At 68.6% G+C, this 55,434-nt stretch carries 55 protein-coding genes (2 of these 55 running past the window's edge); 27 read left to right on the forward strand and 28 right to left on the reverse strand.

The genetic code is table 11. From position 1 onward, the window contains the following. The 3 genes in view from AAFN86_RS09840 to AAFN86_RS09850 are tightly spaced (at most 5 nt apart) and all read left to right on the forward strand, a layout consistent with a single transcriptional unit that may run on beyond the window. On the forward strand, positions 1–715 hold the 3' portion of the coding sequence (locus AAFN86_RS09840) for an ABC transporter substrate-binding protein (protein WP_347543127.1). It extends 245 nt beyond the left edge of the window; 715 of the gene's 960 nt are visible here — the last part of the coding sequence; its start codon lies off the left edge, out of view; the stop codon is at positions 713–715. 5 nt (positions 716–720) lie between these two features. Further along, a complete protein-coding gene (locus tag AAFN86_RS09845) occupies positions 721–2,022 on the forward strand; it encodes a cyclopropane-fatty-acyl-phospholipid synthase family protein (RefSeq protein ID WP_347543128.1) in 1,302 nt (433 codons plus the stop codon). Next, a complete protein-coding gene (locus tag AAFN86_RS09850) occupies positions 2,019–2,468 on the forward strand; it encodes a GNAT family N-acetyltransferase (protein WP_347543129.1) in 450 nt (149 codons plus the stop codon). Before AAFN86_RS09845 ends, AAFN86_RS09850 begins: the two co-directional genes overlap by 4 nt. A gap of 32 nt (positions 2,469–2,500) precedes the next feature. On the opposite strand, the gene AAFN86_RS09855 is transcribed toward AAFN86_RS09850, so the two are convergent. Continuing rightward, complete coding sequence (locus AAFN86_RS09855; protein WP_347543130.1) at positions 2,501–3,385, reverse strand: alpha/beta hydrolase; 885 nt, start codon at positions 3,383–3,385, stop codon at positions 2,501–2,503. A gap of 132 nt (positions 3,386–3,517) precedes the next feature. On the opposite strand from AAFN86_RS09855, the gene AAFN86_RS09860 reads away from it, so the two are divergent. The 8 genes from AAFN86_RS09860 to AAFN86_RS09895 are packed head-to-tail and all read left to right on the forward strand — an operon-like array spanning position 3,518 to position 10,010. After that, a complete protein-coding gene (locus tag AAFN86_RS09860) occupies positions 3,518–3,988 on the forward strand; it encodes an SUF system Fe-S cluster assembly regulator (protein WP_347543131.1) in 471 nt (156 codons plus the stop codon). 14 nt (positions 3,989–4,002) lie between these two features. After that, on the forward strand, positions 4,003–5,499 hold the full coding sequence (gene sufB, locus AAFN86_RS09865) for a Fe-S cluster assembly protein SufB (protein ID WP_347543132.1): 1,497 nt from the start codon (positions 4,003–4,005) through the stop codon (positions 5,497–5,499). Positions 5,500–5,501: 2 nt separating this feature from the next. After that, positions 5,502–6,248 carry a Fe-S cluster assembly ATPase SufC gene (gene sufC / locus AAFN86_RS09870; RefSeq protein ID WP_347543133.1) on the forward strand — a complete coding sequence of 249 codons (747 nt, stop codon included), beginning with the start codon at positions 5,502–5,504 and terminating at the stop codon, positions 6,246–6,248. A gap of 8 nt (positions 6,249–6,256) precedes the next feature. Continuing rightward, positions 6,257–7,537: a Fe-S cluster assembly protein SufD gene (sufD, locus tag AAFN86_RS09875; RefSeq protein ID WP_347543134.1), complete on the forward strand. Its 1,281-nt coding sequence runs from the start codon at positions 6,257–6,259 to the stop codon at positions 7,535–7,537. After that, positions 7,537–8,784, forward strand: a complete 1,248-nt coding sequence (locus tag AAFN86_RS09880; protein ID WP_347543191.1) for a cysteine desulfurase — start codon at positions 7,537–7,539, stop codon at positions 8,782–8,784. The genes sufD and AAFN86_RS09880 overlap by 1 nt, the downstream gene beginning before the upstream one ends. Then, positions 8,781–9,254, forward strand: coding sequence for a Fe-S cluster assembly sulfur transfer protein SufU (gene sufU, locus AAFN86_RS09885; protein WP_347543135.1), 474 nt, complete (start codon positions 8,781–8,783; stop codon positions 9,252–9,254). The genes AAFN86_RS09880 and sufU overlap by 4 nt, the downstream gene beginning before the upstream one ends. A 10-nt stretch (positions 9,255–9,264) precedes the next feature. Then, the gene (locus tag AAFN86_RS09890; protein WP_347543192.1) at positions 9,265–9,633 is read left to right on the forward strand and encodes an SUF system Fe-S cluster assembly protein; all 369 of its coding nucleotides are present in this window, start codon (positions 9,265–9,267) and stop codon (positions 9,631–9,633) included. Positions 9,634–9,641: 8 nt separating this feature from the next. Beyond that, positions 9,642–10,010, forward strand: coding sequence for an iron-sulfur cluster assembly accessory protein (locus tag AAFN86_RS09895; RefSeq protein WP_347543136.1), 369 nt, complete (start codon positions 9,642–9,644; stop codon positions 10,008–10,010). On the opposite strand, the gene AAFN86_RS09900 is transcribed toward AAFN86_RS09895, so the two are convergent. From AAFN86_RS09900 to AAFN86_RS09935, 8 genes are all read right to left on the reverse strand, one after another. After that, positions 10,011–10,319, reverse strand: coding sequence for a putative quinol monooxygenase (locus AAFN86_RS09900; RefSeq protein WP_347543137.1), 309 nt, complete (start codon positions 10,317–10,319; stop codon positions 10,011–10,013). It lies immediately after the preceding gene. An 86-nt stretch (positions 10,320–10,405) separates the two neighbouring features. Next, positions 10,406–11,545, reverse strand: coding sequence for an ABC transporter permease (locus AAFN86_RS09905; RefSeq protein ID WP_347543138.1), 1,140 nt, complete (start codon positions 11,543–11,545; stop codon positions 10,406–10,408). Further along, positions 11,542–12,462, reverse strand: a complete 921-nt coding sequence (locus AAFN86_RS09910) for an ABC transporter ATP-binding protein (RefSeq protein ID WP_347543139.1) — start codon at positions 12,460–12,462, stop codon at positions 11,542–11,544. Before AAFN86_RS09910 ends, AAFN86_RS09905 begins: the two co-directional genes overlap by 4 nt. Then, positions 12,459–13,406, reverse strand: coding sequence for an HlyD family efflux transporter periplasmic adaptor subunit (locus AAFN86_RS09915; protein ID WP_347543140.1), 948 nt, complete (start codon positions 13,404–13,406; stop codon positions 12,459–12,461). Before AAFN86_RS09915 ends, AAFN86_RS09910 begins: the two co-directional genes overlap by 4 nt. Then, on the reverse strand, positions 13,403–14,038 hold the full coding sequence (locus AAFN86_RS09920) for a TetR/AcrR family transcriptional regulator (protein ID WP_347543141.1): 636 nt from the start codon (positions 14,036–14,038) through the stop codon (positions 13,403–13,405). Before AAFN86_RS09920 ends, AAFN86_RS09915 begins: the two co-directional genes overlap by 4 nt. 415 nt (positions 14,039–14,453) lie before the next feature. Next, the gene (locus AAFN86_RS09925; RefSeq protein ID WP_347543142.1) at positions 14,454–14,780 is read right to left on the reverse strand and encodes a hypothetical protein; all 327 of its coding nucleotides are present in this window, start codon (positions 14,778–14,780) and stop codon (positions 14,454–14,456) included. 68 nt (positions 14,781–14,848) lie between these two features. Then, positions 14,849–15,808, reverse strand: a complete 960-nt coding sequence (locus AAFN86_RS09930) for an MBL fold metallo-hydrolase (RefSeq protein ID WP_347543143.1) — start codon at positions 15,806–15,808, stop codon at positions 14,849–14,851. Between the two features lie 73 nt (positions 15,809–15,881). After that, positions 15,882–16,859, reverse strand: a complete 978-nt coding sequence (locus AAFN86_RS09935) for an MBL fold metallo-hydrolase (RefSeq protein WP_347543144.1) — start codon at positions 16,857–16,859, stop codon at positions 15,882–15,884. Positions 16,860–17,016: 157 nt separating this feature from the next. On the opposite strand from AAFN86_RS09935, the gene AAFN86_RS09940 reads away from it, so the two are divergent. Beyond that, positions 17,017–18,066, forward strand: coding sequence for a hypothetical protein (locus tag AAFN86_RS09940; RefSeq protein WP_347543145.1), 1,050 nt, complete (start codon positions 17,017–17,019; stop codon positions 18,064–18,066). 250 nt (positions 18,067–18,316) lie between these two features. Here AAFN86_RS09940 and AAFN86_RS09945 read toward each other — a convergent pair whose 3' ends face one another. The 5 genes from AAFN86_RS09945 to AAFN86_RS09965 form a co-directional block, all read right to left on the reverse strand. Next, positions 18,317–19,615, reverse strand: a complete 1,299-nt coding sequence (locus AAFN86_RS09945; RefSeq protein ID WP_347543146.1) for a class I SAM-dependent RNA methyltransferase — start codon at positions 19,613–19,615, stop codon at positions 18,317–18,319. A gap of 12 nt (positions 19,616–19,627) precedes the next feature. Next, positions 19,628–20,593, reverse strand: coding sequence for a tripartite tricarboxylate transporter substrate binding protein (locus tag AAFN86_RS09950; protein ID WP_347543147.1), 966 nt, complete (start codon positions 20,591–20,593; stop codon positions 19,628–19,630). 57 nt (positions 20,594–20,650) lie between these two features. Beyond that, a complete protein-coding gene (locus AAFN86_RS09955) occupies positions 20,651–21,049 on the reverse strand; it encodes a DUF2721 domain-containing protein (RefSeq protein ID WP_347543148.1) in 399 nt (132 codons plus the stop codon). Between the two features lie 47 nt (positions 21,050–21,096). After that, positions 21,097–22,293, reverse strand: a complete 1,197-nt coding sequence (locus tag AAFN86_RS09960) for an acyl-CoA dehydrogenase (protein ID WP_347543149.1) — start codon at positions 22,291–22,293, stop codon at positions 21,097–21,099. Positions 22,294–22,386: 93 nt separating this feature from the next. Beyond that, positions 22,387–24,315 carry a DEAD/DEAH box helicase gene (locus AAFN86_RS09965; RefSeq protein ID WP_408906594.1) on the reverse strand — a complete coding sequence of 643 codons (1,929 nt, stop codon included), beginning with the start codon at positions 24,313–24,315 and terminating at the stop codon, positions 22,387–22,389. A gap of 297 nt (positions 24,316–24,612) precedes the next feature. Between AAFN86_RS09965 and AAFN86_RS09970 the strand changes: the two genes are divergently transcribed. Further along, complete coding sequence (locus AAFN86_RS09970) at positions 24,613–25,311, forward strand: alpha/beta fold hydrolase (protein WP_347543150.1); 699 nt, start codon at positions 24,613–24,615, stop codon at positions 25,309–25,311. Positions 25,312–25,427: 116 nt separating this feature from the next. Here the strand turns inward: AAFN86_RS09970 and AAFN86_RS09975 are convergent, their stop codons facing one another. The 3 genes from AAFN86_RS09975 to AAFN86_RS09985 form a co-directional block, all read right to left on the reverse strand. After that, on the reverse strand, positions 25,428–26,855 hold the full coding sequence (locus AAFN86_RS09975) for a DUF1254 domain-containing protein (protein WP_347543151.1): 1,428 nt from the start codon (positions 26,853–26,855) through the stop codon (positions 25,428–25,430). 127 nt (positions 26,856–26,982) lie between these two features. Next, a complete protein-coding gene (locus tag AAFN86_RS09980; RefSeq protein ID WP_347543152.1) occupies positions 26,983–27,954 on the reverse strand; it encodes a tripartite tricarboxylate transporter substrate binding protein in 972 nt (323 codons plus the stop codon). Then, positions 27,954–28,907, reverse strand: coding sequence for an alpha-L-glutamate ligase (locus tag AAFN86_RS09985; RefSeq protein ID WP_347543153.1), 954 nt, complete (start codon positions 28,905–28,907; stop codon positions 27,954–27,956). Before AAFN86_RS09985 ends, AAFN86_RS09980 begins: the two co-directional genes overlap by 1 nt. Positions 28,908–29,113: 206 nt before the next feature. Here AAFN86_RS09985 and AAFN86_RS09990 point away from each other — a divergent pair, with 206 nt between their 5' ends. After that, positions 29,114–29,503, forward strand: coding sequence for a PH domain-containing protein (locus AAFN86_RS09990; RefSeq protein WP_347543154.1), 390 nt, complete (start codon positions 29,114–29,116; stop codon positions 29,501–29,503). On the opposite strand, the gene AAFN86_RS09995 is transcribed toward AAFN86_RS09990, so the two are convergent. Then, complete coding sequence (locus AAFN86_RS09995; RefSeq protein WP_347543155.1) at positions 29,504–29,833, reverse strand: DUF962 domain-containing protein; 330 nt, start codon at positions 29,831–29,833, stop codon at positions 29,504–29,506. It abuts the gene before it with no gap. Positions 29,834–30,076: 243 nt separating this feature from the next. Here AAFN86_RS09995 and AAFN86_RS10000 point away from each other — a divergent pair, with 243 nt between their 5' ends. The 5 genes from AAFN86_RS10000 to parE all read left to right on the forward strand — a co-directional run bounded on the left by AAFN86_RS10000 (position 30,077) and on the right by parE (position 35,686). Beyond that, complete coding sequence (locus tag AAFN86_RS10000) at positions 30,077–31,663, forward strand: MFS transporter (protein WP_347543156.1); 1,587 nt, start codon at positions 30,077–30,079, stop codon at positions 31,661–31,663. Between the two features lie 53 nt (positions 31,664–31,716). Continuing rightward, positions 31,717–32,214 carry a DNA starvation/stationary phase protection protein Dps gene (dps, locus tag AAFN86_RS10005; protein ID WP_347543157.1) on the forward strand — a complete coding sequence of 166 codons (498 nt, stop codon included), beginning with the start codon at positions 31,717–31,719 and terminating at the stop codon, positions 32,212–32,214. Then, positions 32,211–33,092 carry a hypothetical protein gene (locus tag AAFN86_RS10010; RefSeq protein ID WP_347543158.1) on the forward strand — a complete coding sequence of 294 codons (882 nt, stop codon included), beginning with the start codon at positions 32,211–32,213 and terminating at the stop codon, positions 33,090–33,092. The genes dps and AAFN86_RS10010 overlap by 4 nt, the downstream gene beginning before the upstream one ends. Before the next feature lie 2 nt (positions 33,093–33,094). Continuing rightward, complete coding sequence (locus AAFN86_RS10015) at positions 33,095–33,622, forward strand: hypothetical protein (RefSeq protein WP_347543159.1); 528 nt, start codon at positions 33,095–33,097, stop codon at positions 33,620–33,622. An 81-nt stretch (positions 33,623–33,703) separates the two neighbouring features. After that, entirely contained in the window at positions 33,704–35,686 is a 1,983-nt protein-coding gene (parE, locus tag AAFN86_RS10020) for a DNA topoisomerase IV subunit B (RefSeq protein ID WP_347543160.1), read from the forward strand. A 324-nt stretch (positions 35,687–36,010) separates the two neighbouring features. Here parE and AAFN86_RS10025 read toward each other — a convergent pair whose 3' ends face one another. After that, positions 36,011–37,150: an acyl-CoA dehydrogenase family protein gene (locus AAFN86_RS10025; RefSeq protein WP_347543161.1), complete on the reverse strand. Its 1,140-nt coding sequence runs from the start codon at positions 37,148–37,150 to the stop codon at positions 36,011–36,013. Positions 37,151–37,264: 114 nt separating this feature from the next. Between AAFN86_RS10025 and AAFN86_RS10030 the strand changes: the two genes are divergently transcribed. After that, on the forward strand, positions 37,265–37,984 hold the full coding sequence (locus AAFN86_RS10030) for a helix-turn-helix domain-containing protein (RefSeq protein ID WP_347543162.1): 720 nt from the start codon (positions 37,265–37,267) through the stop codon (positions 37,982–37,984). Positions 37,985–38,250: 266 nt separating this feature from the next. Here AAFN86_RS10030 and AAFN86_RS10035 read toward each other — a convergent pair whose 3' ends face one another. The 3 genes from AAFN86_RS10035 to AAFN86_RS10045 form a co-directional block, all read right to left on the reverse strand. Next, positions 38,251–39,702 carry a calcium-binding protein gene (locus tag AAFN86_RS10035; RefSeq protein ID WP_347543163.1) on the reverse strand — a complete coding sequence of 484 codons (1,452 nt, stop codon included), beginning with the start codon at positions 39,700–39,702 and terminating at the stop codon, positions 38,251–38,253. A 688-nt stretch (positions 39,703–40,390) separates the two neighbouring features. Next, entirely contained in the window at positions 40,391–41,677 is a 1,287-nt protein-coding gene (locus AAFN86_RS10040; RefSeq protein ID WP_347543164.1) for an NCS2 family permease, read from the reverse strand. A 105-nt stretch (positions 41,678–41,782) separates the two neighbouring features. Beyond that, on the reverse strand, positions 41,783–42,163 hold the full coding sequence (locus AAFN86_RS10045; RefSeq protein ID WP_347543165.1) for a helix-turn-helix transcriptional regulator: 381 nt from the start codon (positions 42,161–42,163) through the stop codon (positions 41,783–41,785). A gap of 492 nt (positions 42,164–42,655) precedes the next feature. Here AAFN86_RS10045 and AAFN86_RS10050 point away from each other — a divergent pair, with 492 nt between their 5' ends. Next, a complete protein-coding gene (locus AAFN86_RS10050) occupies positions 42,656–43,816 on the forward strand; it encodes an aminotransferase class V-fold PLP-dependent enzyme (RefSeq protein ID WP_347543166.1) in 1,161 nt (386 codons plus the stop codon). Positions 43,817–44,017: 201 nt separating this feature from the next. Here the strand turns inward: AAFN86_RS10050 and AAFN86_RS10055 are convergent, their stop codons facing one another. The 3 genes from AAFN86_RS10055 to AAFN86_RS10065 form a co-directional block, all read right to left on the reverse strand. Then, a complete protein-coding gene (locus AAFN86_RS10055; RefSeq protein ID WP_347543167.1) occupies positions 44,018–44,551 on the reverse strand; it encodes a DUF6973 domain-containing protein in 534 nt (177 codons plus the stop codon). Between the two features lie 176 nt (positions 44,552–44,727). Further along, a complete protein-coding gene (glnA, locus tag AAFN86_RS10060) occupies positions 44,728–46,167 on the reverse strand; it encodes a type I glutamate--ammonia ligase (RefSeq protein ID WP_347543168.1) in 1,440 nt (479 codons plus the stop codon). A gap of 313 nt (positions 46,168–46,480) precedes the next feature. Further along, the gene (locus tag AAFN86_RS10065) at positions 46,481–46,819 is read right to left on the reverse strand and encodes a P-II family nitrogen regulator (protein WP_347543169.1); all 339 of its coding nucleotides are present in this window, start codon (positions 46,817–46,819) and stop codon (positions 46,481–46,483) included. Between the two features lie 346 nt (positions 46,820–47,165). Between AAFN86_RS10065 and AAFN86_RS10070 the strand changes: the two genes are divergently transcribed. Then, complete coding sequence (locus AAFN86_RS10070; RefSeq protein ID WP_347543170.1) at positions 47,166–48,359, forward strand: aminotransferase; 1,194 nt, start codon at positions 47,166–47,168, stop codon at positions 48,357–48,359. 650 nt (positions 48,360–49,009) lie between these two features. Then, the gene (locus AAFN86_RS10075; protein ID WP_347543171.1) at positions 49,010–49,225 is read left to right on the forward strand and encodes a hypothetical protein; all 216 of its coding nucleotides are present in this window, start codon (positions 49,010–49,012) and stop codon (positions 49,223–49,225) included. A 119-nt stretch (positions 49,226–49,344) separates the two neighbouring features. Here AAFN86_RS10075 and AAFN86_RS10080 read toward each other — a convergent pair whose 3' ends face one another. Next, positions 49,345–49,590, reverse strand: coding sequence for a DUF3297 family protein (locus AAFN86_RS10080; protein WP_347543172.1), 246 nt, complete (start codon positions 49,588–49,590; stop codon positions 49,345–49,347). 100 nt (positions 49,591–49,690) lie between these two features. Beyond that, positions 49,691–50,569: a LysR family transcriptional regulator gene (locus AAFN86_RS10085; RefSeq protein WP_347543194.1), complete on the reverse strand. Its 879-nt coding sequence runs from the start codon at positions 50,567–50,569 to the stop codon at positions 49,691–49,693. Positions 50,570–50,673: 104 nt separating this feature from the next. Here AAFN86_RS10085 and bla point away from each other — a divergent pair, with 104 nt between their 5' ends. Continuing rightward, positions 50,674–51,555 (forward strand): class A beta-lactamase, encoded by an 882-nt coding sequence (gene bla / locus AAFN86_RS10090; RefSeq protein ID WP_347543173.1) that lies wholly within the window; start codon positions 50,674–50,676, stop codon positions 51,553–51,555. A gap of 23 nt (positions 51,556–51,578) precedes the next feature. Here bla and AAFN86_RS10095 read toward each other — a convergent pair whose 3' ends face one another. Beyond that, positions 51,579–52,838 carry an Hsp70 family protein gene (locus AAFN86_RS10095; RefSeq protein WP_347543174.1) on the reverse strand — a complete coding sequence of 420 codons (1,260 nt, stop codon included), beginning with the start codon at positions 52,836–52,838 and terminating at the stop codon, positions 51,579–51,581. A 511-nt stretch (positions 52,839–53,349) separates the two neighbouring features. On the opposite strand from AAFN86_RS10095, the gene AAFN86_RS10100 reads away from it, so the two are divergent. The 3 genes in view from AAFN86_RS10100 to AAFN86_RS10110 are tightly spaced (each overlapping or abutting the next) and all read left to right on the forward strand, a layout consistent with a single transcriptional unit that may run on beyond the window. Next, the gene (locus tag AAFN86_RS10100) at positions 53,350–53,919 is read left to right on the forward strand and encodes an ABC transporter substrate-binding protein (protein WP_347543175.1); all 570 of its coding nucleotides are present in this window, start codon (positions 53,350–53,352) and stop codon (positions 53,917–53,919) included. Then, positions 53,916–54,617: an ABC transporter ATP-binding protein gene (locus tag AAFN86_RS10105; RefSeq protein ID WP_347543176.1), complete on the forward strand. Its 702-nt coding sequence runs from the start codon at positions 53,916–53,918 to the stop codon at positions 54,615–54,617. Before AAFN86_RS10100 ends, AAFN86_RS10105 begins: the two co-directional genes overlap by 4 nt. After that, positions 54,614–55,434: the 5' portion of an ABC transporter permease gene (locus AAFN86_RS10110; protein WP_347543177.1), read on the forward strand. 298 nt of this gene lie beyond the right edge of the window; 821 of the gene's 1,119 nt are visible here — the first part of the coding sequence; its start codon is at positions 54,614–54,616; the stop codon falls past the right edge of the window. Before AAFN86_RS10105 ends, AAFN86_RS10110 begins: the two co-directional genes overlap by 4 nt.

Below are 55,434 nucleotides of genomic sequence, written 5' to 3' on the forward strand. Positions count from 1 at the left end.
TGGCGCGGAACAGGCCGGCGTCTCGGCCAATGTACGCGACTCCAATGTGGTGGCGGTGGCCGAGGGCGTGGCCCTGCTGCGCTGGATCAGCGTGCTGGGGCGCAACATCACCACCATGGAGGAGCTGAAGGGCAAGCGCGTCGGCGTCGCACGCGGCACCGGGTCCGAGACCTTTTGGCTGTCCGTCGTCGCCAAGCTGAACCTGAACCCGGCCGACTACACCATCGTCAATGTCGAGGCGCCGGAAATGGTCGCAGCCCTTGAGCGCGGCAACATCGACGCCTTCGCCGTGTGGGAACCCTGGCCGACCCGCGCCCAGCGCGCCATCCCCAACACCCATATCCTGGTCAACAACGAGTCGATCCAGATCGTCCGCAACTACATCTACATGAACAAGGCCTGGGCGACGGAAAACCGTCCCGTCACCGAGCGGCTGATGCGCGCGCTCATCCAGGCGAGCGACTTCCTCGATTCCAACCGCGAGGAAGCGGTTCGCCAGGTGGCGCGCTTCCTGCGCCAGGATCGCGCCCTGGTCGCGGAGCTGATGACCAAGGTCGGCTACCGCATGAACCTCACGCCCGACAGCGTGGCGAATATCCAGCTGGCGATCGACCAGCTGCGCGGAATGAACCGGCTGGACCGGCCGGTCACCACCGCCGACGTGATCTGGGCCGACCCGATGCGCTGGGTCGCGCCGGACCGCGTGCGGATCTGATCGCGATGGCGGAGGATCGCCGGCTCGCTGCGCTGCGGCGGTTTGCTGCCCATATCGCCGAAGTCGCACCGATCGACCTGTCGGTGCGGCTGTGGGATGGGGGGCTGGTCGCGCTTGCGCCGTCGGCGCGGAGCGACCTCGTGCTGTCCATCGCGACGCCGGCCGCGCTGACGCGACTGGTCCGCCGGCCGCGCCTGACCACGGTGGTCGAGCTGATCGCCGAAGGGGCGGTGGACCTTGAGGGCGGCACGCTGCTCGACCTCTCGGCGCGGCTGGGTGGCGGTTCCACGCGCGGCATCGGCCGGCGGCTGAACAAGCTGCTCGCTGCGCGCACGCTGCTGCCCTTCCTGTTCGGGCCGGGCAGCGGCGGCGCGGGGCATGCCTATGGCGGGGCCCAGGCGGCGAAACTGGCGCAAGGGCGCGACGACAAGGCGCTGGTGCAGTTCCACTACGACTTGTCGAACGACTTCTATGCGCTCTTCCTCGACCCCGAGATGGTCTATTCCTGCGCCTACTTCCCGGATTGGCAGGCCGACATCGTCACGGCGCAGAAGGCCAAGCTGGAGATGATCTGCCGCAAGCTGCGGCTGAAGCCCGGCGAGCACATGCTGGACATCGGCTGCGGCTGGGGCGGGCTGGTCTGCCATGCCGCGCAGCATCACGGCGTGCGCGCCCATGGCGTGACGCTGTCCCAGGCGCAGCATGATTTCGCGGTGGAGAAGGTGAAGCGGCTGGGATTGCAGGACCGCGTGACGATCGAGTTGCGCGACTTCCGTGACCTGTCCGACGTCGAGTTCGACAAGATCGCCTCGATCGGCATGTTCGAGCATGTCGGGCTGGAGAATCGCGCCGGCTACTTCCAGCAGATCCGCACCCTGCTGCGCCCACGCGGCATCTACCTGCACCACGCCATCACCCGGCCGATGAAGAAGACCGAGCGCGACTTCCGCAAGAAGCGCCCGGAATACAGCGCCATCATCAACTATGTCTTCCCGGGCAGCGAGCTGGACCACATCGGCGGCACGGTCGATGCGCTGGAGGCCGGCGGCTTCGAGGTGCATGACGTGGAAGGCTGGCGCGAGCATTACGGCCGCACCTGCCGGCTGTGGACCGAACGCCTGTTCGCCAATCGCGAAGCCGCCGAAGCCGAGGTGGGTGCCGCCAAGACCCGGCTGTGGCTGCTCTATCTGGCCGGCGTCTGCCTGGGCTTCGAGCGCGGCACCATCGGCATCTTCCAGACCGTCGCGACGAAGCGGGCGCGCGGCGCGTCCGGCATGCCGCCGACCCGTGGGGACCTCTACGCATGAGCGGGGCTGTCTTCCGCGCAGCCACGGCGGCCGATGTCCCGGCCATCGTCGCGCTGCTCGCCGATGACGTGCTGGGCGCGGCCCGCGAAAATCCTGGCGATCCCGCCTATGACGCGGCTTTCGCCGCCATCGCGGCGGATACCAATCAGCTGCTGGCGGTGGCGGAGGTGGGCGGGCGGCTGGTCGGCTGCCTGCAACTCACCTTCATCCCCGGCATCTCCCATCGCGGTGCCTGGCGCGGGCAGGTCGAGAGCGTCCGCATCGCCGCCGACCAGCGCGGTAGTGGCCTCGGTCGGCAGATGATGGACTGGGTCATGGAACAATGCCGCGCGCGCGGCTGCCGGCTGGTGCAACTGACAACCGACAAATCCCGCGGCGATGCGAAGCGCTTCTACGAATCCCTCGGCTTCGTGGCGAGCCATGAGGGGATGAAGCGGAAGACCTGATGCGGCGCATGCCGGCGCCGCAACGCCCGGCGCTACGGCTTCGCCGCGATGATCGACCCGCTTTGGCTTTCCGGAATGCGCCGGCGCCACGCCCCGGCATCCACCTGCGTCACGAAATCCAGCACTGCCCGGTTGAAGGCGTCCGGGTGCTCCAGGTTCATCGTGTGCCCCGCCTTGGGCATCACCAGCAGCGCGCTGGTGGGGATGGTGCGCTTCAGATACAGCGCCGGTTCCAGGGTGGGGTCGTCCTCGTCACCGGCGATGACCAGCGTCGGCGTGGTGTAGGCGGCGAAGCCATCGGCAAGGTCGAACAGCGACGGACGCTCGCGCTGCACGCCCTGCATGGTCAGGGCAGAACCCTCGGTCGAATGCTCGCGGAGCTGTGTCTGGAATTCGGCGTAGCCGCGCGGGTCGGTTTCCTCGAACACCAGGCGCGTCGGGCCGCGGCTGTAGGTCTTGCCGAATTCTGCCATGGTCTCGGCACGGATGCGGGCGATGGCGCCATCCGTCTCGGCGCGGAATTGGTCGCGCTTGCCCGGTGCGGCGCCATAGCCGACGCCGGCGGCAACCAGGCTGCGCGCGAGCCCCGGATGCCGCAGCCCCAGATGCAGCGTTGCGAAGGCACCCATCGACAGCCCGACGACATGCGCGGGTGCCAGGTCCAGCCCCTTGATCACCGCGGCGATGTCATCCGTCGCGCGATCCTGCGAATAGGCGCGCGGATCGGACGGCACGGCGGAAGGCGGATAGCCGCGCGCATTGAAGGCGATGCAGCGGTAGCGCCGGGCGAAGAACCGCATCTGCGGCTCCCAGGACCGGCTGTCGCCGGCGAATTCATGCACGAAGACCATCGGGATGCCGGACCCGGCCTCCTCATAATGGAGGTCCACGCCATCATCGGTCCGGATCGTCGGCATGCTGCTTGTCCCAAGGTTCGACGTGCAGGATGCGGGCGGCAAGCCGGTCCGTCCAGGCGCCTTGACTTCGGTGGCCCCCGAGCGCATCTGCAATCCGGACCAAATGGGTCCTATTTCAGGAGGGCAACGGCCGTGCTCCGGCTGTCGAAACTCACCGACTACGCCGTGGTGGTGCTGACCAGGCTGGAAGAAGCCGAGGAGGGGGGAGTGCTGACGGCCCCGGGCCTCGCCGCTGCCACCGGGCTGGGCGAGCCGACCGTGTCGAAGGTCCTGAAGACCCTGTCCCATGCCGGGCTGGTCGAAGGGCGGCGCGGTGCCCTGGGCGGCTATCGCCTGACGCGTCCACTCACCGAGATGCCATTGACCGAGGTGATCACGGCGATAGACGGCCCCATCGCGCTGACGGCCTGCGTGGACAATGCCGCCGGCTTTTGCGATGCGGAAGACCGTTGCCCCGTGCGCGGCCGGTGGGACCCCGTGAACGATGCCATCCGCCGGGCGCTGTCCGGCATTTCCATTGCCGACCTTGCGGGCGCGCCGGCCATCGTGGCCCACCCTGAACCCGCCGCGGAGCGGCACATGCCTTACGTTGCCGCCGAGTAGGACGGAGAACACCAATGCCCGCCGTCACCGAGACGATCGAAACCGTCCAGTCCGTCACGGAGTCCACCTACAAGTGGGGCTTCGAGACCGATATCGAGATGGAGTTCGCCCCCAAGGGGTTGAACGAGGACATCGTCCGCTTCATCAGCGCCAAGAAGAACGAACCTGAATGGCTGCTCGAATGGCGCCTGCGCGCCTTCGCCGTGTGGAAGACGATGGAGGAGCCGCGCTGGGCCGCGGTGAAGTATCCGCCGATCGACTACCAGGACAGCTACTACTACGCCGCGCCGAAGGAGAAGGTCGGGCCGAAGTCGCTCGACGAGGTCGATCCGGAATTGCTGAAGACCTACGCTAAGCTCGGTATTCCGCTTCGTGAACAGGAGATCCTGGCCGGGGTCGAGGGCGCGGGCAGCACGCCGGCTGCCGGGCGCATGCCGATCGCGGTGGATGCGGTGTTCGACAGCGTCTCCGTCGCCACGTCCTACAAGGAGCGGCTGGGCAAGGAAGGCATCATCTTCTGCTCGATCAGCGAGGCGGTGCAGGAGCACCCCGATCTGGTGAAGAAATACCTCGGTTCCGTGGTGCCGCAGGGCGACAATTTCTACGCCGCGCTGAACAGTGCCGTCTTCACCGATGGGTCCTTCGTCTACATCCCCAAGGGCGTGCGCTGCCCGATGGAACTGTCCACCTATTTCCGCATCAATGCGAAATCCACCGGGCAGTTCGAGCGCACGCTGATCATCGCCGACGCCGGTTCGCATGTGTCGTACCTGGAGGGCTGCACGGCCCCGATGCGCGACGAGAACCAGCTTCACGCGGCGGTGGTCGAGCTGGTCGCGATGGATGATGCGACGATCAAGTATTCCACGGTGCAGAACTGGTACCCTGGCGATGCCGAGGGCAAGGGTGGCATCTACAACTTCGTCACCAAGCGCGGGGCCTGCCGCGGCGCGAGGTCCAAGATTTCCTGGACGCAGGTGGAGACGGGCTCGGCGATCACCTGGAAGTACCCGTCCTGCATCCTCCAGGGAGAGGATTCGGTGGGCGAGTTCTACTCCGTCGCCATCACCAACAACTACCAGCAGGCCGATACCGGCACGAAGATGTTCCATATCGGGCCGCGCACCAAGTCGACCATCGTGTCGAAGGGCATCAGCGCGGGACACGGGCAGAACACTTATCGCGGCCTGGTGCGCATCGGCGCGAAGGCGACGGGCGCACGCAACTTCACCCAGTGCGACAGCCTGTTGATCGGTGACCTGTGTGGCGCGCATACCGTGCCCTACATCGAGAACCGCTGCGTCTCCGCCAAGGTGGAACACGAAGCGACCACCAGCCGCATCGCCGAGGACCAGCTGTTCTACTGCCGCCAGCGCGGGCTGACGCAGGAAGAGGCGGTGGGGCTGATCGTCAATGGGTTCTGTCGCGAGGTTCTCAAGGAACTGCCGATGGAATTCGCGGTGGAAGCGCAGAAGCTGTTGCAGATTTCTCTTGAAGGGTCCGTGGGCTGACCATGCTGAAGATCGAAGGACTGACCGCCGAAATCGACGGCAAGGAGATCCTCAAGGGGATCGACCTCGAAGTGCCGACCGGCGAAGTGCATGCCATCATGGGCCCGAACGGGTCGGGCAAGTCGACGCTGTCCTACGTCCTGTCAGGCCGTGAGGGCTATGAGGTCACGGCCGGCTCCGCGACGCTGAACGGCGTGGACATCCTGGCGATGGAACCCGAGGAACGTGCGGCCGCCGGCCTGTTCCTCGCCTTCCAGTATCCGGTGGAGTTGCCCGGCGTGGGCAATGCGACCTTCCTGCGCACCGCGCTCAACGCCATCCGCAAGGGGCGCGGCGAGAGCGAGCTCGACGCCATGCAGTTCCTCAAGGTGGCGCGCGAGCGGATGAAGGCGCTGTCGATGCCCGAGGACATGCTGAAGCGCGGCGTCAATGTCGGTTTCTCCGGCGGCGAGAAGAAGCGCAACGAGATCCTGCAGATGGCCATGCTGCAGCCTTCCATGGCGATCCTCGACGAGACGGATTCCGGGCTCGACATCGATGCGCTGAAGATCGTCTCGGATGGCGTGAACGCGATGCGCGGGCCGGGCTTCTCGGCGCTGGTCATCACCCATTACCAGCGGCTGCTCGACTACATCGTGCCGGACCGCGTGCATGTGCTGATGCAGGGCCGCATCGTGAAATCCGGCGGGCCGGACCTGGCGAGGGAGCTGGAGGCGCAGGGCTACGCGTCCGTCCAGGCCGCGGCATGACGGCGGCGGTGCCCACTGGTGCCGCGGGCTTCCTCGCCCGCTACGAAGGGCTGAAGGACCATTTGCCCGGCGCCCGCAAGCCTTGGCTGAACACGCTGCGCGCCGATGCCGCCGTGCATTTCGCCGCGCGCGGCTTCCCGACCCGCCGTGTCGAGCAGTGGAAATACACCGACCTCGGCGCCGTCGCGCAGGCGCATTTCGCCGAGCCCCTGACGATGGTCGAAGGCGCGCTGGCGCTGCCGGTCGCCAATGCCCCGCATCGCGCCATCTTCGTCGATGGCCGCTTTCGCGCGGACCTGTCCACGCTGGACGGGCTGCAGTGCCGCGCGCTCGGCCTGGCGCAGAACCTGAACGAGGCCGAACCGCATCTTGGCACCCTGGCCAAGCCGGAAAGCGAACCGCTCGCCGCCCTGAACACCATGCTGTTTGAGGACGGCCTGTTTCTCGACGTGCCGGACGGTGTGGATGCTGGGTTGCTGGAACTCGTCTCCATCGCCATCGATCCGGGCCGTCCGTTTGCCTTCCATCCGCGCCATCTGATCCGCCTTGGTGCCGGCGCGTCGCTGACGTTGATCGAGACGGCAACGGGCCGCGGCCAGTGCCTGCACAATCCGGTCTTCGAGATCGAGGTCGCCGAGGGCGCGACGCTGACCCATGGTCGCATGCTGCAGGAGGAAGCGACCGTCTTCCACCTGTCCACCATCTACGCGACGATCGGCGCGGGCGGCACCTACGACAACTTCACCGTCGCCGCCGGCGCGCGGCTGACGCGCAACGAGATCCATGCCGCGCTGACCGGCCCAAAGGCCGCCTGCCACATGAACGGCGCGCAGATGGCCGCCGATGGCCAGCATGTGGACACCACCACGGCGCTGGACCACGCCGCCCCCGATTGCGCCAGCCGGCAGACCTACAAGACGGTGCTGGCCGGCCGCGCCCGCGGTGTCTTCCAGGGCAAGATTCTGGTGCGCCGGGAAGCACAGAAGACCGACGGCTACCAGATGAACCAGGCGTTGCTGCTGTCCGAGGATGCCGAGATCGACAGCAAGCCGCAGCTTGAGATCTATGCCGACGACGTGAAGTGCAGCCATGGCGCGACGGTCGGTGCGCTCGATGCCGACAGCCTGTTCTACCTGCGCGCCCGTGGCATTCCGGAATCCCAGGCCAAGGCCATGCTGGTCGAGGCCTTCCTGCATGAGGCGGTGGAGACCGTGACGGATGAAACCCTGCGTGGGGCGCTGACCCGCGCGCTCGATGCCTGGTGGTCGCGCCAGGGGGTGGCCGCGTGATGGACACGCTGGCGCCCGTCCCCTTCGACGTCGTGCGCATCCGGCAGGATTTCCCGATCCTGTCGCAGCCGCAGGCGCGCGGGCGTCCGCTGGTCTTCCTCGATTCCGGCGCGAGCGCGCAGAAGCCGCGCGTCGTGATCGACGCCATGGTCCGTTGCATGGAAACGGCCTACGCGAATGTCCATCGCGGCGCCTATCGCCTGTCTGAACTGGCGACGAACTCCTATGAAGCGGCGCGCGAAGCGACGGCGCGCTTCATCAATGCCGGCGATGCGCGCGAGATCGTCTTCACGAAGAACAGCACGGAGGCGATGAACCTGATCGCCCATTGCTGGGGTCGCGGCGTGATGAAGCCCGGGCAGGCGGTGCTGATCTCCGAACTGGAGCACCACGCCAACATCGTGCCGTGGCAGATGCTGCGCGACGACCGCGGCAACGAACTGCGTGTCTGCCGCGTGACCGACAGCGGCGAACTCGATATGGACGACCTTGAGGCGAAGCTTGCCGATGGCAAGGTCGGCCTGGTGGCCATCGCGCATATGTCGAACGTGCTTGGCACCGTCACGCCGGTCGAACGCATCGTTGCCATGGCGCATGCCCATGGTGCGAAAGTGCTGCTGGATGGCTCACAGGCCGCGGTGCATCGGCGCGTGGACGTGCGGGCGATCGGCTGCGACTTCTACTGCTTCACTGGCCACAAGCTGTACGGCCCCACCGGGATCGGCGTGCTGTGGGCAAAGCTGGACCATCTCGATCGCATGCCGCCCTTCCTGGGCGGCGGCGACATGATCGCCTCCGTCACCTTCGAGCAATCGACCTGGGCGCCACCGCCCGCGAAGTTCGAGGCCGGCACGCCCGCGATCATCGAGGCGGTCGGCCTGCACGCCGCGATCGACTACGTCACTGCCATCGGCATGCCGGCGATCGAGGCGCATGAACGCAGCCTGGTCGACCACGCGACGACGCGCCTCGCCCAAGTGCCTGGCTTAACGCTGCTTGGCCACGCGCAGGATCGCGGTGGTGTCTTTGCCTTTGCGCTGGACACCGTGCATCCACATGACCTTGCGACGTTGCTGGATCGCGCCGGCATCGCCGTGCGTGCCGGCCGTCATTGCGCCGAACCCCTGCACACCCGTTTCGGGCTCGAGAATGGCACAACGCGCGCTTCCTTCGGCCTTTACACGACGAAGGACGAGATCGACCTGCTCAGCCAGGCGCTGACCGAAGCACGGGAGTTCTTCCGATGAGTGACTTCTTCGGCGACGTCACTGAGTTGTATGGCGAAATAGTGAAAGACCACGGTGGCCGCCCGCGGAACCGCCGGAAAATTGATGATGCTGACCTCGCCGCCCGTGGCGATAATCCGATGTGCGGGGATCGGATCGCTCTGTACCTAAAGACTGATGGCCAGCGGCGTATTTGCGATGCGGCGTTCGTTGGGAATGGCTGCATGCACTCGCTCGCGAGTGCTTCTTTGATGACCGAGGTGTTGAAGGGGAAGTCATTCACAGAAGCGCGGGAGCTGAGCGACAAAGTTCGCACGTACGTGATGACCGGTCAGTGCCCGCATTGCGAAGGGGGTCTCCAAGAGGACCTGGAGCGCTTTGCGCCTTTCGAGAAGATTCACAACGCACCGGTTCGGGTGAAGTGCGTGACGCTGGCCTGGCATACGCTGAATGCCGCGCTCGACGGGACCAAGGAGGCGAGCAGTGAGTGAAGACGCCACCATGAACACGCCACCCGAGACCCGCGCCGCCTGGACGCCGGACGGGGAGGTGAAGCCGCCCGCGCCGAAGATCAGCGAGGACGCCGTCATCGCCGCCATCTCCACCGTCTACGATCCGGAGATCCCGGTCGACATTTACCAGCTCGGCCTGATCTACGCGATCGAGATTGCCGATGACGGCACGGTCAAGGTCGAGATGACGCTGACCACGCCGGCCTGCCCCTCCGCCCAGGAACTGCCGAGCCAGGTGGAGGAAGTCGTCCGTGCCGTGGACGGCGTCTCCGACGTGCAGGTCGAGGTCGTGTGGGATCCGCCCTGGGATCAATCCCGCATGAGCGAGGATGCCCGTCTCGCGCTGAACATGTACTGAGGCCGCAGATGAACACCTCCATCGAAGCCCCGCGCGCCCGCCGCGCCCTGCCGCCGCTGATGACGCTGACCGATGGCGCGGCCGATCGCCTGCGTGCGCTGTATGCCAAGGGCGAGCACGGCAAGCTGCTGCGCATCGCCGTCAAGACCAAGGGCTGTTCCGGCCTGTCCTACGACCTGTCCTGGACCGATGAAGCGGCGCCGAGCGATGAAGTCATCAAGGACAAGGACGTGACCGTCCTGATCGACCGCAAGGCGACGCTGTTCCTGATCGGCACGGTGATGGACTACGAGGTGAAGGCGATGACCGCCGGCTTCACCTTCACCAATCCGAACGAGAAGGGCCGCTGCGGCTGCGGCGAATCCTTCCACGTCTGATCAGTCGCGCCGGTCCGAGCGGATCGGCGTCCAGATCGACACGTCGCGCGGGCCGTCCAGCAACTCCGGCAGCGCCTCATGCCAGGCCTGCCGGTAGGTGCGAGCCAGCTGCACATCCAGCACGTCCTGGTGGTCACGCCAGATCTCATGCAGCAGGAAGCGGTCCGGGTTCTGCGGATCCGCATGCAGCGTGGCGGAGACGAACATCGCCTCCTCGCGCATGGCATCCAGCACGCCGGTCAATAGCCGCATGAAGCGAGCCCGCTGTTGTGGCCGCACGTTGAAGCCGATCACGTAGGCGACGCTCATGTCCCGCTATCCCCATCCGCACGGTGACCAGGATAGCGACGCCGCAGGCTGAGACGATGACCTCGGAGGTCATCGAAAGGCGGACATCAATCCAGCGTCTGCCGATACCGCGCCAGTGCCAGCACCGATACGACGGCCAGGAACACCAGCATCGGCCAGATATCGACCCAACTATCGGCCAGGCTGTTCCCCTTTAGCATCACGCCGCGCACCACCCGCAGGAAATGCGTCAGCGGCAGCGCCTCACCCAGCGCCTGCGCCCAGCCCGGCATGCCACGGAAGGGGAACATGAAGCCCGACATCAGGATCGAGGGCAGGAAGAAGAAGAAGCTCATCTGCATCGCTTGAAGCTGGTTGCGGGCGACCGTCGAGAACAGGAAACCCACCGCCAGGTTCGCCACGATGAACACCAGCAGCCCTACCGCCAGTACGCCGGGCTGCCCCACCATCGGCACGCCGAACACCAGCGTCGCGGCCGACAGGATCACCGCCACCTGCACGCCGCCGACCAGGATGAAGGGCGCGAGCTTGCCGAACATCACCTCGGCGGGGCGCACCGGCATCGCCAGCAGGTTCTCCATCGTGCCGCGCTCGCGTTCGCGCGTCATGGCGAGCGCGGTCATGATGATCATGGTCATGGTCAGGATGGTGCCCATCAGCCCGGGCACGATGTTGTACTGGGTGATGCCCTCGGGGTTGTAGCGGCGCTGCACGCGCAGATCGACGGCGCCGGGGCCGCGCTGCAGGCTGGCCAGGGACCCGTCGAGCAGCGGCGCGAGGGCGCTATCGATGATGCGCTCCAGCGCGCCGACCGCATTGCCGGTCGCCGCGGGGTCGGTCGCATCGGCCATCACCAGCAGTGCCGGGCGATCCCCGCGCATCAGGTTGCGCCCGAAGCCGGGGGGGATTTCCACGGCGAACTGCACCGCGCCGCGCGCCAGCAGGCGATCGACCTCCGCCGCATCCTGCGCGATGACGGTCACGCGGAAATACGTGCTGGTCTGCAGCCCGGCGACGATGGCCCGCCCGAAGGGGCTGTTGTCCTGGCTGAGCACCGCCATCGGCAGGTTGCGCGGATCGGCGTTGATGGCGTAGCCGAATAGCATCAGCTGGATGATCGGGATGCCGACCATCATGGCGAAGGTCAGCCGGTCCCGCCGCATCTGGATGAATTCCTTCACCACCACGGCGACCAGGCGATGCCAGGCGAAGCGGCGGCCGTTCATGGCTGCGCCCCCGCCATCAGGTGGATGAAGGCATCCTCCAGCGAGGGTTCGGACGCGCTCCACTCCAGTGCCGCCTCGCCGCGGAAGGGGGTGATCGCGGCGGCCAGCGCCGCCGCATCCGGGCCACTGACATGCAGCGTCGCGCCGAAGGGGGCGACCATCTCGACACCCGGCTTGCCGGCCAATTCGCGCGCCAGCGCGCCGATCCGCCGTTCCGGCCCGCTGACATGCCAGGTGGACAGGCCCGAGGTCTCCACCACCTCCGCCACCGAGCCGACGGCGAGCAGCTTGCCATAGGCGAGATAGGCGATGCGGTGGCAGCGTTCCGCCTCATCCATGTAGTGGGTGCTGACCAGCACGGTCATGCCGCCTTCGGCGAGCGCGTGGATCTCGTCCCAGAATTCCCGCCGCGCCTTGGGGTCGACGCCGGCCGTGGGTTCGTCGAGCAGCAGCAGGTCCGGCCTGTGCAGCACGCAGGCGGCGAGTGCGAGCCGTTGCTTCCACCCGCCCGACAGCGTGCCGGCCAATTGCCCGCTGCGCGAGGCGAGTCCGAGCCGTTCGAGCGCCGCATCCACCACCACCCGCCGACCCTCCAGCCCGTACAGCCGCGCGACGAAGTCGAGATTCTCGCGGATCGTCAGGTCCTCATAGAGGCTGAAGCGCTGCGTCATGTAGCCGACGTGCTGCTTGATCTCCCAGGATTGCGTCAGGATGTCGTGGCCGAGGCAGGTGCCGCTGCCGCCATCGGGCACCAGCAGCCCGCACAGCATGCGGATGGTCGTCGTCTTGCCGCTGCCATTGGGGCCGAGGAAGCCGTGGATCTGCCCGCGTTCGACATCGAGGTCGAAATCATCCACCACCACCTTGTCGCCGTAGCGCTTGGTCAGGCCGCGCACGGAGATGACCGGCGCGGTCATGGCCGGGCGCGCACGCTCACCGGCTGGCCCGGAGCCGGCGCGCCGGGGATGGGCGCGAGCAGCGCCTCGGTGCGCCAGACCAGCTTCGCGCGGGTCTCCCGGCTATAGATGACGGGCGGGGTGTATTCGGCATCCATCGCCAGGCGGCTGACGCGTGCGGTCAGGTTGGCCGGGCAGCCGCTGCATTCGACCGCCACCGTATCGCCCAGCCGCACCGCGTTGCGCTGCGCCTCAGGCACGTAGAACACCACCTTGGTCGCGTTCTGCGGCAGCAGGCTGATGACCGTGCCGCTGCCCGGCACCCATTCGCCGGTGCGCCGCACCACGTCGTCCACGCGGCCGGCGGCGGGGCTCGCGACGCTGCGCTGGGTGAGGTGCCATTCGGCCTGTTCAAGCGCGGCACGCGCGGCCTCGACGGCAGCGCGGGCGGAGGCGATGCGGTCGGCGCGCGCCGGCAGCCGGGCGGTGGCGAGGTCTGCCTGGATGCGATTGCGCCGCGCTTCGGCCTGCTCCGCCGCCGCGCGCGCCTGGTCGAGCGTCTGCTCGGAGGCGACGCGGGTGCGGGCCAGCTGCTCCTGCCGCGCCAGTTGCTGGCGGGCGAGTTCCAGCGTGGCCTCCGCTTCCGCGAGCTGCGCCTCGATCGAGGCGATCTCCTCCGGCCGTGCGCCCTTGAGCAGGTCGGCGAGATCGCTCTCGGCGCGGCCCAGCGTGGCGCGGGCCTGCGCCACGGCCGCACGTTGCAGCGCGTCATCCAGGGTGAACAGCGGGGCGCCGGTATCGACCGTCGCACCATTGACCACCGGCACGGCGGTCAGCCAGCCGGCCTCTGGTGCTGCGATGCGCAGGTAGTCGGCATCGACATAGCCTTGGAAGGTGCCCAACTCGGGCGGCTTGTCGCAGCCCGCCAGGATCAGCGCGGTGAGGACCCAGACGTGGCGCTTCATGGCGTTGGCTCCGCGGCGATGGCGCGCAGGAACAGGTCGATATGCTGGCCGAGCACCGCCTCGGCCGGCAATGGGGCGTCTTCCACGGCGGCGAAGGTCGCCCGCCACAGCGCGCTGAGCACCATCGGCGCGAGGAACAGCCGCGCCGTGATCTGACTATCGAGCGCGCGGAACTCACCGGCCGCCACGCCCTGGTCCAGGATGCCGGCGACCAGCGCGAGGCCGCGGCCGACCACCTCCTGCCGATAGAACCGCGCCATGTCCGGGAAATTGCCGGCTTCGGCGAGGACCAGCCTCGGCAGGGCGATCAGGCGCGCATCCGCCGTTGCCCGGGCGAATGCCCCGACGAGCAGGCGCAGCTGCGCGGCGGCCGAGCCCTTCTCGACGGCCATGGCCGCCTGGATGCGCTCGATCACGGGCAGCAGGTTGGTGCGGACCAGCGCCTCGAAGACCGCCTCCTTGGACGGGAAGTAGAGGTAGATCGTGCCCTTGGAAACGCCGGCGCGGGTCGCGATGTCCTCCATGCGCGTGCCGGCGAAACCCTTCTCCCGGAAGGTGTCGAGGGCGGCGTCGAGCAATTCGGCCGGGCGGGCGTCCTTGCGGCGCTGGCGGGAGCGGGGCGGGGTTGGCATGGGTGCCAATTATTGACTGACTGGACAGTCATTAAATCCGGGAAGCGAGTGACGTCAAGCGCCGCCGCAGCGCCGATGAGGTCGCCCGCACAGGCGCAAGCGAAGAAGGGCGGCCCTGATGACCATTGGACGGACCATGGCTCCGATCCTGCGGGCGGCACGGCCGTCGAGCGGGCTGTGTTCGGCCGCGCACATGCGGGCCGCTCCGACCGGTTGGCTGAGCGAGCACCTCCACGCGGCGCGCGGGGTAAAGCCTGCCGTGATCGGCTCCGGCCGTTCGGGCGACGCGGCTGGCCAGGATGGAACAGGTCGCGCTCCATGGCCGATGGCAGACGCTGCGTATCGAGGTCCCGCGAAGCCGGCGCGGGTCCGGGACGATGTGGTTTCGCCCCCCCGAAGCCGCGACCGGACGGCTTCAGCTCGTGGGCGGCCCGCAGCGGCGCCACATCGGCTCCAGGCCGGGGCCGTCTACCCGCATCAGGTGTTCGCCCTGCAGGCGCATGGTCACGCGCCCGCCGCCGCCCGGATCGCTGGCTGGGGCGGTGTAGGCGAAGTCGTGGCGGCCATAGTCGCCCTGCATCCGCACCCCGCCGGGGGTCGTGATGCTTGGCCCGGCGATCGACAAGCGCATGCCGGCATCGGTGCACCAATGGCCATCGATGGAATCGGCGAGGGCCGGGGCGGCCAGGCCCAGCAGGCCGGCCGCGACCACGATCGGGGCAGTCAGGCGGGTGAGGGACATCGGGGGATCCTCCTGTCCACTCAACCTAGCCGCGCGGCCCCGTCATCCGCCACATCGTCCTGTTGGCCTCAGCCCGTGGCAGGCACCAGGCGAAAGCCGCTGCCGGCGCGCTCGACACGGCCCGTCGCCGGCATGTCGAAATGATACCCGATCACCGGCATGCCTTCGCTCGCCGCCCGGTCGAGCAGGCGCTTGCGCGTGTCCACCGCCAGGGTCGCATCCATGTCGAACGCCGGAGTCCATTCTGGATTCGCCATGAAGAAGGCTGGGGTGGCGACGGCATCACCGATCACCAGCGCCTGCCGGTTGCCATCGGCAATCAGGAAGGAACTGTGCCCCGGGCTGTGACCCGGCGTCGCGATCGCGTGGATGCCGGGTGCCACCTCGGCGCCGGGGGCGAAGCGGGTGAGCCGCTGCGCATAGGGGGCGAAGCGCCGGCGGACCAGCGCGAAGCCGGGGCGGCGCCCTTCGGCGGCACGCGATTCCTCCCCGGCATCGGTCCAGAAGGTCCATTCGCGTTCCGGCACCGCCACCGCCGCCTGCGGGTAGATCGCGGTGCCGTCATTGGTGGCGAGGCCGCCGATGTGGTCGCCATGGAAATGGGTGTGCAGGATCAGCACCACCTGCGCGGGGTCGAGCCCCGCGGCGCGCATATTCGCATGCAGCGCGCCGGTCTGCGCGCCGGTGCCGCCAGTGCCGACATCGAAGGCGACCAGCCCGCGCGGCGTCTCGACGAAGGTGACGTTGAAGGGGTTGCGCATGGCCGGGCCGGCGATCCCGGCCGCGCTCATCGCGCCGCTCACCTGCTCCGGCGATGCGTTCACCACCAGGCCCCGGGTGACGTCGGGGCGGACGTTGGACCCGTCCGTCACCACCGTTACCCGCAGCGCCCCCACCTGGAAGCGGTGGAAGGCCGGGCCAATCTCGGGCGGGCTGATACCTTGCGCCACAACATTTCGAACCTGAAACAGCGCGGGCGCAACAAGGACCGCGGCGGCGCCGATCGCGGCGCGTCGGGATGTCGGCATCGTGAAATTCTCCCCTACCTGCTTCAGGCGGATCGATAGTTTGCGTCGATCCGCCCGAATGCAAGCAAAGCTGTCAGACGGCGGAGGACCAATCGGCCGGGACGAAGCGGAACCCATTGCCGGCGCGTGCCACATACCCATTGGCCGGGAAGGGGAAGTGGTAACCGGTGACGCGGATGCGGTCGGTCGCCGCCATGTCGAGCACCCGCCGCCGGGTTGCCGCCGCCATGTCGCCGTCGAAGTCGAAGACGATCTGCCAGTCGGGATGCGCCATCATGATTTCAGGCCGATTGGTCACATCCGCCACGAACATCATCTGGGCGCTGCCATCGGCGATGCGGAAGACAGTGTGGCCTGGTGTATGGCCCGGCGCCGCGATGGCGGTGATGCCCGGCAGCACCTCCGCCCCTGCCTGGAACGGCGTCACGCTGCCCTGATAGGGGCCGAAACGGCGCGCGACATTCGCGAAATTGCCGCGCTGGCCTTCCGGGCTGCGCGTCGTGTTGCCGGCATCGGTCCACCACGCCCATTCCTGGGCGGGCACCAGGATCTGGGCGTTGGGGAAGGCGCGCGCGCCCTCGCCGTTCAGCAAGCCGTTCACATGGTCGCCATGGAAGTGGCTGAACACGACATGGGTCACCCGGGCCGGGTCGATGCCGGCGGCGGCCATGTTGGCGATCATCCGCCCCGCGGTGGCGCCTGCTGGCGTCACGCCGTTGCCGGTATCGAAGACGATGAGCGTGTCGCCGCGCTGCACGAAGGTGATGGTGAACGGTATGTCGGTCCGGTCGGTCGGCAGAACGGCCTCGGATGCGGCGGCCTGCACTTCGGCCAGCGGGGCGTTGCGCACGAACCCTTCCAGCGGCCGGGCGAAGAAGCCGTCATGGACGGTGGTCACCACCAAGGCCCCGACGCGGAAGCGATAGAAACCGGGCGACTGGCCTGCCGCGGCGGGCGCCACCTGGGCCCGGACGGCGGCCGGATGCAACAGCATTGGCGCGGCGACCAGCCCGCTGGCGGCAAAAAGCGCGTGACGACGATTCAAGGCCATGGTGCTGTCATCCTCCGGTGGAACACATATTGAGGATGGTCGTCCATGGCGATCAATCAAGCCATGTAATCCTTTCGCAATGGGTTGCCAGCCGGTGCCGGGGATGGGATTTTCCGGCAGGGCAGACCACGCAGTCGATAAGCTCCAAGGATAGCCGGTGCCGAAGGACAACCCGCCCGTCGTGACCGAGCCGACCTATGCCCCCCGTGCGGGCATCGTGCCGCGCTTCCTTGCATGGCTGTTTGCCACCGCCCCGCGCCAGAGCCGCGAGGCGGTCCACGGCACCCATGAGGAGTTGTTCCGGATCCGCGGCGAACTGGCCTTGATGCGGGCGACCATGGAGGCCGTGCGCGCCGAGGTCGGCCGCCGCGACATCGCGACGCTCGAGGAATTGCTGCGCACCGGCAACCGCCGCGAGATCGAGGCGCTGATCCGCGACCGCACCCAGACCGTATCGCTGCCGGATGGGTCGGTGCTGTGCCGCGCGCTCGGCCGCTTCAAGATGTTCACCGACGCGACGGATGCGGGCATCGCGCCGCATCTGCTGCTGGATGGCTACTGGCAGTATTGGGTGACGGAATTCGTCTGCCGCAACGTCGCGCGCGGGGAAACCGCCTATGATGTCGGCGCCATCTACGGCTACTGGAGCCTGGTGCTGGCCGACCTGGTCGGCAGCGAGGGCCGGGTTGTCGCTCTGGAGGCCAATCCGTGGCTGCACTGGCTGCTGCGCCGCAACGTCCTGTTGAACGGGCTCGCCGGCACCATCGCGACCGAACGCCTGGCGGTGGCCGATGGCCCGCATGAGACGCTGCGCGTGCCTGCACTGCTGGTGGGCCCGGCGGATGGCCAGTTCGCCGGCGCCTTCACGACCGAGGCCGGCCGCGCCTGGTGCCACGCACCGGCCAAGGCACTCGAGGACATCGAACCCGGCAGCGTGGATTTCCTGCGCATCGGCATCGCCACCCACGCCCATCTCGTGATCGCCGGCATGGCGGGGCTGATGGATCGCAGCCCGGGCCTTCGAATCCTGCTCGACTTCGACGCGAGCCGCACCGCCGAGGCCCCGGCCTTGCTCGAGACATTGGCGGCGCGCTTCCCGCTGCGCTTCATCGATGGCGATTCCCTCGCCAAGCCATGCACCGCCGAGGATCTGCTGGCGCGCCGCCGCGTCGCCACGCTGTATTTGTCGCGTATCGAACCGCGCTGAGGGACGTTGGAAGATTGGAAGGGCGCCGCCCCTCCAAGCCACCCCGCCAAAGGCCAACGGGCCTTTGGAATGCGGGTTTTTGGCACAGGGCGGAACGGTCAGCAGCGGTGCCCGGATTTCGCCCCGAGCCCGAAGCGGCATTCACCCTTCGGCACCGAACGATCCGCCCTGCACCTGGTGACCGCATTCCAAAGGCCCGTTGGCCTTTGGTGGGGGAGGTCCGGAGGGGGCAACGCCCCCTTCCGGTTCTTCAGCGCCGCGCAGCCTTCGCATGTCGTGTGAACGCCACCACCGCCTCCAACTGCGCCGAATGCACGAACTGGTCGATCGGCGTCGCCGCCGCCAGCGCCCAGCCGGCCTGGGCAAAGGCGCGGGCGTCGCGTGACAGCGCCGCCGGGTTGCAGGACACGTAGACCACCGTCGGCACCGCGCTGCGCGCCAGCAGCGGCACCTGTTCCTGCGCCCCGGCATGCGGCGGGTCGAGCACCACCGCCGCGAAGCCCGCCAATTCCGCTACTGTCAGTGGCTGGCGATCGAGGTCCCGCCGCGTCGCGGTGACCGGCACCCCCGCCCGCCCGGCGGCGGCGGCAAGCGCCGTGACGGCTGCCGCATCGCTTTCGAAGGCGGTGACGCGCCCGCATGCGGCAAGCGGGATCGACAGCGTGCCGAGCCCGGCATGCAGGTCGGCGATGCGGCCGCGCCCTGCGAGTTTCGCCGGCAGGGCGGCCAGGACGGCGGCGATGATCGCGGCTTCGCCGTCCGGACTCGCCTGCAGGAAGGCGCCGGGGGCGGGGGCGAGTTCGGCTCCGGACAGGGTGATGGTCGCCGGCCCGGTCTGTGCCGCGATCTCGATGGGGCCGTCCTTCAGCGCCCAGGCGATGCGCGGCAGGCCTGCCTCCCGCGCGAAACCCGCCAGCGCCGCCCGATCGGTGGAGGACAGCGGCCCATCCGTGCGCAGCACCAGGTCCGGCCCGGTATCGAGCAGGTTCACCACGGCCGAGCCTTCCCGCCGCAATGCGGGCAATCGGCGCAGCATCTCCCGCAGCGGGGCGATCAGCGTGGCGAGGCGCGGGTCGAGCACGGCGCAGCTCCGCAGGTCGAGCACCTCGGCGCTACCGCCCCTGTGGAAACCCAGGGCGATCCCGCCCGGTTCGCGCCGCACGGCGAAGTCGGCCCGCCGGCGGCGGCCCGGCGGGGTCGTGACGGTGTCGGCCACGGCGGCGTTGGCATACCCGCCCCGCGACAATGCCTCGCGCAGCCGGTCCCTCTTCCAGATGGCCTGGGCGGCGGGGGCCAGGTGCTGCACGGCGCAACCGCCGCAGCCTTCCTCGAAATGCGGGCAGGGTGGGGTGACGCGATCGGGGCCAGGCGAGAGGATCTCGGTGAGCCGCGCATGCACCCCGTCGCGCCGCCTTGGGCCGAGGGCCACCCGCAGGCGGTCCCCCGGCAGGCCGCGCGGGATGAAACAGGTGGTACGATCGGGCAGAGCTGCGATCCCATCGCCGGCGGCGCCGAGCGCGGTGACCTCCAATTCAACGAGGTCGGTCATGACATATCCTGGCTACAATGGGATCTGGCTGTTCCCCAGGACCGCCTTGTAGCGCGAGATCTCCAGCGCGACGAATTCGCGGAATTCCGCCCCGCGCCGGGTGGACGGGATGGAACTGCCGCCCTCCAACACGCGGCGCATGGTGGCCGAAGCCAGCGCGTCATCTGCAGCGGCGGCAGCGGCCTGCACCAGGGCCGGCGGCAGGCCCGGGGGGCCGAAGACGCCGACCCAGCTCATCGCGTCGATCTCGCCATAGCCCTGTTCCTGCAGCGTCGGCATGTCGGGCCAGCGGTCGATGCGCGCCAGCGTGCCGGCGGCGAGCGGGCGCAGCTTGCCGTCGCCGATCGGCCCCGCCACGGCGGATACGCCGTCGATCGTCATGTCCACCCGGGCCGCCAGCAGGTCCGCCATCGCCGGCGCGCTGCCGCGATAGGGCACATGCACCAGCTCGACCCCTGCCTTCTGCGCGAGCGTGGCGCAGGCGACGTGATGCACCGACCCGATGCCGGAGGAGGCATAGGAGATGCTGCCCGGCCGCGCCCGCGCCGCGGCGATCAGCGCATCTGTGGTCTGGTAGGGCGAGGCCGCCGGCACGACGAGCAGATGCGGATGCACCGCGATCTGCGCGATCGGCGTCAGGTCATTGAGCGGGTCATAGGGCAGGTTGCTGAACAGCGCGGCGGCCACGGCATTGGGCGTGGAATGGCCGAGCAGCAGCACCGATCCATCCGCCGGTGCCTTGGCGACAAAGTCGGTGGCGATGGTGCCCGAGGCGCCGGACCGGTTTTCCACCACAACGTTGACGCCGAGGCTCTGCGTGTATTGCTCGGCGACCGCGCGGGCGACGATGTCGGAGAAGCCGCCGGGCGCGAAGCCGACCAGCAGCCGCACGGGCCGGCGCGGCCAGGCGGATTGGGCAAAGGCGGGGCTGGCGAGCACCGCCATGGCGGTGGCCCCGAAGCGACGGCGCATCAGCATGGAAGATCTCCTGGACGACGCAGCCTATCGGGCATGCTGCGATGCAGCAATCGATCGCTACAGATCGTCGTTCAATTGCAGGCTGCTGGCGCTGACGAGCACTTCGGCCAGGAAGAAGCAGATCGCCGCGGTCAGCATCAGCATCGCGCCGACGAGCAGCCCGGCGACATGGGTCCCGGCCGTGACACCCGCCAGCGGTTCCAGGAACCCTGCGATCACCAGCACGCACAGCAGCACCGACGTGACGATGGTGCAGGTGATGGCGCGGTAGATCAGCCGCGCCCGCCGCGCCAGGATCCGACGTTCCATCGGCGGCGCGTTGCCGTCGTGGCGCATCGCGTCACGGAGTTCCGCCAGGCGCTGCAACCGGTTGGTCAGCAGCGTCAGCAGCGCGACGACGCCCGACAGCAGGAAGGCGGGCGCGATCGCCAGCTGCAGGGTCCGTTCGATCGTCATCAGATCGTGGCCCGTCAGCATGGTACCGCCGCCCACCAACGCGCCGCTCAGCCGCCGAAGGCGTTGAGGCCGGTCTGCGCCCGCCCGAGGATCAGCGCATGGACGTCATGCGTGCCCTCGTAGGTGTTCACCGTCTCAAGGTTCATGACGTGGCGGATCACGTGATACTCGTCGACGATCCCGTTGCCGCCATGCATGTCCCGGGCGACGCGCGCGATATCCAGCGACTTGCCGCAATTGTTGCGCTTCACCAGGGAGATCATCTCCGGCGCCGCCTTGCCTTCATCCATCAGCCGCCCGACGCGCAGCACGGCATGCAGGCCGAGGGTGATCTCGGTCATCATGTCGGCAAGCTTCTTCTGGATGAGCTGCGTCGCCGCCAGCGGCTTGCCGAACATCTTGCGGTTCATCGTGTAGTCGCGCGCGCGGTGCCAGCAATCCTCGGCAGCGCCCAGCGAACCCCAGGCGATGCCGTAGCGCGCGCGGTTGAGGCACTGGAACGGGCCGGCGAGGGACTTCACGCCGGGCAGCTTGTTCTCCTCCGGCACAAACACGTCATCCATCATGATCATGCCGGTGACGGAGGCGCGCAGCGAGAACTTGCCTTCGATCTTCGGGAAGGACAGCCCCTTCATGCCGCGTTCGAGGACGAAGCCCCGCAGCACGCCCTCGTCATCCTTCGCCCAGACCACGGCGACATCGGCGATCGGCGCATTGGTGATCCAGGTCTTGGAGCCCGACAGGATGTAGCCGCCATCGACCTTCTTCGCGCGCGTGCGCATGGATGAGGGGTCGGACCCCGCATCGGGTTCGGTCAGGCCGAAGCAGCCGACCCATTCGCCGGTGCGCAACTTGGGCAGGTACTTGTCCTTCTGCGCCTCCGACCCGAAGGCGTGGATCGGGAACATCACCAGCGAGGACTGCACCGAAAAGGCCGAGCGATAGCCGGAATCGACGCGCTCGACCTCGCGCGCCATCAGGCCGTAGGCGACGTAGCCGACGCCGGCGCAGCCATGGCTGTCCAGCGTGGCGCCGAGGAAGCCCATCTCGCCGAACTCGTTCATGATCTCGCGGTGGAAGTGTTCCTTGCGGAAGGCTTCCTGCACGCGCGGCAGCAGCTTCTCCTGGCAGAAGTCGCGCGCGCTGTCGCGGATCATGCGCTCGTCTTCGGTGAGCGCTTCGTCGAGCAGCAGCGGGTCGTCCCAGACGAACTGCGCGCGGGCGGGCTTGGTGACGACGTTCATGGGGCGTCCTCCGGCGAATGGGCCGGCAGGGTGGTGCCTGTCCGGCGCTCAGGCAATGGAAAAGGCCGGGCGCTGAGGACGCCCGGCCTGGTGTCAGGCGGCTTCGGTCTCGGGCGCGTTGTCAGCGACCGGCGCCTCGGTCTGCCTCTCGGCCCGTGGGCGCGGCAGCGGGATCAGCATGAAGGCTGGCACCGCATCGCCGAAGCCAACCACCGAAGGACCAAGATCCTCCTGGCGGTAGCGGCGCTCGCCGCGCGGCGGCTCACGGTCGCGCTCCCGCTCGCGACGCGGCTCGCGCTCGCTGCGGGCGGGCTCGGCGGTCTCGCGTTCGATACGCGCGCTGCGCTCGGCGCGGTCGCCACGCTCCGGGCGTTCCGCCCGCTCGGGACGTTCCGCCCGCTCGGGACGCTCGCTGCGTTCGCGACGCGGGCGCGGAGCCTCCTCGGCGCTCGCCTCGCGCTCGCGCGGGGCGGCAGGGGCACGCGGAGCACGTTCGCGCGCCGGGCCGTCACGCCGGGTGGAAGACCGCCCGCCCTCACGACGATCGCCACCACGACCCTTGGATGGGCTCGCGGAACGCCCGCGGCCGCGACCCTTGGGCGCGTTGCGCGCTTCCTCGATCTCCTCCTCCGGCACCGGGTCCACACCCTCGACCGTCATGCGCGGGATCGGCTTGCCGGTCAGCTTCTCGATCGCCGCGACATTGCGCGCGTCATCGGCGGTGGCGATGGTGTAGGCATGGCCTTCGCGCCCCGCGCGGCCGGTGCGGCCGATGCGATGCACGTAGTCCTCGTCGCGGAACGGCACGTCGAAGTTGAAGACGTGGGACAGGCCGCCGATGTCGATGCCGCGCGCGGCGACATCCGAACACACCAGGAGCTGCAATTCGCCCGCCTTGAAGGCGTTCAGCGTGGCGAAGCGGGTGGACTGGTCCATGTCGCCATGCAGGGCGCCGACGCTGAAGCGATGCTTCTTCAGCGACTTGTAGAGGATATCCACCTCGATCTTCTTGTTGCAGAAGATCAGCGCGTTCTGCACCTGCTCGACGCGGATCATCCGCCGCAGCGCTTCCCGCTTGTCGTGCGGCTGCACGTACACCAGCCCCGCGGTGATCGTCGTCGCGACCGATGCGGGCGCGGAGACGGTGATCTCCTTCGGGTTGGACAGGAAGGCATCCGCGAGGCGCCGGATCTCGGGCGCCATGGTGGCGCTGAAGAACAGCGTCTGGCGGATCTTCGGGATCATCGAGACGATGCGCTCGACATCGGGGATGAACCCCATGTCCAGCATGCGGTCGGCCTCGTCGATCACCAGCAGCTTCACATCCGCCATCAGGATGCGGCCGCGGTCGAACAGGTCGAGCAGCCGGCCGGGCGTCGCGATCAGCACGTCGACGCCCTTCTCGAGCACGTCGCGCTGGTCGTTCATGCTCTCGCCCCCGATCAGCAGGGCGTGATTGAGCTTGAGGTACTTGCCGTACTTCTCGAAATTCTCGGCAACCTGCAGCGCCAATTCGCGCGTCGGTTCCAGGATCAGGGAGCGCGGCATGCGCGCCTTGGCCCGGCTGCCGGTCAGGATGTCGAGCATCGGCAGCACGAAGGATGCCGTCTTGCCCGTGCCGGTCTGCGCGCAGCCCAGCACGTCGCGGCCCATCATCACCCAGGGGATCGCATGTTCCTGGATCGGCGTCGGGTGGATGTAGCCCGATTCCTCGACGGCGCGGAGCAGTTCCTCCGACAGGCCGATATCCGCGAAGGTCGTGCGCGGCCGCTGCTCCTCCTCATCCTCCTCCTCGGAGTATTCGGGGACGTCGTCCTCGTCGTCGTCATCGGCGACGGCTGCCGCGATCTCGACGGCCGGTGAGGTCGCGAGGGCGAGCAGGTCGCCCTGGGCCGCCGGAACCTCCGCGGACGGCGGCGCGGCGACCGGCGCGACCATGGCCGGCGCAGCCTCGGCCTCCGCTGCGACAGCGTCCGGCGCGGGGTCTGCAGGGACGGCCTTCACGGTCGCGGTTTCGGTCACGACCTCAGCCAGGATGGGCTTGGGGGCGGTAGCCGGCTCAGCCGGGGCGTCGGCCGCTTCCGCGGCCGTAAGGGGAAGCTCGTTCAACGTTGCTCTTTTCCATGGGCCCGGCGAAGCGGGGCCGACAGCGGGATGTGCGGTGGGTGGCCGAGCCCCGGCGGGGCGCACTCCGGGGCCGGCTATCCGGCCCGCCAGTCCACGAGCGCGGCCGATATGCGCCGCTTCGGGCAGAAGATCAAGGTTTTCCGAGCCTCGCGGCGCATGGACGGGCTGCGCCTGTCGCGATAGAGCCACGGCATGATCGCCAAGCCCCAGATCCTGCTGTTGCCCGGCCTGCTCTGCGACGCGCGGCTGTGGCGCGACCAGGTCGCGGTCCTCGCGCCGCTTGCCACACCGGTCGTGGCCGACCTCACGCTCGATGACCGTATCGAGACTATGGCCGCGCGGGCCCTGGCCGCGCTGGATGGGCACTTCGCGCTCGCCGGCCTGTCGATGGGCGGCTATGTCGCGCTCGAGATCATGCGCCAGGCACCGGATCGGGTGACCCGGCTCGCCCTGCTCGACACCGGCGCGCGCGCCGATACGGATGAGCAGAAGCGCCGGCGGCGCGGCCTGATCTCGCTGTCCCGGTCCGGCCAGTTCCGCGGCGTGACGCCACGGCTGCTGCCGTCGCTGATCCATCCATCGCGCCTTGATGGCCCGCTGGCGACCGAGGTGATGGAGATGGCCGAGCGCATCGGCAAGGAGGCGTTCCTGCGCCAGCAGGAGGCCATCATGCACCGCATCGATTCCCGCCCGCATCTGCCGCGCATCGCGGTGCCGACGCTGGTGGGCGTTGGTTCAGATGACGCGCTGACGCCACCCATCCTGGCGGCGGAAATGGCCGCGCTGATCCCCGGCGCGCGGCTGCGCCATTTCGCCGATGCTGGGCATTTGCCGACCATGGAGACGCCGGAGGCGGTGAATGCGGCGCTCGCGGCGTGGCTGGCCGCATAGGCTCGATGTCCAAAAGGGCGGAGAAGGATGGAGGGGCGCTGCCCCTCCAAACCACCCCGCCAAGGGCCAGCGGACCGCTGCACCGTGGGGAATTGGTTCGGGGCGTGGAAGTTCGCTCAGCTTGCCGGCACGATCCCCGGCGGCTTCCACGCACCCCGGCCGACGGGCAGCAGGGACGGCGCCTCCGTCTTAGGCCAGTACAGCCGCATGACCAGGTAGGCGGTGCCGTTCGGCGCCGGCAGCCAGTTGCTCTCCTTCTCCGCACCGGGTGAGGCGTGCTGGACGTAGAGCGTGACCGACCCATCCGCGTTGCGCTTCAGGTTCGGCAGCATCGGTGCGTTGATCAGGTACCGGTTGATCGGGTTCTGGATCAGCAACTGCGTGTGGCCGTCATACATGGTGACCGACCAGAAGGCGTTGACCGGCGGCAACTGCCCAGCCGGGAAGGTGATCGTGTAGTTGCCCTTGCTGCAGTCGATCGCGTTACCGTTCACGTCGTTCCGCGTGAAGGGATAGGCAGCCTCGGCGGTGTCATTCGCGTAGATGCCCGCCTTGGCGACCACGGCGCGCTGCTGCCAGTTGCCGTTATAGGCCTCGGGCGAGCCAGGGTTGTCGGTCACGCGCCAATCGTTCATGTCCACGCCCGCCGCGGCGACGGCCGCTTCGACCTTCCGGTTGCCTTCCCACAGGCCGAGGTCGACCTCCAGCCGGTCGAACAGCGAAGATCCGCCAGCGGTCATGCCGGGGCCGGCGCCGACGCCGATACGCGCGAGCTTCGCACGGATATCCGCCTCGTTCGGCTGCGGCGGATTGAAGCGCAGCGCAAAGTCCAGATAGGCGAAGAAGTGCTTCTTCACGAGATCGGCATCGACTCGCGGCCAGCTGATTGCCGGTGCGGGTGCCGGCGCCGCGCGGTTCAGGAAGGCCGAGAGAGGCTGCGCCTTGAAGCCCCGCTGGATGGCGGTGACGCTGGGCATGTCATCCGCCGTGAAAAGCTGCGTGCGGAACAGTGCAAGCGCGAAGTGCGTGGTGGAGCGGATGATCTTGGTGACGCCGGCCGGCGCCTCCCCCTGCCAGCCGGGCGGGGCGATCAGGGCGGTGGCTGCGCCCGGCCCCGTGGTGCGGCTGCCCATGTAGCCGACATTGTAGGTGTTGCCGTCGATGACCTGCACCGACAGGTAGCGGCCGCGATCAACCGCGGGAATGGACAGCACCATCGGCTCGGCACGCAAATCCAACCAACAGATCGAATAGGGCGTGTCGCTGTTCGGTGTGACGACGGCGGTGTCCTGATAGGTCGCGACGCGCGCCTCGTTGTAGATTTCGTTGAATGGCGCCTTGAACTGCGAACTCGCCCGGTCGATGGCGAATTCGTACATCACCGCGTAGTTCATCACGATAGGCAGGCCGAAGATGAAGCCTTCCTCGGCGATGTCCTTGGCGCCGATGATGCCAGGCCGGTCTGCCTGTGCGGCGGCAACGCGTGGCAGCGTCAGGCTCGCGCCGGCCAGCGCCGACGCGCGAAGGAGGTCGCGCTTGTTCATGGGTAGACGCCTCATCTGACGGAGCCCGCCCGGTTGCGGTCCATCCTGTGGGCGGGGCCATAGCATGGACGTCGCAGTGCCGCAGCCATCGCTGCATGTCCATTTCCGGCATGCATACCCGGGTGCATCACCGGTCGAGCGTGATTCCCACCTCGCGGATCAGCGCACCCCAACGCGCATCCTCCGCCACGATCCGCGCCGCCAGCGCTGCCCGGCCGGACGCTGCCGGCTCCGCCCCCAGCGCGCGGAAGCGGGCCGGCAGCGCCGGGTCGGCCATCGCCTCGGCAACTGCGGTCTCGATCTGCGCGGCGAAGAGCTCGGGCAACCCGGCCGGTCCGCCCACGGCAATCCAGGACAGCGCCTCGAAGCCCGGCATGCGGGACGCGACGGTCGGCAATTCGGGGGCGAGGGCGGATGGCTGCAGGGAGGTTACCGCCACGCCGCGCGTCCGCCCGCTGGTCAGGCCGGGCAGGGAGGTCGGCAACCCATCCAGCATCACCGGCACGCGCCCGGCCATCAGGTCGCGCTGCGCATCCGGGCTGCCGCGGTAATGGACAAATTCGCAGCGTGCGCCGATTTCGCGCATCAGCCACGCCATGGCCAGGTGCGGCACCACGCCCGCACCGCTGGTGGCGCACAGCGGCGGCTGCGGCTGTGCCCGCACCCAGGCGACGAAATCATCCGGCGTTTCGATCGGCAATGATGGATACACCAGCAACACGCCGGGGAAGGAGGCGAAGTGGCTGATCGGCGTGAAGTCGCGCGCCGGGTCGAAGCCGGGCTCCGGATACAGATGCCGGTTGATCGCCATGGTCGCGGCGATCAGCGTGCCGAGCGTGGTGCCGTCGGGCGTCGCGCGGGCCAGGGCGGCGGCAGCGAGATTGCCCGCGGCACCCGGCCGGTTCTCGACCACGATCGGCCGTCCGAGCCGTGTGGCCAGCCGTTCCGTCAGCAGCCGCGTCAGCAGGTCCGGCCCGCTGCCGGCCGGAAGCCCGATCAGCCAGCGGATCGGGCGGGTGTCGCGCGCGGTGTCCTGCGCGTTGGCGGAGGCGCCAAGGGCGAGGCTCGCCGCCAGCGCGAGCAGCGCGTGGCGGATCACTACGCCGCCACCGCCGCCTGCGGCCGCAGCGCGACCAGGTGCCGCACCACGGCATCGGTTGCGGAGACGCCGGCGCGGCGCTCCGCCTCGGCATTGTAGTTGGTGTTGGTGTTGACGTCGTAGGCGAAGGTCCGGCCATCCGCGTCGGTGATGAACTCGATGGCGCCGACGCCGATGCCGTTGGCGGAGAGGAAGGCCTCCATGCGCGGGATCAGCGGATGGGTGAAGCCGTCGATGATGCGGAACTTCTCGCCCGGCGCGACGGCCGGGCAGGCCGCGCCGTCGGGCATTGCGCAGGCATCGGCGGGGCACAGCTCGAAGCCTTCGGAGGTATCGACGCGCACGGCATACAGGAAGCGCCCGCCGACGAATTCCGCGCGGGTGATGAAGGGTGCCGGCGCCTCGATGTAACGCTGCACCAGCCAGATGCCGTCGCGCGGGGCGCCGTGCGGGTCCTCATTCGCGGCGATGCGGCCGATCGCCTCGCCGAGGGCGGCAGGGCTGCGCACTAGTTGCACGCCGAGGCCCTTGCCGGCGCGGTTGTGCTTGAGGATGAGCGGGAAGCCGATGCGCGCCCCGGCCTCGCGCAGGTGTTCCTCGCCGACCACGGCGATTGTCGGCGGGGTGGGAATGCCGTGCGCGGCCAGCGCTTCATACTGCGCGACCTTCGAGACTTCGAGCTGCAGGGCGCGGCGCCCGTTCACCACGGTCCGCCCGTGCCGTTCCAGCCATTCGATCACCGCCGCCGCATATTCCGGCGCGTAGGTATGCCCGCGCGTATGGGAGGAAGCAGACATGCGGTTGTAATAGACGCCCGCCGGCGGCGGCCGCGTCAGGTCGATCAGCCCGCGGTCCAGATGCCATTCCTCATGCGCCGCGCCGGCGGCGAAGAAGGAGGCACGCAACGGGGCGAGCCAGGCGTCGTTTTCATGGATGACGAAGATCTGCGACATCGGGGCGATCCGGTTGTTTGTCGCCGACAGAGAAAACAATTTCTCACAATGGCCGCAATAGGCCGCATAAAAGAAAAATCTTCCTTCACGCGGGACAGCGCCGGCGGCAACTGTATTCCACCGACCGCCCATTCCACGCCAAACCATCCCCCGTTGCCCCACCGCCCGGCACGCCGTAATGCCCAAGGGCAGGCAGGGGTCATCGCATGTCCGAAACCGTCATCCTGGAAGCGCGCGAGACCAAGCGCTCCTACGGCCCGCTTTGGCTGGTCCTTTCGGTCCTCATGCTTGGCCTGCCGTTCCTGGGCCGCCAGCGCATCACCCTGACCAATGAGCGCATCACCATCGCCCAGGGCTTCTGGACCAAGGTGCGGGACGACATCGAGATCTTCCGCATCCGCGACGTGGTGGTGAAGCAGAGCCTGTATCACCGCATGGTCGGCATCGGCGACATCGTGATCCGGGCGATGGAGGGCCGCTCCGAGGAGACCCATGTGCTGCGCGGCATCGCCGATCCGGTTGGCGTCAGCGAGAAGATCCGTGGCATCTGGAACCGCACCGCGCGGCCGGCCGGCCCGGCGACCACGCTCGACTGATCAGCGCAGGCCGGCCTTTTCGAGCTCCGGGCCAAGCCGCCCGGTCGCCATCAGCCAGGCCATGCGCAGATCCGAGAACAGCGACCAAGCCGGGTAGGTGAAGGTCGCCGGGCGGTTGCGCTCGACCAGCATGTGGCTGCCCCAGGCGAAGGCGTAGCCGGTGACGACGGCCAGCGGCAGCAGCCACCATGGCCCGAACAGCAGCCCGATCAGCAGCAGCACCAGCCCCACCGCCGTGCCCAGGGCATGGATGCTCCGCGTCCGCGGGTTGGCGTGTTCCCGCAGGTAGTAGGGCCAGAATTCGGCGTAGGTTGCGATGCGATCCGCCATGCGGGCAGGCTAGTGCAGATCGCGTCCGCCTGGAACTCGCCGGGCGCGCGGCGACACGCTCTCCAGCACAGGGTGGCGCGGGAACCAGGCCCGACGCTGGCCGTTCACGAACCAGTCTGCCGCGGATTGAACCGCGCGCCCGGCATGGGCGAGCAATGCGTCCGGGGCGGGATCGGCCCGCGTCGTGCGCAGCGGCCTGCGGAAAGCGTTCCCGTCATCGCCGGCTTCTGCCAGTTTGGCCCGATGCCCGCAGCCTTCGCTCCGCTTCGCCACCCGGCCTTCCGCCTGCTCTGGTGGGCCAACCTCGCCGCCAATATCGGACTCTGGGTCCAGAACACGGGGGCGGGGTGGATGATGACCAGCCTCGACCCGTCGCCGGTCATGGTCTCCCTGGTGCAGGCGGCATCCATGCTGCCGGTCTTCCTGCTGGCGCTGCCGGCGGGCGCGCTGGCCGACATCATCGACCGCCGGGTCTACCTGATCGGCGCCCAGGCCTGGGTGCTGACGGTGGCGAGCCTGCTGGCCCTGCTGACCTGGGCGGGCTGGCTCGGCCCTTGGGGGTTGCTGATCTTCACCTTCTGCATCGGCATGGGCAATGCGCTGAACTTCCCGGCCTGGGCCGCCACCACGCCGGAATTGGTGCCGCGTGAGGATCTGGTCCAGGCCATCGCGTTGAACGGCATCGGCTTCAACCTGTCGCGCGCAGTGGGCCCGGCGATCGGCGGCTTCGCCATCGCGCTCGCCGGCACGCAGGCGGCCTTCGCGCTCAATGCCCTCTGCTTCCTGTCGCTGCTGCTCGCCCTGTTGTTCTGGAAGCGGGAAGCGCCGCGCAGCACCATGCCGCCCGAGCATTTCGTCAGCGCCATGCGCGCTGGGCTGCGCTTCGTCGCCGCCAGCCCGGCAATGCGCGCGGCCATCTTGCGCGCCTGCGTGTTCTTCTTCTTCACCTCGGCGGTGTGGGGGATGCTGCCGCTGGTGGTGCGCCACAAGCTGGGTCTGGGGCCGGAGGCCTATGGCGGCATGCTGGGCCTGATGGGCGTCGGCGCCGTGGCGACCGGCTTCGCCTTGCCGGCGCTGCGCGTCAGGCTGCCGACGCGCGGGGCGATGGTGACCGCCTTCTCGCTGGTCTCGGCGGCCGCATTGGCGGTGCTCGGCGTGTCCAACCACTGGGTTCCGGCGGGCGTGGCGATGCTGCTGTTCGGCGCCGGCTGGCTGGCCGCCGCCTCCACCCTGCAGGCGGCGGCGCAATTCGCCACCCCGGCCTGGGTCCGCGCGCGGGCGATCGGCATCTACCAGCTGTGCTTCTTCGGCGCGATGACGGCGGGCGCGGTGCTGTGGGGCTGGGCGGGCAATACGCTCGGCATCGAACCGGCGCTGCTGCTGGCCGCCGCGATATGCACCGCCGCGGCGATTGGCGTGCGTGGCTGGCGGCTGGACACCGCGACGAGCAGCGAAGCGCCGCGCGTCGCCATGCCCTCGCCCGAAGCCCCGGCCGCGGAGCTGCGCAACATCCTCGACGAGCATTCGGGCCGGGTGCTGGAGGTCGTGCGCTACACGGTGGACCCGGCTGATCGCGCCGCCTTCCTTGCCGCCATGCGGGAAGCCCGCCGCGTCCGGTTGCGCTGCGGCGCGGTCGCCTGGCGCCTGCTGGAGGACGTCGCCCACCCCGAACGCTGGATCGAACTCTGGGCCGTCGAATCCTGGACCGAACATCTGCGCGAGGCCGGCCGGCTCGACACCGCGGACCGCCACGCCCTGGCGCGCGCGGCCGGCTTCCAGGTCGGCGAAGAAGCACCCGAGGCAGCACGATACCTGACCGTGCAACCATGACCTGGGCGACCCGTTTGAGTGCCGTGTCCACACTCTGCGAGGAGGCTGATGTCATGGCGAAAACCAAGGCCGCGACGCTGCATGCGACCCACAACGACCTCGGCGCCAATGTGCGGGAGGTGTCGGTCGGCGCGCTGAACGCGACGCTGGTGGACATGATCGACCTGACCAACAGCGTGCGCATGGCGCATTGGACGGTGCGCGGGGCGCATTTCGCCGGGCTGCACAAGCTGTTCGAGACCTTCTATGGCGATCTCGCCGCAGTCACCGACGATGTCGCCGAACGGGCCGTGCAACTGGGCGGCACGCCCGACGGCAGCACGCAGCTGGTCGGCGAGAAGACGCGGCTCACCCCCTATCCGGCCGAGCTGCGCGAAGGGATCGAGCATGTGAAGGCGCTCACCACGCGCTACGCCGCACTGGCCAAGACCGTGCGCGAGGGGATCGACGCCACCGACGAAGCCGGCGATGCAGATACGGCGGACCTGTTGACCGATCTGTCCCGGATGCTGGACAAGGCATTGTGGATGCTCGAAGCCCATCTCGATTGACCCGGCCGCGCCCCCGCCTGCTGGTCGCCTCCGGCGCCTTCGTGGCGCTGTTGGCGGCCTGCGCTGTTCCCGGCGGCGGCGATGCCGGCGAGGGCTGCCGCAACCAGGTGACCAGCTTCAACGGGTCAGGGGATGCGTTCCTTGCCCCGGCCGGGCGATGGGCCGATCCGGGGCAGATGCCGCGCGGCACCGTGGCAACCGATTTCAGCCGTAGCGCCGCCGCCGCACCCGGCGCCGGGCTCGACTCGACGTTGCGGCAGGAGAATGCCGACCTCGACGCCTTGCAGATCGCCTTCGACGCGCTGCTCTATTGCCGCTGGATCGAGGCGCGCACGATCCGCGCGGAATTCGCCGCCAACCGCGTGCCGCGCCAGGCTGCGGAAACGCGCATGGCTGCGCTGCGCGCCCGGTTGCAGCGTGACCTGGCCCGCGCGCAATCGGTGCTGGATGCGCTGGAAGCCCGCACGCGCCAGCGCGACGTGGCGCTGGAAGCCGCGGCGCCGGGTTCGCGCGAGGCCGCCCGCCGTGCCCGCGCCGAGACCGGTGCGACCCGCAGCGTGGTCGCCGCCGCGACGGTGACGCTGCGGCTGCGCCCCGAGGCCGGCGCGCCTGAGATCGGCCGCGTCGCCGCCGGCCAGGCCGTGTCGGTGCGCCCGGCCCAGTCGGGCTTCGCGCTGGTGGAAGGGCAGGGGGGATTGCGCGGCTATGCGCCGACCGGCGCCTTCCAGATCGCCGAACGCGCCGCCCCTTCGGCCGCCGGCCCGGCGAGCGGCATCCGCCAGTTGGTCGCCACCAATATCGCGCGGCGCGACAATTTCGCCGAGAGCCTGGGCCTGGCCCGCGAAGCGGCGGTCTCAGGCTTCGAACTCGGCGCCTGATCGTGGCGGGTGCCCGGCGGCGCTGCCTGCTGCTGGGCCTGCCGGGGCTAGCCGCAGCCTGCTCGACCGGGGATGACTCTCGGCTCGACAGGCTGGAGCCGGGGCGCTGGCCGCCGCATTGGGAGGCCTTCGCCGCCGAAACCACGAGCCGCCGGACCGCCGCGCTGCCGCCGCTGCGCATCGAACCGCCTGGCGCCGATGTACCGGCCGCGCTGCGGGTGTTCTCGGGGCGCTGGCATGGCTGGGGCGGCATCAACCGCAGCCAGTCCGTGGCCATCGCCGTCACGGCGCTGGATGTGCGGGGTGGACGCGGGATGGTGGCGCGGGCGTCCGACAGTTTCGCGCCGCGCGCCTGGGCTTGGCGATTCCGGCTGCTCGAAGGCTTCCAGATCACCGGCCTGCTGGCCGGGGCCCCGGCCCAGGTCACGCTGGCCCCACGGCCGGATGGCGCGATGGACCTGGCCTGGACCGAGGACGATCCGGAATTCAACCTGGGCCAGGCGGAAGGCGTGCTGACCCGCGTGGTTTGAGTCGCATCCGGTGCGACTCGCTTCGTCCGTTGTTTCGCAGGGCCGCCGCCGGTATCCTCGGCGGCCTAAGGGGAACAAGACATGAACGATTTGTTCGGCCGGGGCGGCGCGGGGAAAGGCGCCGCCGGGCAGGGCGAGGGCTATTCCGCCAAGGACATCGAGGTGCTGGAGGGGCTGGAACCCGTCCGCCGGCGCCCCGGCATGTATATCGGCGGCACTGACGAGAACGCCCTGCACCATCTGGCCGCCGAGGTCATCGACAACGCCATGGACGAGGCGGTGGCCGGCCATGCCGACCGTATCGAGGTCACGCTCGCCGCCGGCAACTGGCTGACGGTGCGCGACAATGGCCGCGGCATCCCGGTCGACCCGCATCCCAAGTTCCCGAAGCTGTCGGCGCTGGAGGTCATCCTCACCACGCTGCATTCGGGCGGCAAGTTCTCCGGCAAGGCCTATGACACCTCCGGAGGGCTGCATGGCGTGGGCAGTTCGGTGGTGAATGCGCTGGCCGAGCGGCTGGATGTGGAGGTCGCGCGCGACCGGACGCTGTTCACCCAATCCTATGAACGCGGCAAGCCGGTCACCAAGCTGAAGAATGCCGGGCCGGTGCAGAACCGCCGCGGCACCACCATCCGCTTCAAGCCCGACCCCGAGATCTTCGCCACGCAGGAATTCAAGGCGGCGCGGCTGTACCGGCTGTGCCGGTCCAAGGCCTATCTGTTCCGCGGCGTCGAGATCCGCTGGTCCTGCGACCCGTCGCTGATCAAGGACGAGACGCCGGCCGAGGCGGTCCTGCATTTCCCGGGTGGGCTGTCGGACTTCCTGGCCTCGGCGATCGAGGGCCAGGCGATGGTGGTCTCGGCCCCCTGGGGCGGCCAGGCCGACTTTCCCGACAATGCCGGCCGCGTCGAATGGGCGGCAACCTGGTTGGAGCGTGGCGAAGGCTTCCTCAACACCTACGCCAACACCATCCCGACCGGGCAGGGCGGCACCCATGAAGCCGGCTTCCGCGCCGCGCTGGTCAAGGGGCTGCGCGCCTATGGCGAGCTGAAGAAGGAAAAGCGGGCGGCCAATGTCACCGCCGAGGACCTGCTCGGTGGCCTGGCCGGCATGCTGTCGGTCTTCGTGCGGGAGCCGCAGTTCCAGGGCCAGACCAAGGACAAGCTGACCAGCCCGGAGGCCGCGCGTCTGGTCGAGGGTGCCCTGCGCGACCATTTCGATCATTGGCTGGCCGGTGATCCGGCGACGGCGGACAACCTCCTCGCCTTCGCCATCGAGCGTGCCGAGGACCGCATCCGTCGCCGCGCCGAGAAGGACACGCCGCGCAAATCGGCCACGCGCAAGCTGCGCCTGCCGGGCAAGCTCGCCGATTGCTCCCGCGCCACCTCCGAAGGCACCGAGTTGTTCCTGGTCGAAGGTGATTCCGCCGGCGGGTCCGCCAAGCAGGCGCGCGACCGCGAAACACAGGCGGTGCTGCCGCTGCGCGGCAAGATCCTCAACGTCGCATCCGCCAGCACGGAAAAGCTGCGGCAGAACCAGGAACTGAAGGACCTGATCGAGGCGTTGGGCTGCGGCGTCGGCGACCGCTTCGATATCGCGAAGCTGCGCTATGGCCGCGTCGTCATCATGACCGACGCCGACGTCGATGGCGCGCATATCGCCGCGTTGCTGATGACCTTCTTCTACAAGGAACTGCCGGAGCTGGTGCGGCAGGGCCGCGTGTTCCTCGCCCAGCCGCCGCTGTACCGACTGCAGGCCGGCGGCGTGTCCGTCTATGCGATGGACGATGCCGACCGTGAGCGCGTGCTGAAGGCGCGCTTCAAGGCGAACCAGAAGGTCGAGGTCAGCCGCTTCAAGGGCTTGGGCGAGATGCCGCCGGCATCGCTCAAGGAAACCACCATGGATCCGAAGAAGCGCACCCTGCTGCGCGTGATCCTGCCGGCCGAGGATCGTGCCTACACATCCGACCGTATCGAGGCGCTGATGGGCCGGCGGCCGGAGTTGCGCTTCCAGTTCATCCAGGAGAACGCGGCGAGCGTGGAGGCGGAGGCGCTGGACGCGTAGCGCGAGCCGGAGGGGCACCGCCCCTTTGGCGCCTGGGATAAGGTTGAAGGGGCCTTGCCCCTCCAAACCACCCCACCAAAGGCCAGTGGGCCTTTGGAAACCGTTACTCGGCATCGGGCGCCACGGGCAGGATCAGCGCCAGGATTCATCTCCGCGGCCCAAGGCAACCGCGGCGTTCGGGACCGACCATCGTGCCCAGCACCAAGTCGAGGTTTCCAAAGGCCTTAAGCCTTTGGTGGGGAAGGTCCGGAGGGGGCAAAGCCCTCTCCGGTTCCACTGTGCAGGACCGTATCCCGGTGCGCATGGGGCGGTGCCCCGCCGGCCCTACCCGTCGATTGCCATCCCCAACGCCATCCGTCCCGTCAGTTCCAGCTGCGGCATCTCCTGCAGCGGATGGAAGCGCGCGCCCTGCACGTCCCGGAAGGCGCGTTCCAGCCCGAGGTCGCGGTAGAAGGAGCCACCGCCGACGAGTTCCATCGCGCGTTCCACGGTCTCGACCGCCGCCTTGGCCGCCAGGGTGTGCGCGATCGCCGCGCGGCTGGTCCGCACCGGGCCGGGCGTTTCCGTCTCCGCGATGCGGATCATGCGGTCGAGCGACATCTCCGCCGCCATGAAGGCGTTCTCCATCCGCCCGGCCATGACGGTCAGCGCGTGGCTGGTGGGCTTGCGCCGCGCGATCTCCAGCGCGCGTGCCCGCGCGCCCTCGACGACGCCGATATAGGCCGCATAGACCAGCGGGAAGGCGAGTACGAAGATGTGGTGGAACAGCATGTGCCACTTGCCCGGTTCCCGCCGCGCGACGATCGCCGCATCGGGCACGAAGACATTCTCCAGCATCACGTCGTGCGATCCCGTGCCGCGCATGCCCATGACATGCCAGGTGTCGAGCCGCCGCACGCCCTCCGCCTTGAAGGGCACGGCGAAGTGCAGGACGGTCGGGCCCTTCTCCGGATCGTCGTGGATCGCGCTGGTCACCAGCAGGTCGCCCATCTCGCAGCCGCTGGAGAAGACCTTCTTCGCGGTGATGCGGAAGCCGCCTTCCACCTTCACCGCCTGGCCGTTGCTCGGCAGCCAATCCGAACCGCCGCTCGAGATCAGCACCAGGTCTTCGGCCGCGACGCGCTTCAGCAGCCCTTCAACCGGTGCCTGTTCATGGCGCCACCGCCAGGCCGGCACGGCGACCAAGTGCGAATGCATGGAGAAGGCGAGGGCGGTCGAACCGCAATGCGCGCCGAGCCGGCGGATTGCATCGCACATCATGCGGTAATCCGCACCGCCGCCGCCGAGTTCGGCCGGCACCAGCGCCTTGAAGAATCCCGCCGCCTTCAGGGCGCGGAAGCCTTCCTCGACAAAGCTGTCATCGGCGTCGTGCTTCGCCGCCATGGTGGCGATCTGCTGGCCGATATCGTCGGCGCGCGCGACCCAGTCGATGGCTGGCAGATCAGTGATCAATGCGTCCGGCATGCTTGCCTCCCGGGATGTGGTTGCGATGCGCGGGACCGTGCTCCGTCGTCGAAGCTGCCTTCAAGGCCAGAAAATGGACTTGATTTGACCTTCGCGGGCGACCGATCGTGCCGTATGCCCGGGTACGGACAATTCTGTCCTGTCGCCAAGACCTGCGAACTCTTTGCGGAGCGCTGGACGCCGTTGATAGTGCGCGAGCTCTGCTGTGGCCCGGCGCATTTCAACGACCTGCGCCGTCGCCTCCCGCTGATGTCCAAGACCCTGTTGGCGCAGCGGCTGCGCGACCTTGAATTCCATGGTGTGATCTCGATCACCACCAAGCCGGCCGGTCCGGGCAACGTCTATGCGCTGACCGCGGCGGGGGAGGAGTTCCGCCCGATCATCGAGGCGCTGAGCATCTGGGGCCAGCGCCATACGGAGAACATCCTGCGGCCAGAGGATTTCGATCCACACTTCCTGCTGGCGAGTGTCAGTAGTCAGATCCCGCGCTCTGCATTTCCGGCCGGGCGCTTCGTGATCCGCTTCGACTTCCGCAACATCCCGGCGGCGCGCACGGCGCTGCGCAGCTGGTGGTTCGTCTTCATGCATCCGCATATCGATCTGTGCATGAAGGATCCCGGCCATCCCGTCGATGTCGTCATTGCCGCGGATCTGGAGACCTTCACCCGCGCCTGGATGGGCTATATCGGCCTGGCCGGCGACGACGCGCGACAGGCCATCGCCTTCGAGGGCGCGCCGGATGCGACGGAACGCGCCAAGGCGCTGCTCGGCATCTTCGACCGGCCGCGCGAACGACGCCTGGTCTACGGGCCGCCGGAGATGCTGGAGGCGTGAGCCTTCACGTGAGGCGTCTGGCATCTGCGATGCCACAGGGGGTGGAGCGCGCGATGGTCTGTGGCCGCGGCGCGATGCGGCTGGTGCGGCCGGATGGCTCTGTGGCCATGGTTGCGAGAGCCGGCGACGAAACGGCGGCGGAAACCGGTCCGGCGCGGGTGTCACCGTCGCAGTGAACACAGCTCGGGGGGGAGCGAAACCCCCCCCGGCTTCGGCACAGCCCCGGAAGGCGGTCGCCATTGCGACCGCCCCCGCGTGTCCGGCGATCAGAAGAAGCTGTCGCCGCTGACGGCGTCGCGCACCGACCACCCAAGGCCGATCCGGATGTCGGCGCCACTCTGGATGCCGACGTTGATGAGTTCGAGTGGCGTGCCGTTGTCCCACTCGATCACCAGGCTGGCCGCGCCGCTCTGCTGGTTCGCAGCGCTGGTGTAGACCGCGACGGCGCCGCTATCCTCCGCGGAGCCCCAGATATCCATGAACAGATTGTTCCCGAGGCCCCTCAGGTCGAGCTGGTCATGGTTCACCGGACGGGTCACGTCGAAATAGTCGAGGTGGTCCCATTCCGGCCCGTCGGCGGTCGGCGGGAACAGGGCGTTCCACACGAAGACGTCGCGCCCGCCGTCACTGGTGTTGTGCACCGTGTCGTTGAAGCCGTCGGAGAGGATGACGCGGTCATTGCCGCCGCCGTCATAGACCACGTCCTCCCCGGCGCCCGGGTTGATCGTGTCGTTGCCGGCATTGCCATGGATCGTGTCGTCCCCGTCGCCTCCGTTGACGAGATCATTGCCCGCGCCCGCGACGACCGAATCGTTGCCGCCGCCTGCATTGACCGTGTCGTTGCCATCGCCGGCGTCGACCGTGTCGTTGCCGTCCCCGCTCGTGATGCGGTCGTTGTCATCGCCGCCGAGGATGGTGTCGGCGCCGGCACCGGTCGTGATGATGTCATCGCCGGCCCCGCCGAGGACGGTGTTGGCGCCGTCGCCCGCGCTGATGGAATCGTTGCCGGCTCCGCCAGTCACGTAGTCGTTGCCGCCATTCGACGCGACGGTGTCGTCCCCGTCGCCGCCCGCCACGACGTTCTGCCCGCCGCCGGCATTGATGAAGTCGTTGCCGGCTCCGCCATCGACGTTGTCATTGCCGGTGCCAGCGAGGATGCTGTCGCCGCCGTCACCGCCCGTGACCAGGTTGTTGCCGTTTCCGGCGTTGATGGTGTCGGCGCCCGCGCCGCCATCCATGTTGTCGTTGCCGCCATTGGCGGACATGAAGTCGTTGCCGTCGCCGCCGGCCACGACGTTGTTGCCGCCGCTGGCCAGGATCGAGTCATCGCCAGCCCCGCCGATCAGCAAGTCGTTGCCGCCATTGGCGGTGATGGTGTCGTTGCCGTCATAGCCGTTGATGGTGTTGTCGCCGGCGCCACCGGCCAAGCTGTCGTTGTTGAGCCCGCCGTCGAGGAAATCGTTGCCGGCGCCGCCATCGACGAACAGCGCCGCGAGAACGTTATTGCCGGCAATGACAGAGTCATCGCCGAGACCGCCGGTGATCGTGATCTCACGGAAGAAGCCGATGCCACCCGCCAGCAAATCCACGTCCTGCGGCAAGGTTGGGCTGACTTCATTCTTTTGTATGATGTTGTCGCTCAGGTCGACAACATCATTGAATATGGTCCCCGTCAGGGTGAACCGCGTGCTGTTCAGTGCATTGAATTTATAGGCCATGGCGCAGGTCTCCATTTTTTTAGAGAATTGTTCTGGTGACAGTGACCGGGCATGGAATCGGCATCCGGAAACGTGCCCGAATTCCGAAGTCAGGGGCAGAACATTCAAAATTCGAGAGTCAATCCAGAACGCGAACCAATCCGGCCCCTTGATCTACTGAGAATCATAAGAAATTAACAACAAGGCATTGTATTATGGATCATGCGATCACGTTCATTGTGATGAATACGAGCGGTTCTTAACTTACTGATAAGATTTGCTCTATGCGTTTGTATGAAACTCAAGAGAGAAAAGCGCCGAAAGTAGAGATCGCAATAGATCAAAAAAGAAAACCAAATAGTTTTGTAGCGGGATTATAGGGCAATCAATTGTAGAAAATCACGGAAAAGTGATTATGTTCTTCCATCAGGCGAAGAATTGAAAAGAACAGTAATCTACCACAGCGCAATTGAAGCATCATGTGCATGTGCGAGAAATTGATTACCGTCAAGAAACGGTCGGGGTCTGTAAAGTGCGCGCGCCCGTTCCAGCGCGCCCGCGACCTGCCACGCCTCCAAAATGCGGCCAGCCAGGCCTCCATCAGGCGGCGAGCGTCTTGCCCCGTTCGGCGCGCCGGCGGCATCACGCCGTTGCGCGGCAGCGCGCTGCCGCAGCAGCCAGGTAGACCGCCGCCTTCCTCCCCGTCGTTCTACAGCAGGGCGAATTTCACCGCCGACAACCCGGCGATCAGCCACACCGCGCCATGGACCTCGCCAGGCTTGCCGGCCAACGTCTTGACCCCCGCATGGGTGATGAAACCAAGCCCGATCCCCGTCGCGATGGAAAAGGTGAAGGGCATCGTGATCGCAGTGACGATGGCTGGCATGTAGTCCGTCGCATCCTCCCAATCGAGTTCCTGCAGCGACTTCGCCATCAGGCAGGCGACGAAGACCAGCGCCGGCGCCGTCGCGAAGCCGGGGATGGAGGTCGCCAGCGGTGCCAGGAACAGCGCCAGCATGAACAGCACGCCCACCGTGACCGCCGTGAGCCCGGTGCGCCCGCCGGCCTGGATGCCGGCGGCGCTTTCGATGTAGCTGACGGTGGTCGACGTGCCGAGCACCGCGCCCATCATCGCCCCCGCAGAATCCGCCACCAGCGCGCGGCCCAGATTCGGCACCGTGCCATCCTTCTGCATCAGTCCCGCCCGATGCACCGTGCCGATCAGCGTGCCGGTGTTGTCCAGCAGGTCCACGATGAAGAAGGTGAAGACGATCCCGGTGATGCCGAGCCCGATGGCGCCCGGGATGTCGAGCTGCAGGAAGGTCGGCGCCAGCGAAGGCGGCATCGATGCAATGCCCTGGAACGTCGTCAGCCCGAAGGGGATGCCGGCCAGCGCCGTGATGATGATGCCCAGCACGATCGACCCCGGCACACCACGCGCCGCCAGCCCGGCCATCAGCAGGAAACCCGCGCAGGACAGCAGCGTGCTGGTCACGCCGAGCGGCCCGAGCCCGACCAGCGTGGCCGGATGGTCCACCACGATCCCCATGCCGCGCAGCCCGATCAGGCCCAGGAAGAAGCCTATCCCCGCCGCGATGCCGAACTTCAGCGACAGCGGGATGCCGTTCACCAGCCATTCCCGGACCTTCAGCACCGACACCGCGAAGAACAGCAGCCCCGACAGGAACACTGCCCCGAGTGCGACCTGCCAAGGCACCCCCATGCCCTGCACCACGGCGAAGGCGAAGTAGGCGTTAAGCCCCATGCCCGGGGCCAGGGCGATCGGGAAATTGGCGATCACCCCCATCAGCATCGACCCGATCGCCGCGGCGAGGCAGGTGGCGACGAAGGCGGCGCCGGCATTAATGCCTGCGGCCGCCATGATCGAGGGATTGACCACCACGATATAGGCCATGGTCAGGAAGGTGGAGAGGCCGGCGAGGATCTCGGTGCGCGGGTCGGTGCCGCGCTCGCTCAGGTGGAACAGGCGCTCCATGCGGGGATCTCCGGGGGCTGGTGCTGCGGCAAGGCTATGCCATGGCCGGCCCGCGAATCCCGCGCCGCCGCAGCCGGGCCGCTGCCCGGCGCGGCGGTTGCCGGGTCAGTGTTGCATCTGCGCCGCGCCGGCCGCGGCGATGCGCATGGCAAGCGCCTGCGCCCAATGGTCATGCGCCTGCTGCAGGCTGATGCCGATCGCCTCCGGCACCGCCGCGGCACCGACCCCCAGATACCAGCCGGCCGGCATGTCGAGCGCAGCGCCAAGGCTGAGCGCAAGGCGCAGCGTCAACGGCTCGAGCCCCAGTTCCAGCCGCGCCATGCGACGCTGCGTGATGCCGACGCGGCGCGCCAACTGCGTCGCCGTCAGGCCAAGGCGGCGGCGCCGGTGATGCAGCGCCGCACCGACCTGGCCATCGAATTCCAGGTCCCCGGCGGTGGCTGCGTCATGCGTGGTCGCCGTGGCGGTCTGCAGGTGCTCAGACATTTTGTCGTCCTCATCGCTGTGCTCACCGGCAAGGTCGCGCCGGCGACGCAAGGACTGAGGCCGATTCGGCTAACGAAAGGTGAATAACCGCCACATCTGGGGAATTTCCTGCAGGGGACCACGAGATATGGGGGGCGGTCGGGCATCGGGGTGTCGGAAGCCGGAGGGGCCTTGCCCCTCCGGACCACCCCACCAAAGGCCAACGGGCCTTTGGAATGCGGGTTTTGGGCGCCTCGCCCTGCGGTCGTGCCCAGTGTGGGGACATCCTCCGGCACCTGATGAGGGAGCGGAGGCCACGGCGCACCCATGGCATGTGGCAGCAGGTCTCGGTTGCCGCGGGGCCACCGGCTTTTGGTGGGGTGGGGGCAATGCCACTCCAATACTGAGCGCAAGGGTGCGCCATCCACGCGGCTTCCCGGCTCATCTGCGCGCCCTTCGCGCGCATCGCCAACACACGCTAGGCTCCGGGCCATGTTCGGAGGACCACCGCCAATGCTCGCTTCCCAGCGCCATCTTTTCGATATCCCCCGCGATGTCGCCTACCTCAACGCCGCCGCCTGGTCGCCGCTGCCCCTCGCGGTGCAGGAAGCGGGGCGCATGGGCGTCGGGCGCAAGGGCCGGCCCTGGGATGTGGACGCCGCCCTGCCGGGGCGGGTCATCGAACGCTGCCGTGCGGCGGCCGCCGCGCTGATCGGTGCGCCGGCCGAGGATGTCGCGATCATCCCCTCGGTGTCCTATGGCGTCGCCGTGGCGGGCAAGATCTTCGCCCCGCCCGCCGGGTCCCGCGTGCTGGTGTTCGAGGACGACCATTCCTCCCCGGTGCTCGAATGGCTTGCCCGCGCCCCCGCCCAGGGCTTCACGGTCGAGACGGTCAAGCGCCCCGCCGATGGCGATTGGACCGCGGCGGTCGAGGAAGCGATCGCGACGCCCGGCGCGCCGATCGCGATCGCGTCGATCTCCAACCTGCACTGGGCCGATGGCGCGGTGCTCGACATGGACCGCATCAGCTCGGCACTGAAGGCCAAGGGTGCTGCGCTGCTGATCGATGCGACGCATGGCGCGGGGATGATGGACCTCGATGTCGCGCGCATCGACCCCGACTTCCTGATCTTCCCGACCTACAAATGGGTGCTCGGTCCTTATGGGCGCGCCTTCATCTACATCGCGAAGCGCCACCAGGATGGCGTGCCGCTGGAACAGACCGGCTTCGGCCGCAAGGGCGTGCTGAACGACCGCGTGCCCTATTTGTCCGACCTGTCCTACGCGCCCACCGCGCGCCGCTTCGACATGGGCGAACGTGACCATTTCATCGGCCTGGAGATGTCGGCGGTGGCGATGGAACTGATGGCATCCTGGGGCCATGCCGCCATCGCCGAACGCTGCGCCATGCTGACCGCGCGGCTGGAGGATGGCCTGGCCGCGGCCGGTGCGATCCTGCCGCAGCGCAGCCTGCGCGCGCCGCATATCCTGTGCGTGTCCTTCCCCGCCGGCATGCCGGCCGGCTTCATCGATGCGCTGGCGGCGCAGAAGGCCTTCGCCGCCCCGCGCCTGGGCCGCCTGCGCATCAGCCCGCATGTCTACAACGACGAGGAGGACGTGGACCGCTTCGTCGCCGCCTATGCGCGCTGCATGGCGGCAAGGGCCGCAGCCTGACGCGGCGCGGAGGGCGCATCGCCGCGCCCTTCCGCGGCCCGGACCGTCAGAGGCGCATCGCGCGGCTTCCCGGAACGGTGCCGCCCGATGACAGGTATCGGTTTCCCAAGGCCCAACTGGCCATCGCCGGAGTGGTCTGGAGGGGCGGCGGCCGATATGCGCGTGGAGGGTGCGACGCCCCCCAATCTCCGCCCCAGGTCGCTAGCGCCCGAAGGTCAGCGAGCGCGTCGGCACCAGCTTGTCGCCGTCATTGTGGTCCAGCACGCGCAGCCGGCCCTGCAGGAAGGCGTCCATCGTCGCGACCTGCAGGTCGACATCCGACGCCGCCTTCATCCGAGTGCCGAGTTCGAGCCCTACGGCGTTGTTGAACAGGTCCATCCGCGAGGCCGGCGAACCCCAGTCGTCGTTCATTTCATGCGCCACGAGCACGTCCATCGCATCGGTGTAGCCGATGTCCCGTGCCAGCATGGCGGAGAGGAAGCAGTGGCGCAGCGCGTCGGCCGGGCCTTCCTGGCCGCGCGAGGCCAACGCGACGACTTCGGCGTCCGATGCGTCCATATCGCTGGTGAAGGCATAGGAGACGTTGCGCGACCAGCGCGTTGCTTCCGCCTTCGCGGCGAGCAGCTTAGGCAGCGAGGTCGCCTTGCTGAGAATGGTCGCGGCTTCGGCGAGGTTGGTGCCGCGAGATTGCAGGGCCTGGTTCGCGAGATTGGCGAGATCGTCCATGAAGGACATGATGTCGTCTCCGTAAGACAGCGGTAATGGCGCGCTGTCTAGGACCCTCCGAACGACGCGAACAGGAAGCGTTTCACCGTTGCGTGACGCGGTGCGACCTGGGTCACAGCCGGTAAACGAATAAGGGCCCCGCGCATCGCGCGAGGCCCCCTTCGGCACGTCCGATCCGGATGGGATCAGGCGGAGTAGTACATTTCGAACTCGACCGGGTGCGGGGTGTGCTCGAAGCGATACACCTCGTTCCACTTCAGCTCGATGTAGGACTCGATCTGCTCCTTGCTGAACACGTCGCCGGCGAGCAGGAACTCGTGGTCGGCGGCGAGCGATTCGAGCGCTTCGCGCAGCGAGCCGCACACCGTCGGGATGTCCTTCAGCTCCTCCGGCGGCAGGTCGTACAGATCCTTGTCCATGGGGTCGCCGGGGTGGATCTTGTTCTTGATCCCGTCCATCGCCGCCATGGTGATCGCCGAATACGCCAGGTAGGGGTTGGCGGTCGGGTCGGGGAACCGCACCTCGACGCGCTTGGCCTTCGGGTTGGTGGTGTAGGGAATGCGGCAGGACGCCGAGCGGTTGCGGGCCGAATAGGCCAGCAGCACAGGGGCCTCGAAGCCCGGGATCAGGCGCTTGTAGGAATTGGTCGAGGGGTTGGTGAAGGCGTTGATGGCCTTGGCGTGCTTGATGATGCCGCCGATGGCGTACAGGCACATCTCCGACAGGTCGGCATAGCCGTTGCCGGCGAACATCGGCTTGCCGGCCTTCCAGATCGAGATGTGGGTGTGCATGCCCGAGCCGTTGTCGCCATAGATCGGCTTCGGCATGAAGGTCGCGGTCTTGCCGTAGCTGTGGGCGACGTTGTGCACGCAGTACTTGTAGATCTGCATCTGGTCGGCCATCTCGACCAGCTTGCCGAAGCGCGTGCCCAGCTCATGCTGGGACTGCGCCACCTCATGGTGGTGCTTCTCGATGGGCAGGCCCATCTCGCCCATGGTGGACAGCATCTCGGCGCGCAGGTCGCTGTCGCCATCGACCGGCGGAACCGGGAAGTAGCCGCCCTTCACCGACGGGCGGTGACCCATGTTGCCTTCCGGATAGTCCTTCAGGGACGAACCCGGGCCCTCGACGCTGTCGAGCTGGTAGATGCCGTAGTTGCCGCCGGTGCCGAACTTCACGCTGTCGAAGATGAAGAACTCGGCCTCGGCGCCGATCAGGACGGTGTCGCCCACGCCCGAGGAGCCGACATAGGCCGCGGCCTTCTTCGCCGTGCCGCGCGGGTCACGCGCATACAACTGGCCGGTCGACGGCTCGAAGATGTCGCAGATCAGGATCAGCTGCGGCTTCGCCGAGAACGGGTCCATGCAGGCCGTCGTCGGGTCGGGCATCAGGATCATGTCGGACTCGTTGATCGCCTTCCAGCCGGCGATCGAGGAGCCGTCGAACATGAAGCCGTCCGTGAACACGTCTTCCGTGACGGTCGAGACGTGCTGGGCGGTGTGCTGCCACTTGCCGCGCGGATCGGTGAACCGGAGGTCCACATACTCGACGCTGTGTTCCTTGATCATCTCCATCACCTTGGAGACGTCGGAGCCACCTGCGGGGGCGGCGGGCTTCTTGGCCATGATGTGCGGTCCTGTTGCCTGACTGCGAAAACCCCGAAACCTGTTCCCGCACCGCGGCTTCGGAGCCCCGCGGAACGACCCGGCGTGCAGGGCGGTGCGGCGACGATCGCCACCCCGCCCGGCTGTTCCCGCCCGGCAGGCGCGCAGCGCCGCGTCCGGACCTGGCACCGCCCCCCCGCCGGGGAAGAGACGGCGAAATCATCGCGGCGAGCGCCGCGTCAAAGTCATCGCGGCGAGCGCCGCGTCAAAGTGAGCGCGGCGAGAGCCGCGCCGGCGTCCGCGCGGCAAGCGCCGCGTCGCCATCACCGTCGCCTCAGACCGCGTCGTCGCCCCGTTCGCCGGTGCGGATGCGGATCACCTCGACGATGTCGGAGACGAAGATCTTGCCGTCGCCGATGCGTCCCGTCCGAGCGGCGGCCTGGATGGCCTCGACGGCGCGGTCCAGCATGTCGTCGCCGCAGACCACCTCGATCTTCACCTTCGGCAGGAAGTCCACGACGTATTCGGCGCCGCGGTACAGCTCGGTATGGCCCTTCTGGCGCCCGAAGCCCTTGGCCTCGACGACGGTCAGGCCCTGGAGCCCGATCTCATGCAGCGCGTCCTTCACCTCGTCGAGCTTGAAGGGCTTGATGATGGCCTCGATCTTCTTCATCGGCTCCTGTCCAGCGGCCTCGGCACCTCAGCAGCGCCTTGGCCGTCCTCCCGGTTGTCCCGGTGCCTCGTTCCCGTGAGCGGCGTGTGGCCCGGTCCGTCGGGAACGGGACACGAGCCGGGTATTGCACGCACCATGCCGAACCAGCAATCGGATGGACCCACGGAAAATCGCCGGGCGAGCCGCAGCATGGCCGAAAGATCGGGCGAAATGCATAATATTTGGGCGAAGACTGCCCATCGAGAGGGCGAATGAGGGCCGCGTCGCGTGCGCAACCCGTTGCCGCCCACCCCGCCCGGCGTCATAACCGCCCACCGTCACACGCTCAGGACAAAGTGCGAGGCCGATGCAGCCGCAGAACGCCCTCCTCTCCGCCACCGGCACCACGATCTTCACGGTCATGTCGGCCTTGGCGAACCAACACCAGGCCATCAACCTCGGCCAGGGCTTCCCCGACTACGATGGCCCCGAGGATGTGGTCCGTGCCGCCGCCGATGCGCTGCTGGATGGCCGCAACCAATACCCGCCGATGACCGGCGTGCCGGAACTGCGCCAGGCGGTCTCGACCCATGCGAAGCGGTTCTACGGCATCGATGCCGACCCGAACGCCGAGGTCGTCGTCACCTCCGGCGCCACCGAGGCGATCACCGCCTGCCTGATGGCCGTGCTGAATCCCGGCGACGAATGCGTGCTGATCGAGCCGCTGTACGACACCTACCTGCCCGTGGTGAAGCTGCTTGGCGCCATCCCGAAGCTGGTGCGGCTTTCGCCGCCGAACTGGGAATTGCCGCGCGCCGAACTGGCCGCCGCCTTCGGGCCGAAGACCAAGGCGATCCTGTTCAACACGCCGATGAACCCGACCGGCAAGGTGTTCACCGCCGCCGAGCTGGCCTTCATCGCGGAACTGGTCGCCCGGCACGACTGCTACGCCATCTGCGACGAGGTCTATGAGCACCTGACCTTCGATGGCTGGAAGCATATCCCGCTGATGACCCTGCCGGGCATGCGCGAGCGCTGCATGCGCATCGGCTCGGCGGGCAAGACCTTCAGCCTGACCGGGTGGAAGGTCGGCTACATCACCTGCGACCGTTCGCTCGCGGCCAACGTGGCGAAGGCGCACCAGAACCTGACCTTCACCACGCCGCCCAACCTGCAGCGCGGCGTCGCCGTCGGCCTGATGAAGGGCGATGCGTATTTCGAGGGGCTGTCCACCCACCTCCAGCAGAAGCGCGACCGGCTGGCCTCGGGTCTCGCGCGGCTCGGATTCGGGGTGCTGGAGACCAAGGGGACCTATTTCATCACCACCGATGTCCGCCCGCTGGGCTGGAATGGCGACGATGTCTCCTTCTGCCGGACGCTGACCGAGGAAGCCAAGGTCACCGCCATCCCGGTTACCGCCTTCTATGCGAGCGAAGGCGCGCCCAGCCATTACGCGCGCTTCGCCTTCTGCAAGGGCGATGCGCTGCTGGACCAGGCGCTGGCGCGGATGGAGGCCTGGCTCGCCGCCCGTGGCGCGGTGACGCGCGCGGCGGCTGGCTGAGGCAGGCGGGCTGGGAGGGGGCTTCGCCCCTCCGGCCCATCCCACCCCCGAGGCCACTCTGCCTCGGGTAGCCGAGTCCGGGTGATGGGCCGGGCAGGGGCCGTTTCGGTGGAACGGCGGCCCTGGGTCCAGGCCGGGTTCGGCGCCTGGCGATAGTGACCCGATGAGACCGGCCCCGGCCGCAGCCCATGCAGGCTTGCAGGTTCAGCAACGGCAGATCCGCCCTTGGTCCTGGGCCGGGTCGACTGATTGCCATCGCATGGGTCGGCGGAGTTGGATTGCATTATTAAATAGAAATTAATCTGAAAATAAGACGTTATGATGTACGATTCTGGCGCGCCGATGAACACCATCGCTGATCCAGTGCAATGCTGAAGAGTGCGATCGCGCGTCTCGTGCGATGAGAATCACTGTGAATACTCCGTTAATCCAGTAATGGTAGTGGCGACGGCAAATTCGACCCTACCGCTTGTGGTTGTGCTGGATGGGATAATTATTGAGACATGTTTTGTGATTGTGTGATCGCGATTATGTGTGATCAAATGCGCGTATGGCGTGCATCAGGGGCGATCACCATGTCGGATGCGGGTAGTGCCAGGCAGCAGACGATACCGGCTCCGGAGGGCGGGCGCTCCTCCTCCGATGCCGCCATGGCGGTCATGCTCGGCGTGGTCGCCCTGCTGGTGGGCCTGAGCGCCACAATGGCGGGAACCTGGATCGCCTATTGGCACGGCGTTCCCCTGTCTCTTCTCGACGGCGCGATTGCTGCGCCGGAAACCGACAAGGTCAGCCTCTATCTGGTCGTCTGCGGCACCATCACGACCATCTTCGGCGGGCTGAGCATCTACAGGTCGCAGGACATGTGAGCACCGCCCGCCGGCTCTCGGGGGATCTCGGCGGCGCGGCACATGGCCGGTACGACCTGACGAAGGGCCGGGCGAGACGTCGCCCGGCCCTTGGCGTTTGTCGGGGTTCGACCGGGCTTCTACGCGGCCGGCTCGCGCAGATACGGCTCGACGGTGCCGGTCAGCTTCAGCGTCAGCGGCTTGCCGCGGCGGTCCACCGCCTTGCCCATGCTGACCCGCACCCAGCCTTCCGAGACGCAGTACTCCTCTACATTGGTCTTTTCCTCGCCGCGGAAGCGGATGCCGACTCCGCGTTGCAGAAGCGCTTCGTCGAAGAACGGGCTGCTCGGATCGGTCGAGAGCCGGTCGGGAAGAGTGTCGGCCATGGGGTATTGCCTCCGTGGGATACGGCCATCGGGCCGTCATGTGCGCCCCGCCTAAGCCAGCTTGCCGCCAAAGCCAAGGCGGCGCGGGTGGCGCCGCCCCTCAGCCTGCCTCCGCCATGGCCTCGGCCATCAGCCAGCGCCGCAGCGCCGCCAAGGCCTCCGTCTCGGGTCGCGAGCGCAGTCGCGTCAGCCAGTAGGCACCGAGCGTGACCTCGGCAGCGAAGGGGCGCACCAGCCGCCCGTCGCGCAGATGGTGTTCGACCATGCGCGCCGGCAGCAGGCCGACGCCCGCCCCCTGCATGGCCGCCTCCGCCATGGCCAGGGAGGAATCGAACACGAAGCCCCGGATGTTCGGAGCCGTCAGCCCCACCGCCGCGAACCACTGCTCCCATTCATCCACGCGATAGGACCGCAGAAGCGTCTCCCGCAGCAGGTCGGCCGGCAGTTGCAGCCGCCGTGCCACCGCGGGCGCGCACAGCGGACCCAGCGGGGCCGCGAGCAGCCGTGTCGCCTCGGTCCCGTGCCAGGCCCCGTCGCCGAAGCGGATTGCCGCGTCCAGTCCTTCGCCGGCGAGGTCCACGCGGTTGTTGTTCGTCATCAGCCGCAGATCGATGAAGGGATGTTCGGCACGAAACGCCGGCAGCCGCCGCAGCAGCCAGCCGGTGACGAAGGTCCCGACGGCGCCAAGCGTCAGCACCTCCTGTGGCCGTCCGGCCTGGAAGCGGTTCAGCGTGGCCCCGATACTGCGGAAGGCATCGGTCAGGACAGGCAGCAGCGCCTCGCCCTCCTCGGTCAGCGCCAGGCCCCGGGAAAGCCGGCGGAACAGCCTGATCCCCAAGATTTCCTCAAGTGCCTTCACCTGGTGGCTGACCGCTGCCTGGGTCACGCGCAGTTCAAGCCCGGCGCGGGTGAAGCTGAGATGCCGGGCGGCGGCCTCGAAGGCACGCAGGGCGTTGAGCGGCAGTGGCGGCAAGGTCATCGCCAAGGCATTAGATTTTCTAGGGTCATTGGCAAGGATTGATCGTTTGCCGAGCCCGCTGCCGCCGGATGAGTGTGCGTCCGCCAGACACGGAAGGCAGGGACATGATCGACAGGCGACACGGAATGATCGGCGCGGCGGCGGGCCTCCTCGCCGGCCTAGCGCGTGGTGCGGCGGCCGAGGGGGGCCTCGATGCGCTGCCGCCGCGCTTCGCCCGTATCGAAGCGGAGCATGGCGGGCGTCTCGGCGTTTCCGTGCTGGACACCGGAACGGGGCGCCAGGCCGGCCATCGCCCGACCGAACGCTTCCCGATGTGCAGCACCTTCAAGGCGCTCCTGAGCGCGGCGGTGCTGGCGCGTGTCGATGGCGGCGGCGAGCGCCTCGACCGGCGTATCCGCATCGCGCGGTCCGACATCATCGCCTGGTCGCCGATCACGGAGACCCGGCTCGGCGGGGAGGGGATGACCGTCGCCGAACTCTGCGCCGCGACCATGACCCTCAGCGACAATGCGGCCGCCAACCTGTTGCTGGCCGCGGTAGGCGGCCCGGCCGGCCTGACGGCCTGGCTGCGTGGCACGGGCGATCAGGTGACGCGCCTGGATCGCACCGAGCCCACGCTCAATGAGGCGCTGCCCGGCGACCCGCGCGACACGACGACGCCGGCGGCCATGGCGGCGACTCTGGGGCGCCTCGCCCTGGGCGATGTCCTGTCCGCCGCCAGCCGGGCGCAGTTCGTCACATGGCTGCGCGGCAATCGCACCGGTGACGCCCGGTTGCGCGCCGGGCTGCCGGCGGGCTGGCAGGTGGGCGACCGCACCGGCACGGGCGCGCGCGGCACCAGCAACGTCATCGGCGTGATGTGGCCCCCCGGCGGCCGCGCGCCGCTGGTGGTCACCGCTTTCCTGACCGAAGGGGCACCCGTGGCCGCGCAGCGTGATGCCGCGCTCGCCGCGGTGGGCGCCGCGATCACCGGCACGATCGGCTGAACGAGGTGCCGCCTGCCGCCGGTTCAGGCCGGCGGGTTCGCGCTGTCCCGCGCCATCAGCGCCAGCCCCTCGGCGACCGAGACGAACTCGCCGCCGGCGACGATGCGCCCGGCGCCGAAACGGTCTTCGAACAACCGCCGCACCGCGGGCACCAGGGAGGTGCCGCCGGTCAGGAACACCCGGTCCACCGCCGCGGGGCCCAGATGCGCATCGGCCAAGGCCGCATCCACGGCCGCCGCAATGCGCTTCAGTTCCGGATCGATCCAGGCCTCGAAGTCACGGCGCGCGATGGTCGTGTTCAAGGCGAAGTCCCCATGCGCGAAGTCGAGCGTAGCCACCTGCTGCCCCGACAGCGCCGCCTTCACGCCCGAGACGGCACGATACAGCGCATAGCCGGCATCGCCTTCGATCAGTTCGATCAGCCGTTGCAGGCGCTCGGGATGCTCGGCGGTGCGCGCCACCGTCGCGATGTCGCGCAGCGTCCGCGGCGCGCGCATCATGGACAGCTGGTTCCAGCGCGCGAAGCTCGCATACCAGGCCGGTGGCACCGGCAGCGGCGCCCCGCCCATGATGGAATAGGTCGACCCCTTGCCAAGCTGCGGCGAGACGACGTGATCGATGATGCGATAGTCGAAGGCATCCCCGGCCACGCCGACGCCGGCATGCCCCAGCGCGGTCACCCGGCGCGGCGGTCCGGGCTCGAAGCGCAGCACCGAGAAGTCGGAGGTGCCGCCGCCGAAATCCGCCACCAGCACTGTCGCCGCGCCATCGAGGTCCTGCGCGAAACGATGCCCCGCCGCCGCCGGTTCCAGCCCCACGGTGACCTGCGCCAGCCCGGCCTCGGCGAAGGCGGCGCGAAGGCGCTGCTCGCCGAAATCATCGTCCGCCCGGTCGCCGACGAAGCGCACCGGCCGCCCGACCGTCACCTGCGCCCCGGCCAGGTCCTGCGCGAAGGGGCCGAGCAATTCGCGCAGGAACACCGCGACCAGCCCCTCCAGCCCCCAGGCGCGACCGAAGATGCGTGTCTCGGTGAAGCTGCGCTGCGCCAGGTACGACTTCATCGACATGATCAGCCGGCTCTCGAGCGGTTCCTCGAGATAGGCCTCGATCGCGGCCGGGCCCGCCGCGCTCTGCGGGCGGCCGTCGGCGCCGGCCCAGAAGCACAGCACCGACCGGAACACGTCGCCGGTGGCATGGTGCAGCGTGCGCACCGACCCATCCGCGCCGACCATGGCGACCACGGAATTCGTCGTGCCGAAATCGATGCCGATGGCGGGGCGCATGGGGCGTTCTGGTCCTGGGAAGGGGGCGCCTTGAAGCCGGTTCGCGCGCCGATGGCAAGGCAGGCAGGTCGCCCCCCTCTGCCCACCCGCTTGCGATGCTGGTGGGCGATGGCCCGGGGCGGTCTTGGGTGCCTTGCCCTCGCGTCCCGCGCCCTTCGCCTGCCGCGGATGAATGACGAGAGCCCGTTCCTCCCGCATGGCAGCGACGCTGCGCACCTGCTTGCCCTATGATCGGCGGGGCCCATTCAGGCGGCGCCGATATCGGGGGCGGCGTGTGCGGCGTGCCAGGCCATGCCCATCCCGACGGCCGTCGTGGCCCCGGCCGATCCGGGATGCCGCCGCGCCGCGGGGCGGCTTTGCCATGGCGGAACCCTCGGCTATCTGGGGCGAGGCCCCGCCCGGGGCGGCCAGGAGGAGTCGCGTGTCGACGATGAACGCCTCGGTTCGCCGCATGCCGTCATCGGCAGTGCCGCGCGTGCCGAAACCACCCCCGCGGCCCTTGGGTACCTGAATGCGGCGCGTGCTGGCGGCGGCATGGATCGGCCTGGCCTTGCCGGGCGGTTCCGCCCTGGCACAGGACACCTTTGTCGGCCGCAGCGCCGCGTCGATGCGGGACCTCGACGCCGTCGCCCCTGGTGCGTCGCTCCGCACGGCCTGCGCCGAACAGATCGAGGCCAGTTTCGACCTGCCCGCCATGGCGCGGGCCGTCGCGGGACTCGACATCTGGGACCGCCTCGGCGCCGCCCGGCAACCGGCCTTCATCGCCGCGCTGCGGGCGCGCCTGGCCACCGAATGCACGCACCGGCAGCGCGGCGGCACGCTGACGCCGCTGGCCACGCGGCAGACCGCGGCCGGCGTCTCGCTCACCGTGCGCCTGACGCTGCCGGACGGGGGCGAGCGCATCCTGGTCTGGCGCCTGCACGAAGGCGGACCCTGGGGCTGGCGCGCATCCGACCTGGTCGTCGATGGCATCAGCGCGGCGGCCGCCCTGCGCGATGAGGTTCGCGCCGGCGTCGAGGCCGCGGACGGCGACGTGGCGGCGGCAATCCCGGCCCTGTCCCGCGGTGCGCCCCCGCCATGAGCCGAAGCCTTCCACCCATGCTGGCGTTCGACAATGTCGTACGCAGTTTCGACGGCGGCCGCGTCGCCGCGGTGCGCGGGGTGAGCCTGAACATCGGCAGCGGGGAGTGCATCGCCCTGACCGGGCGCAGCGGATCGGGCAAGACCTGCCTGCTCAACATGGCGGGCGGCATCGACCTTCCCACCGCCGGGCGCGTGCTGTGGCGGGGCCAGCCGGTCGCCTCGCGCCGTGCCTGGGCGGCGCTTCGGCGCGACGAGATCGGCATCGTGTTCCAGGAGTTCAACCTTCTGCCGACGCTGACGGCGCTGCAGAATGTCGAGATCGCGCTGATGGGCAGCGCGCTGACCGGCCGGGCCCAGCGCGCGAAGGCGGAAGCCGCGCTGGCGCGCATGGGCCTGGAAGGTCGAGCGCGGCACGTGCCCGCCGCGTTGTCGGGCGGCGAACGCCAGCGCGTGGCGATCGCCCGCGCGCTGGTGCGCGAGCCATCCCTGCTGCTGGCGGACGAACCGACCGGCAGCCTGGACAGCGTCAATGCGGCGAATATCGCGGGGCTGCTGCTTGGCCTGCCGCGCGAACGCGGCATGACCCTGCTGATGGTGACCCATGATCCGGCGTTGGCCGCGCGCTGCCCTCGGCGGATCGTGATGCATGACGGCGCGATCATGTCCGACGATCGGCCGGGGGGTGAGTTCGGATGAACCTGCTGGGGCTCGCCTTCAACAATCTGCGGCGGCGCCCGGCGCGCACGCTGCTGTCGGTCCTGGGATTCGGGCTGACGGTGGGTGGCGCCGTGGCACTGCTCTCGCTGGGTCAGGGGATCCGTGCGGGGGTGGGCGACAGCCTCGACGAGCGGGGGGCGGAACTCGTCGTGTCCCAGCGCGCCGCGACGGATGCCTTCGGCGGAAGGCTGCCGGAGACCATGGCGGCGCGACTGGCCCAGGTGCCGGGCGTGGCGGCCGTGAGCGGCGAGATGGTCGCCTTCGTCTCGCTGCCGGGCGGACGGCCGGTGCTCGTCGCGGGCATCCCGTTGACCGCGCCGATGTTGCGCGGCGCGCCAATCGTGGCCGGACGGACGCTGCGGCCGGGCGATACGAAGCAGGTGGTGCTGGGCGACGCGATCGCCGAAAGCCTGGGCGTCGGGCCGGGCGCGATGATCGACCTGCATGAGGACCGGTTCGAGGTGGTGGGCGTCGCGCGCTGGGCGTCGCGCATGAACCGCGGCATGGCGCTGATGCCCCTGGAGGAACTGCAGGCGATCACCTTCCGTCCAGGCCAGGTCACCGGCTTCCATATCCGGCTGGCGCCGGGTGCCTCCCAGCGCCGGCGCGCCGAGATCCGCGCGGCATTGGCGGAAGTGGGGCCGGTGCTGGTCTCGGATGCGGCGGAGGTGATGGACCACGATCGCAACCTGGCGGTGCTGAATGCCGTGTCCTTCGCCGTGTCGCTCATCGCCCTGGCGCTGGGCGGGCTCAATGTGCTCAGCACGCAGCTGATGTCGGTGCAGGAACGCACGCG

The sequence above is a fragment of the Roseomonas sp. CAU 1739 genome (assembly GCF_039839775.1).
GTDB lineage: Bacteria > Pseudomonadota > Alphaproteobacteria > Acetobacterales > Acetobacteraceae > Neoroseomonas.

Bases quoted from the DNA above. Each gene is read 5' to 3' on its own strand.
- AAFN86_RS09845 (WP_347543128.1), top strand. From the start codon at position 721: ATGGCGGAGGATCGCCGGCTCGCTGCGCTGCGGCGGTTTGCTGCCCAT.
- AAFN86_RS09850 (WP_347543129.1), top strand. From the start codon at position 2,019: ATGAGCGGGGCTGTCTTCCGCGCAGCCACGGCGGCCGATGTCCCGGCC.
- AAFN86_RS09855 (WP_347543130.1), bottom strand. From the start codon at position 3,385: ATGCCGACGATCCGGACCGATGATGGCGTGGACCTCCATTATGAGGAG.
- sufB (WP_347543132.1), top strand. From the start codon at position 4,003: ATGCCCGCCGTCACCGAGACGATCGAAACCGTCCAGTCCGTCACGGAG.
- sufC (WP_347543133.1), top strand. From the start codon at position 5,502: ATGCTGAAGATCGAAGGACTGACCGCCGAAATCGACGGCAAGGAGATC.
- AAFN86_RS09880 (WP_347543191.1), top strand. From the start codon at position 7,537: ATGGACACGCTGGCGCCCGTCCCCTTCGACGTCGTGCGCATCCGGCAG.
- sufU (WP_347543135.1), top strand. From the start codon at position 8,781: ATGAGTGACTTCTTCGGCGACGTCACTGAGTTGTATGGCGAAATAGTG.
- AAFN86_RS09890 (WP_347543192.1), top strand. From the start codon at position 9,265: ATGAACACGCCACCCGAGACCCGCGCCGCCTGGACGCCGGACGGGGAG.
- AAFN86_RS09895 (WP_347543136.1), top strand. From the start codon at position 9,642: ATGAACACCTCCATCGAAGCCCCGCGCGCCCGCCGCGCCCTGCCGCCG.
- AAFN86_RS09900 (WP_347543137.1), bottom strand. From the start codon at position 10,319: ATGAGCGTCGCCTACGTGATCGGCTTCAACGTGCGGCCACAACAGCGG.
- AAFN86_RS09905 (WP_347543138.1), bottom strand. From the start codon at position 11,545: ATGAACGGCCGCCGCTTCGCCTGGCATCGCCTGGTCGCCGTGGTGGTG.
- AAFN86_RS09910 (WP_347543139.1), bottom strand. From the start codon at position 12,462: ATGACCGCGCCGGTCATCTCCGTGCGCGGCCTGACCAAGCGCTACGGC.
- AAFN86_RS09915 (WP_347543140.1), bottom strand. From the start codon at position 13,406: ATGAAGCGCCACGTCTGGGTCCTCACCGCGCTGATCCTGGCGGGCTGC.
- AAFN86_RS09920 (WP_347543141.1), bottom strand. From the start codon at position 14,038: ATGCCAACCCCGCCCCGCTCCCGCCAGCGCCGCAAGGACGCCCGCCCG.
- AAFN86_RS09925 (WP_347543142.1), bottom strand. From the start codon at position 14,780: ATGTCCCTCACCCGCCTGACTGCCCCGATCGTGGTCGCGGCCGGCCTG.
- AAFN86_RS09930 (WP_347543143.1), bottom strand. From the start codon at position 15,808: ATGCCGACATCCCGACGCGCCGCGATCGGCGCCGCCGCGGTCCTTGTT.
- AAFN86_RS09935 (WP_347543144.1), bottom strand. From the start codon at position 16,859: ATGGCCTTGAATCGTCGTCACGCGCTTTTTGCCGCCAGCGGGCTGGTC.
- AAFN86_RS09945 (WP_347543146.1), bottom strand. From the start codon at position 19,615: ATGACCGACCTCGTTGAATTGGAGGTCACCGCGCTCGGCGCCGCCGGC.
- AAFN86_RS09950 (WP_347543147.1), bottom strand. From the start codon at position 20,593: ATGCTGATGCGCCGTCGCTTCGGGGCCACCGCCATGGCGGTGCTCGCC.
- AAFN86_RS09955 (WP_347543148.1), bottom strand. From the start codon at position 21,049: ATGACGATCGAACGGACCCTGCAGCTGGCGATCGCGCCCGCCTTCCTG.
- AAFN86_RS09960 (WP_347543149.1), bottom strand. From the start codon at position 22,293: ATGAACGTCGTCACCAAGCCCGCCCGCGCGCAGTTCGTCTGGGACGAC.
- AAFN86_RS09970 (WP_347543150.1), top strand. From the start codon at position 24,613: ATGATCGCCAAGCCCCAGATCCTGCTGTTGCCCGGCCTGCTCTGCGAC.
- AAFN86_RS09975 (WP_347543151.1), bottom strand. From the start codon at position 26,855: ATGAACAAGCGCGACCTCCTTCGCGCGTCGGCGCTGGCCGGCGCGAGC.
- AAFN86_RS09985 (WP_347543153.1), bottom strand. From the start codon at position 28,907: ATGTCGCAGATCTTCGTCATCCATGAAAACGACGCCTGGCTCGCCCCG.
- AAFN86_RS09990 (WP_347543154.1), top strand. From the start codon at position 29,114: ATGTCCGAAACCGTCATCCTGGAAGCGCGCGAGACCAAGCGCTCCTAC.
- AAFN86_RS09995 (WP_347543155.1), bottom strand. From the start codon at position 29,833: ATGGCGGATCGCATCGCAACCTACGCCGAATTCTGGCCCTACTACCTG.
- AAFN86_RS10000 (WP_347543156.1), top strand. From the start codon at position 30,077: ATGCCCGCAGCCTTCGCTCCGCTTCGCCACCCGGCCTTCCGCCTGCTC.
- dps (WP_347543157.1), top strand. From the start codon at position 31,717: ATGGCGAAAACCAAGGCCGCGACGCTGCATGCGACCCACAACGACCTC.
- parE (WP_347543160.1), top strand. From the start codon at position 33,704: ATGAACGATTTGTTCGGCCGGGGCGGCGCGGGGAAAGGCGCCGCCGGG.
- AAFN86_RS10025 (WP_347543161.1), bottom strand. From the start codon at position 37,150: ATGCCGGACGCATTGATCACTGATCTGCCAGCCATCGACTGGGTCGCG.
- AAFN86_RS10030 (WP_347543162.1), top strand. From the start codon at position 37,265: ATGCCCGGGTACGGACAATTCTGTCCTGTCGCCAAGACCTGCGAACTC.
- AAFN86_RS10035 (WP_347543163.1), bottom strand. From the start codon at position 39,702: ATGGCCTATAAATTCAATGCACTGAACAGCACGCGGTTCACCCTGACG.
- AAFN86_RS10040 (WP_347543164.1), bottom strand. From the start codon at position 41,677: ATGGAGCGCCTGTTCCACCTGAGCGAGCGCGGCACCGACCCGCGCACC.
- AAFN86_RS10045 (WP_347543165.1), bottom strand. From the start codon at position 42,163: ATGTCTGAGCACCTGCAGACCGCCACGGCGACCACGCATGACGCAGCC.
- AAFN86_RS10050 (WP_347543166.1), top strand. From the start codon at position 42,656: ATGCTCGCTTCCCAGCGCCATCTTTTCGATATCCCCCGCGATGTCGCC.
- AAFN86_RS10055 (WP_347543167.1), bottom strand. From the start codon at position 44,551: ATGTCCTTCATGGACGATCTCGCCAATCTCGCGAACCAGGCCCTGCAA.
- glnA (WP_347543168.1), bottom strand. From the start codon at position 46,167: ATGGCCAAGAAGCCCGCCGCCCCCGCAGGTGGCTCCGACGTCTCCAAG.
- AAFN86_RS10065 (WP_347543169.1), bottom strand. From the start codon at position 46,819: ATGAAGAAGATCGAGGCCATCATCAAGCCCTTCAAGCTCGACGAGGTG.
- AAFN86_RS10070 (WP_347543170.1), top strand. From the start codon at position 47,166: ATGCAGCCGCAGAACGCCCTCCTCTCCGCCACCGGCACCACGATCTTC.
- AAFN86_RS10075 (WP_347543171.1), top strand. From the start codon at position 49,010: ATGGCGGTCATGCTCGGCGTGGTCGCCCTGCTGGTGGGCCTGAGCGCC.
- AAFN86_RS10080 (WP_347543172.1), bottom strand. From the start codon at position 49,590: ATGGCCGACACTCTTCCCGACCGGCTCTCGACCGATCCGAGCAGCCCG.
- AAFN86_RS10085 (WP_347543194.1), bottom strand. From the start codon at position 50,569: ATGACCTTGCCGCCACTGCCGCTCAACGCCCTGCGTGCCTTCGAGGCC.
- bla (WP_347543173.1), top strand. From the start codon at position 50,674: ATGATCGACAGGCGACACGGAATGATCGGCGCGGCGGCGGGCCTCCTC.
- AAFN86_RS10095 (WP_347543174.1), bottom strand. From the start codon at position 52,838: ATGCGCCCCGCCATCGGCATCGATTTCGGCACGACGAATTCCGTGGTC.
- AAFN86_RS10100 (WP_347543175.1), top strand. From the start codon at position 53,350: ATGCGGCGCGTGCTGGCGGCGGCATGGATCGGCCTGGCCTTGCCGGGC.
- AAFN86_RS10105 (WP_347543176.1), top strand. From the start codon at position 53,916: ATGAGCCGAAGCCTTCCACCCATGCTGGCGTTCGACAATGTCGTACGC.